At 72.1% G+C, this 57,671-nt stretch carries 44 protein-coding genes (2 of these 44 cut by a window edge); 14 read left to right on the top strand and 30 right to left on the bottom strand.

Features of this window, described 5'->3' with window-relative positions; genetic code table 11:
* Positions 1–1,342, top strand: the 3' portion of a protein-coding gene (gene gcl, locus HUT19_RS03730) for a glyoxylate carboligase (RefSeq protein ID WP_176179050.1). Its footprint begins 512 nt before the window's first position; the window shows 1,342 of its 1,854 coding nt (coding positions 513–1,854); the start codon falls outside the window, past its left edge; its stop codon occupies positions 1,340–1,342.
* Here gcl and HUT19_RS03725 read toward each other — a convergent pair.
* Complete coding sequence (locus tag HUT19_RS03725; RefSeq protein WP_254885420.1) at positions 1,291–2,130, bottom strand: SDR family oxidoreductase; 840 nt, start codon at positions 2,128–2,130, stop codon at positions 1,291–1,293. The genes gcl and HUT19_RS03725 overlap by 52 nt on opposite strands.
* Positions 2,131–2,354: 224 nt before the next feature.
* Between HUT19_RS03725 and HUT19_RS03720 the strand changes: the two genes are divergently transcribed.
* Positions 2,355–4,226 (top strand): glycoside hydrolase family 15 protein, encoded by a 1,872-nt coding sequence (locus HUT19_RS03720; RefSeq protein ID WP_176179049.1) that lies wholly within the window; start codon positions 2,355–2,357, stop codon positions 4,224–4,226.
* On the top strand, positions 4,223–4,729 hold the full coding sequence (locus HUT19_RS03715; protein ID WP_176179048.1) for a hypothetical protein: 507 nt from the start codon (positions 4,223–4,225) through the stop codon (positions 4,727–4,729). Before HUT19_RS03720 ends, HUT19_RS03715 begins: the two co-directional genes overlap by 4 nt.
* A gap of 83 nt (positions 4,730–4,812) precedes the next feature.
* Here HUT19_RS03715 and HUT19_RS03710 read toward each other — a convergent pair whose 3' ends face one another.
* From HUT19_RS03710 to HUT19_RS03695, 4 genes are all read right to left on the bottom strand, one after another.
* On the bottom strand, positions 4,813–5,619 hold the full coding sequence (locus HUT19_RS03710) for a SigB/SigF/SigG family RNA polymerase sigma factor (protein WP_176186441.1): 807 nt from the start codon (positions 5,617–5,619) through the stop codon (positions 4,813–4,815).
* 238 nt (positions 5,620–5,857) lie between these two features.
* Positions 5,858–6,775: an AEC family transporter gene (locus tag HUT19_RS03705; protein ID WP_176179047.1), complete on the bottom strand. Its 918-nt coding sequence runs from the start codon at positions 6,773–6,775 to the stop codon at positions 5,858–5,860.
* Positions 6,776–6,991: 216 nt separating this feature from the next.
* Positions 6,992–9,307 (bottom strand): glycoside hydrolase family 3 N-terminal domain-containing protein, encoded by a 2,316-nt coding sequence (locus tag HUT19_RS03700; RefSeq protein ID WP_176179046.1) that lies wholly within the window; start codon positions 9,305–9,307, stop codon positions 6,992–6,994.
* 182 nt (positions 9,308–9,489) lie between these two features.
* Positions 9,490–10,425 carry a ketopantoate reductase family protein gene (locus HUT19_RS03695; protein ID WP_176179045.1) on the bottom strand — a complete coding sequence of 312 codons (936 nt, stop codon included), beginning with the start codon at positions 10,423–10,425 and terminating at the stop codon, positions 9,490–9,492.
* 44 nt (positions 10,426–10,469) lie between these two features.
* On the opposite strand from HUT19_RS03695, the gene HUT19_RS03690 reads away from it, so the two are divergent.
* A complete protein-coding gene (locus HUT19_RS03690) occupies positions 10,470–11,087 on the top strand; it encodes an ABATE domain-containing protein (protein ID WP_176179044.1) in 618 nt (205 codons plus the stop codon).
* A 23-nt stretch (positions 11,088–11,110) separates the two neighbouring features.
* On the opposite strand, the gene HUT19_RS03685 is transcribed toward HUT19_RS03690, so the two are convergent.
* The 11 genes from HUT19_RS03685 to HUT19_RS03635 all read right to left on the bottom strand — a co-directional run bounded on the left by HUT19_RS03685 (position 11,111) and on the right by HUT19_RS03635 (position 22,413).
* Positions 11,111–11,881, bottom strand: a complete 771-nt coding sequence (locus tag HUT19_RS03685) for an aspartate/glutamate racemase family protein (protein WP_176179043.1) — start codon at positions 11,879–11,881, stop codon at positions 11,111–11,113.
* 97 nt (positions 11,882–11,978) lie between these two features.
* Positions 11,979–12,458, bottom strand: coding sequence for a MarR family winged helix-turn-helix transcriptional regulator (locus tag HUT19_RS03680; protein ID WP_176179042.1), 480 nt, complete (start codon positions 12,456–12,458; stop codon positions 11,979–11,981).
* Positions 12,459–12,531: 73 nt separating this feature from the next.
* Positions 12,532–13,380, bottom strand: a complete 849-nt coding sequence (locus HUT19_RS03675) for an alpha/beta fold hydrolase (protein WP_176179041.1) — start codon at positions 13,378–13,380, stop codon at positions 12,532–12,534.
* A gap of 17 nt (positions 13,381–13,397) precedes the next feature.
* On the bottom strand, positions 13,398–14,072 hold the full coding sequence (locus HUT19_RS03670) for an isochorismatase family protein (RefSeq protein ID WP_176179040.1): 675 nt from the start codon (positions 14,070–14,072) through the stop codon (positions 13,398–13,400).
* Positions 14,069–14,764, bottom strand: a complete 696-nt coding sequence (locus HUT19_RS03665) for an SRPBCC family protein (RefSeq protein ID WP_176179039.1) — start codon at positions 14,762–14,764, stop codon at positions 14,069–14,071. The genes HUT19_RS03670 and HUT19_RS03665 overlap by 4 nt, the downstream gene beginning before the upstream one ends.
* A complete protein-coding gene (locus tag HUT19_RS03660) occupies positions 14,765–15,262 on the bottom strand; it encodes a (2Fe-2S)-binding protein (protein WP_176179038.1) in 498 nt (165 codons plus the stop codon). It abuts the gene before it with no gap.
* A complete protein-coding gene (locus tag HUT19_RS03655; RefSeq protein WP_217712357.1) occupies positions 15,259–17,601 on the bottom strand; it encodes a xanthine dehydrogenase family protein molybdopterin-binding subunit in 2,343 nt (780 codons plus the stop codon). The genes HUT19_RS03660 and HUT19_RS03655 overlap by 4 nt, the downstream gene beginning before the upstream one ends.
* Positions 17,602–17,669: 68 nt before the next feature.
* Complete coding sequence (locus HUT19_RS03650; protein WP_176179036.1) at positions 17,670–18,533, bottom strand: xanthine dehydrogenase family protein subunit M; 864 nt, start codon at positions 18,531–18,533, stop codon at positions 17,670–17,672.
* Positions 18,534–18,566: 33 nt separating this feature from the next.
* The gene (locus tag HUT19_RS03645; protein WP_176179035.1) at positions 18,567–19,967 is read right to left on the bottom strand and encodes an MFS transporter; all 1,401 of its coding nucleotides are present in this window, start codon (positions 19,965–19,967) and stop codon (positions 18,567–18,569) included.
* 82 nt (positions 19,968–20,049) lie between these two features.
* Entirely contained in the window at positions 20,050–21,321 is a 1,272-nt protein-coding gene (locus tag HUT19_RS03640; protein ID WP_176179034.1) for an FAD-dependent monooxygenase, read from the bottom strand.
* Between the two features lie 60 nt (positions 21,322–21,381).
* Entirely contained in the window at positions 21,382–22,413 is a 1,032-nt protein-coding gene (locus HUT19_RS03635; RefSeq protein WP_176179033.1) for a hypothetical protein, read from the bottom strand.
* A 476-nt stretch (positions 22,414–22,889) separates the two neighbouring features.
* On the opposite strand from HUT19_RS03635, the gene HUT19_RS03630 reads away from it, so the two are divergent.
* The 5 genes from HUT19_RS03630 (at position 22,890) to HUT19_RS03610 (ending at position 29,953) form a co-directional block, all read left to right on the top strand.
* Positions 22,890–23,630: a YoaK family protein gene (locus HUT19_RS03630; RefSeq protein WP_176179032.1), complete on the top strand. Its 741-nt coding sequence runs from the start codon at positions 22,890–22,892 to the stop codon at positions 23,628–23,630.
* A 103-nt stretch (positions 23,631–23,733) separates the two neighbouring features.
* Positions 23,734–25,137 (top strand): Si-specific NAD(P)(+) transhydrogenase, encoded by a 1,404-nt coding sequence (sthA, locus tag HUT19_RS03625; protein ID WP_176179031.1) that lies wholly within the window; start codon positions 23,734–23,736, stop codon positions 25,135–25,137.
* Between the two features lie 123 nt (positions 25,138–25,260).
* The gene (gene dnaK / locus HUT19_RS03620) at positions 25,261–27,147 is read left to right on the top strand and encodes a molecular chaperone DnaK (protein WP_176179030.1); all 1,887 of its coding nucleotides are present in this window, start codon (positions 25,261–25,263) and stop codon (positions 27,145–27,147) included.
* Positions 27,148–27,263: 116 nt separating this feature from the next.
* Positions 27,264–27,944 carry a class I SAM-dependent methyltransferase gene (locus HUT19_RS03615; RefSeq protein WP_254885419.1) on the top strand — a complete coding sequence of 227 codons (681 nt, stop codon included), beginning with the start codon at positions 27,264–27,266 and terminating at the stop codon, positions 27,942–27,944.
* 50 nt (positions 27,945–27,994) lie between these two features.
* On the top strand, positions 27,995–29,953 hold the full coding sequence (locus tag HUT19_RS03610) for an ATP-binding SpoIIE family protein phosphatase (protein ID WP_176179028.1): 1,959 nt from the start codon (positions 27,995–27,997) through the stop codon (positions 29,951–29,953).
* A gap of 22 nt (positions 29,954–29,975) precedes the next feature.
* Here the strand turns inward: HUT19_RS03610 and HUT19_RS03605 are convergent, their stop codons facing one another.
* The 5 genes from HUT19_RS03605 to HUT19_RS03585 form a co-directional block, all read right to left on the bottom strand.
* Complete coding sequence (locus HUT19_RS03605; RefSeq protein ID WP_176179027.1) at positions 29,976–31,451, bottom strand: ABC transporter substrate-binding protein; 1,476 nt, start codon at positions 31,449–31,451, stop codon at positions 29,976–29,978.
* 5 nt (positions 31,452–31,456) lie between these two features.
* Positions 31,457–33,424 carry a hypothetical protein gene (locus HUT19_RS03600; RefSeq protein ID WP_176179026.1) on the bottom strand — a complete coding sequence of 656 codons (1,968 nt, stop codon included), beginning with the start codon at positions 33,422–33,424 and terminating at the stop codon, positions 31,457–31,459.
* 105 nt (positions 33,425–33,529) lie between these two features.
* Positions 33,530–34,702, bottom strand: coding sequence for an anhydro-N-acetylmuramic acid kinase (locus HUT19_RS03595; RefSeq protein ID WP_176179025.1), 1,173 nt, complete (start codon positions 34,700–34,702; stop codon positions 33,530–33,532).
* On the bottom strand, positions 34,693–36,045 hold the full coding sequence (locus HUT19_RS03590) for an MFS transporter (protein WP_176186439.1): 1,353 nt from the start codon (positions 36,043–36,045) through the stop codon (positions 34,693–34,695). Before HUT19_RS03590 ends, HUT19_RS03595 begins: the two co-directional genes overlap by 10 nt.
* A 116-nt stretch (positions 36,046–36,161) precedes the next feature.
* Entirely contained in the window at positions 36,162–38,639 is a 2,478-nt protein-coding gene (locus HUT19_RS03585) for a SpoIIE family protein phosphatase (protein WP_176179024.1), read from the bottom strand.
* A gap of 167 nt (positions 38,640–38,806) precedes the next feature.
* Between HUT19_RS03585 and HUT19_RS03580 the strand changes: the two genes are divergently transcribed.
* Positions 38,807–39,583: an SDR family NAD(P)-dependent oxidoreductase gene (locus HUT19_RS03580; RefSeq protein WP_176179023.1), complete on the top strand. Its 777-nt coding sequence runs from the start codon at positions 38,807–38,809 to the stop codon at positions 39,581–39,583.
* A 9-nt stretch (positions 39,584–39,592) separates the two neighbouring features.
* On the opposite strand, the gene HUT19_RS03575 is transcribed toward HUT19_RS03580, so the two are convergent.
* Positions 39,593–40,849 carry a cellulase-like family protein gene (locus HUT19_RS03575; RefSeq protein ID WP_254885418.1) on the bottom strand — a complete coding sequence of 419 codons (1,257 nt, stop codon included), beginning with the start codon at positions 40,847–40,849 and terminating at the stop codon, positions 39,593–39,595.
* Between the two features lie 165 nt (positions 40,850–41,014).
* Here HUT19_RS03575 and HUT19_RS03570 point away from each other — a divergent pair, with 165 nt between their 5' ends.
* The gene (locus HUT19_RS03570) at positions 41,015–41,737 is read left to right on the top strand and encodes a FadR/GntR family transcriptional regulator (RefSeq protein WP_176179021.1); all 723 of its coding nucleotides are present in this window, start codon (positions 41,015–41,017) and stop codon (positions 41,735–41,737) included.
* A 4-nt stretch (positions 41,738–41,741) separates the two neighbouring features.
* On the opposite strand, the gene HUT19_RS03565 is transcribed toward HUT19_RS03570, so the two are convergent.
* The 8 genes from HUT19_RS03565 to HUT19_RS03530 form a co-directional block, all read right to left on the bottom strand.
* Positions 41,742–42,032, bottom strand: a complete 291-nt coding sequence (locus HUT19_RS03565) for a DUF1876 domain-containing protein (protein WP_176179020.1) — start codon at positions 42,030–42,032, stop codon at positions 41,742–41,744.
* Between the two features lie 85 nt (positions 42,033–42,117).
* Positions 42,118–42,735, bottom strand: a complete 618-nt coding sequence (locus HUT19_RS03560) for a hypothetical protein (RefSeq protein WP_176179019.1) — start codon at positions 42,733–42,735, stop codon at positions 42,118–42,120.
* Between the two features lie 327 nt (positions 42,736–43,062).
* A complete protein-coding gene (locus HUT19_RS03555) occupies positions 43,063–43,917 on the bottom strand; it encodes an aminotransferase class IV (RefSeq protein WP_176179018.1) in 855 nt (284 codons plus the stop codon).
* The gene (locus HUT19_RS03550; RefSeq protein WP_176179017.1) at positions 43,910–45,499 is read right to left on the bottom strand and encodes an AMP-binding protein; all 1,590 of its coding nucleotides are present in this window, start codon (positions 45,497–45,499) and stop codon (positions 43,910–43,912) included. The genes HUT19_RS03555 and HUT19_RS03550 overlap by 8 nt, the downstream gene beginning before the upstream one ends.
* A gap of 10 nt (positions 45,500–45,509) precedes the next feature.
* Positions 45,510–47,831: a chorismate-binding protein gene (locus HUT19_RS03545; protein ID WP_176179016.1), complete on the bottom strand. Its 2,322-nt coding sequence runs from the start codon at positions 47,829–47,831 to the stop codon at positions 45,510–45,512.
* 407 nt (positions 47,832–48,238) lie between these two features.
* Complete coding sequence (gene rocD / locus HUT19_RS03540) at positions 48,239–49,483, bottom strand: ornithine--oxo-acid transaminase (RefSeq protein ID WP_176179015.1); 1,245 nt, start codon at positions 49,481–49,483, stop codon at positions 48,239–48,241.
* Positions 49,483–50,292 carry a dimethylargininase gene (ddaH, locus tag HUT19_RS03535; RefSeq protein WP_176179014.1) on the bottom strand — a complete coding sequence of 270 codons (810 nt, stop codon included), beginning with the start codon at positions 50,290–50,292 and terminating at the stop codon, positions 49,483–49,485. The genes rocD and ddaH overlap by 1 nt, the downstream gene beginning before the upstream one ends.
* A gap of 132 nt (positions 50,293–50,424) precedes the next feature.
* Entirely contained in the window at positions 50,425–50,916 is a 492-nt protein-coding gene (locus HUT19_RS03530; RefSeq protein ID WP_176179013.1) for an Lrp/AsnC family transcriptional regulator, read from the bottom strand.
* Between the two features lie 444 nt (positions 50,917–51,360).
* On the opposite strand from HUT19_RS03530, the gene HUT19_RS42765 reads away from it, so the two are divergent.
* From HUT19_RS42765 to HUT19_RS03520, 3 genes are all read left to right on the top strand, one after another.
* Entirely contained in the window at positions 51,361–51,570 is a 210-nt protein-coding gene (locus tag HUT19_RS42765; RefSeq protein ID WP_254885417.1) for a DUF5988 family protein, read from the top strand.
* A 52-nt stretch (positions 51,571–51,622) separates the two neighbouring features.
* Positions 51,623–52,939, top strand: coding sequence for a beta-ketoacyl synthase N-terminal-like domain-containing protein (locus tag HUT19_RS03525; RefSeq protein ID WP_176179012.1), 1,317 nt, complete (start codon positions 51,623–51,625; stop codon positions 52,937–52,939).
* 137 nt (positions 52,940–53,076) lie between these two features.
* A protein-coding gene (locus tag HUT19_RS03520; RefSeq protein WP_176179011.1) for a type I polyketide synthase crosses the window boundary here: on the top strand, positions 53,077–57,671 show its 5' portion. 1,828 nt of this gene lie beyond the right edge of the window; 4,595 of the gene's 6,423 nt are visible here — the first part of the coding sequence; its start codon is at positions 53,077–53,079; the stop codon falls past the right edge of the window.

The raw sequence follows: 57,671 nt of genomic DNA, 5'->3' as shown, positions 1-57,671 counted from the left end.
CGAGTTCGACCCGGACACCTACGCACCGCTGCCCGTCTACCGGCCGTCCGCGACCCGGGCGCAGATCGACAAGGCCCTGCGGATGCTCCAGTCCTCGGAACGTCCGCTGATCGTCGCGGGCGGCGGAGTGGTGGGCGCCGACGCGTCCGCCCTCCTGGTCGAGTTCGCGGAGCTGACCGGGGTGCCGGTGGTGCCCACCTTGATGGGCTGGGGATCCATCCCCGACGACCATCCGCTGATGGCCGGTATGGTCGGCGTCCAGACCTCCCAGCGGTACGGCAACGCCACCCTGCTGGAGTCCGACTTCGTGCTGGGCATCGGCAACCGCTGGGCCAATCGCCACACCGGCGGCATCGAGACCTACACCCGGGGCCGGACCTTCGTCCATGTGGACATCGAACCCACCCAGATCGGCCGGGTGTTCGCGCCCGACCTCGGCATCGTCTCCGATGCCGGGGCCGCCCTGGAGCTGTTCGTCACCGCCGCCCGTGAGCTCCGGCGCACCGGCTCGCTCGAGGACCGTTCCGCCTGGGCCGCGAGCTGTCTGCGGCGCAAGGGATCCCTGCTGCGCAGAACCCACTTCGATGAGGTGCCGGTCAAACCGCAGCGGGTCTACGAGGAGATGAACCGGGCGTTCGGCCGGGAGACCCGCTATGTCAGCACCATCGGTCTGTCTCAGATCCAGGCCGCCCAGCTGCTGCACGTCTACCGCCCCCGGCACTGGATCAACGCCGGTCAGGCCGGTCCGCTGGGCTGGACCGCCCCGGCCGCGCTCGGGGTGGCGACGGCCGATCCGGAGGCCGCCGTGGTGGCGCTCTCCGGCGACTACGACTTCCAGTTCATGATCGAGGAGCTGGCCGTCGGGGCGCAGTTCCGGATCCCGTACATCCATGTGGTCGTCAACAACGCCTATCTGGGCCTGATCCGCCAGGCCCAGCGCGGTTTCGACATGGACTTCTGCGTCCAGCTCTCCTTCGACAACGTCAACGCCCCCGAGCTGGGTGGCTACGGGGTCGACCATGTGAAGGTCGTGGAGGGGCTGGGCTGCAAGGCCATCAGGGTCCATGAGCCGCGGGACATCCTTCCGGCGCTGGAGGAGGCCAAGAAGCTGATGGCCGAGTACCGGGTGCCGGTGATGGTGGAGATCATCCTCGAACGGGTCACCAACGTGGCCATGGGCACCGAACTGGACAACGTGGTCGAGTTCGAGGAACTCGCCACCGTCCCCGGCCATGCCCCGACCGCCGTGCACACCGCCCTCGACCGAGCCGGGCGGGGCGTGGTGTTCCGTCAGCCGCCGGTCGCGAAGCCGGGGAAGAGGGTCATTCCGCCGTCCACGTAGAGGGTGGTGCCCACCACGTAGTCGCACAGGTCCGAGGCGAGCAGTACCACCGCGTTGGCGATGTCGTCCGGGACGCCGATCCGTCCGTAGGGGATGAGGGACAGCAGATCGTCCAGCGCCTCCGGGGTCTCCCACGCGCTGCGGTTGATGGGGGTCTTGATGGCACCGGGCGCCACCGCGTTCACCCGGATCCGCTGCGGGGCGAGCTCCTGTGCCAGGGTCTGCATCATCATCGCCACACCCCCCTTCGACGACACGTAGTTCACATGTCCGCCCCACGGGATGATCTGGTGGACCGAACTCATACAGACGATCTTCCCGGCCGCCCGGGACACCTCCGGCACCACCCCGCGCCGCAGGAACTCCTTGATCGCCTCCCGGGCGCAGAGGAACTGGCCGGTGAGATTGACATCGAGGACCTGTCGCCACTCCGCCAGGGTCATCCGCACCGTCGGGGCGTCACGCTGGAGCCCGGCGTTGGACACCAGGATGTCCAAGGTGCCGAAGCGGTCGACCACGGCCTTGACCATGTCGACCACCTGGTCCTCCTGGGACACGTCCGCCTGGTGGGCGAAGGACCGCACCCCGTGGCCCTCGATCTCCTTGACCACGGCCTCGGCCGAGGGGCGGTCGGAGACGTAGTTGACGACCACATCGGCGCCCGCGCGGCCCAGGGCGAGCGCCGTGGCCTTGCCGATGCCCGAGTTGGCCCCGGTCACCAGGGCCTTCTGCCCGGTGAGCAGCGGGGGCAGCGGGATCGGACGGGGCTGCTCGGCACTGGCGTTCACTGGCGCTCTCCTTCACGGTGACGTACCGGTAGGCGCACTGACCCTCGCAGCCCCGGGCGGCGGCGTCACTTCCGACGGCGCCACGGTCACCCACTGAGCCGATGCACATCGTTCCAGCGGCGCAACGCGGGGTGAGTGCCGTCCGGCGCGCGGGACCGGGCGCGCGGTGCGACGATGGTGCGTGAGCTGAGCACGGGTGGCGAATCCGGTGGGAGGACCCCACGATGGACACCTATCCGAAGATCAGTGACCACGGACTCATCGGGGATCTCCAGACCGCGGCACTGGTGGCCACCGATGGCACGATCGACTGGTTCTGCAGTCCGCGATTCGACTCCCCGAGCGTCTTCGCCGCCCTGCTCGACCAGGGACGCGGCGGACACTTCCGGATCACCCCGGGACATCCGGACTACATCACCAAACAGCTCTACCTCCCGGACACCGCCATTCTCATCACCCGGTTCATGACCCCGGACGGCGTCGGCGAGGTGTACGACTTCATGCCGGTCGCCCCGGGCACCGCCACCGACCGCCACCGGCTGGTCCGGATGATCCGGGTGGTGCGCGGCCGGATGCGGTTCGAGCTGGACTGCTGCCCCCGGCCGGGCTACGGACGCGAACGCCACGCCCTGAAGCTCCACGACGAGGGAGCCGTCTTCCACGGCGACACGGTCGACATCACCCTGCACCCCGCGGGAGACCGGGTCAGCGAGCACACCGAGATCCACGCCGCCGACGGGGACATCCGCTCCACCCTCGACCTGGCCGCGGGCCAGGCCGCGGGCGTTGTCCTGGACACCGCCGAGGCGGGCCACGCGGTGCCTCCCCGGCGGGTGCCCGAGGAGGAGATCCTGCGGCTGCTGGACACCACCACCCGCTTCTGGCGCCGCTGGACACGCGGCTCGCGCTACACCGGACGCTGGCGGGAGACGGTGGCCCGGTCCGCCATCACCCTCAAGCTGATGACCTACGCGCCCACCGGTGCCCTGGTGGCCGCCCCGACCGCCGCGCTCCCCGAACAGATCGGCGGGGAGCGCAACTGGGACTACCGCTACACCTGGATCAGGGACGCCTCGTTCTCCATCTACGCGCTGCTCGGGCTGGGTTTCACCGCCGAGGCCGAGGCGTTCGCCAACTGGCTGCGGGACCGGGTGGTGGAGAAGGCGGGTGACGCCTCGGGACCGATGAAGATCATGTACCGGGTGGACGGCAGCTCCGAGCTCGTGGAGGAGACCCTCGACCACTTCGAGGGCTACCGCGGCTCGGGCCCGGTCCGGATCGGCAACGGCGCCGCCGACCAGCTGCAACTCGACATCTACGGCGAGATGATGGACTCGCTCTTCCACGCGGACACCCACGGGATCACCGTCGGCCACCGCGCCTGGTCCGAGATGTCCCGGGTCGTCGACTGGCTCTGCGACAACTGGGACCGCCCGGAGGAGGGCATCTGGGAGACCCGCGGCGGCCGCCAGAACTTCACCTACGGACGGATGATGTCCTGGGTCGCGCTGGACCGCGCCGTCAGACTCGCCGAGAGCCGCGGCCGCCCCAGCCACCAGACCATGTGGCGGGTCACCCGGGACTCCGTCTATCAGCAGATCATGGACCGCGGCTGGAACCGGACCCGCGAGGCGTTCGTGCAGCACTACGGCTCGCCCGTGCTCGACGCCTCGCTGCTGCTGATGCCGCTCATCGGCTTCGTCGAACCCCGCGACCCCATGTGGCTGTCCACCCTCGACGCGATGAACCAGGACCTGGTGTCCGACAGCCTCGTCTACCGGTACGACCCGGCCGCCTCGCCCGACGGACTGGTCGGCTCCGAGGGCACCTTCTCCATGTGCACCTTCTGGTACGTGGACGCGCTCGCCCGCTCCGGCAGGCTGGAGCAGGCCCGGCTGACGTTCGAGAAGATGCTCACCTACGCCAACCACCTCGGACTGTTCTCCGAGGAGATCGGGCTCACCGGTGAGCAACTGGGCAACTACCCCCAGGCGTTCAGCCATCTCGCCCTGGTCAACGCCGCCGTCAACCTCGACTACCAGCTCGACCACGGCTCCGGATGGGTGGGACCCGTCCTGGGTCTGAGCACCGCATGAAGACCGCGGCACGACCTGGCCGCGCCGCGCCCCAACGCCCCCGCGATTACTCGGGCGCGGTCTACGGCTCGCTGCTGGCCGCCTCCGTGGTGGCCGGGACCGGAACCCCCGGCCCCTACCCCCGGGTCCAGCTGGTCGCGCTGCTCCTCATCACCGGGCTGGTGTTCTGGGCCGCTCATGTCTACGCCCGCCTCGCGGGTGAGCGGCTGGGCGAACAGCCGCTGAACGGCCGGGAGGTGCGCCGGGTCGCCCTCCACGAGTGGCCCATCGTCCAGGCGGCCGTGCCCCCCGCCGTGGCCGTGGCGATCAGCCCGCTGCTGGGGCTGGGGCTGGAGGGCACGGCCTGGTTCGCACTCGCCGTCGCGGTGGCCGAACAGATCGGCTGGGCGAGCGTGGCCGTACGGCGCGCCGGGGCCTCCCTGCGGCTGACCGTGGTGGCCGGGGCGGGCAATCTGCTGCTCGGCCTGATCATCGTGGCGGCCAAGGCGACCCTGACGCACTAGGCCCGGGCCCGGACGGGGCCCGGGCGGTTCGCGAGCCAGGCGCCCGCGTCGATCGCCCGGCCCGCCCGGCCCGCCCGGTCCGTTCAGGCCGCTCGGGCCGTCTCGGCGAGCGCCTGGTCGCGCAGGGTCGAGCAGGTGCGGTTGATGAGGCGGGACACATGCATCTGGGAGATGCCCAGCTGCTCCGCGATCCGGCTCTGGGTCATGTCGCAGAAGAAACGCATGTAGAGGATCTCCCGCTCCCGGTCGGGCAGCCGGGCCAGCCCGGGCCGTACGGCCTCGCGGTCCACCACCCGGTCGTACGCGGGCTCCTGGGCGCCGAGCGTGTCCACCAGGGAGTAGCCGTCGTCCGCCCCCGTCAGCTGCGCGTCCAGGGACAGCGGGGTGAAGCTGCCCATGGCCTCCATCCCGGCGCGCACCTCCTTCTCGGTGAGGCCGGTGCGCTCGGCTATCTCCTCGGTGCGCGGCGGGCGGTCGTCGAGGGAGTGGGACAGTTCGCGGTGCGCGGTCCGTACCCGGTTGCGCAGGTCCTGGACCCGGCGCGGGACGTGCAGCACCCACAGGTGGTCCCGGAAGTGGCGCTTGATCTCCCCGACCACGGTGGGCACCGCGAACCCCGCGAAGGCCGTGCCGTGTTCGGGGTCGTAGCGCCTGACGGCCTTCACCAGACCGAGCGCGGCCACCTGCTGGAGGTCCTCCAGGGACTCGCCGCGGTTGCGGTACTGGCGGGCCAGCCGTTCGGCCATGGGCATCCAGGCCTCCACGACACGTTGCCGCAGCGCCTCCTTCTCGGGCCCGTCGGGCAGACGGGCGATCTCACGGAACTCCGCACTGGTGTCAGGTGCGTCGTCGTGCGCGTGCTTGGTGGGGCCGGTCTGGGGCCGTGCCATCTTCTGCTGCGCTGCTGTCGTCACGGAACACACCTCCTGCGATGTCTGACGGGGTTGCCGGGACCGAAGCGGGTCCCCATCGCGGGAGCGTGGGCAGGACCGGTGGGGGCCGCATCCTGCGGGATGTCACACGTCTCCCGCGGTGCGTGCCTCCGGTCCGAAGCACGTATGAGCGCCTGCCCCGGGGCTCTGGGGGTAAACCCAACCGGATTTCCGGGCCCGCGGCGGCGGTGCGGATTCAGCCCAGCAGGGCCGCCACCGTCAGCAGTACGGGTGCCGCCAGGAGCGTCGACAGCAGGATCGACTCACGGGCCAGCACGGTGCCCGTCTCGTAGCGCGTGGCATAGGTGAAGAGGTTCTGCGCCGCCGGAAGCGCGGAGGTGACGACGGCGGCGAAGAGAGCGGGTCCGCCGAGCCCGAACACCCCGGCCGCGATGGCCCACGCCACCACCGGCTGGGCGAACGACTTCAGCGCCACCGACAGCAGCACCGGCCCGCGCTCCGCGCCCCGGCCGGGCAGCGCGGTGCCCGGCAGGGAGATGCCGAAGGCCAGGAGTACGGCCGGTACGGCCATCCCGCCCAGCAGGGTCAGCGGCTCCAGCACCGGCCCCGGGACCCGCCACCCGGTGGCCGCCACCGCAACACCGGACAGCGAGCCGATGACGATGGGGTTGCGGAACGGGGTGGTGAGCCGGCGCACGACGGAGCGGACATCGGGGCGGCTGAGGTCGATGACGGTGAGCGCGATCGGTGTCATGACGAGCTGCTGGAAGAGCAGGACCGGAGCGACCACCCCCGCGTCGCCGAGGACGTACACGGCGATGGGGATACCCAGGTTGCCCGCGTTCACATAGCTCGAGCACAGCGCGCCGATCGTGGTGCGTCCGACGCTCCACCGGCGCAACGTCCCGATGGCGACGAACACCCCGGCGACCACACAGGTGCTCAAGCCCGTGACGAGCAGGGGCGTGGAGACCACGACGGACAGGTCGGCCCGGGAGAGGGTGGTGAACAGCAGTGCGGGGGACGCCACGGCGAAGGACAGCCGGGTGAGCACCTCCCGGCCGTGCTCCCCCAGTGCGTCGCGGCGGCCGAGCACATAGCCGGTGGCGATGATGCTCGCGATGACGCCGAAGCCCGTGATCACACCGCCCACGGCACCTCCGCCGGGCGGAGCGCGGGGGAGCGGGGGCAGGGCGCGGCGGCGGTCATGGAGGTGTTCTCCGTCGGACGAGGCGGTCAGCATGCACCCTACAACCAACTGGTCGCGCCCCCGGGGAGGACAGCGCGCCGGGGCCGGTGCGGGACCGCCCCCGGCGCACATCGGCCGGGACGGTTCCCGGCCGGCGGGCCTCTGAGGTGATGGTGAGAGTCAGGTGATGGTGAGAGTCCGCTCGCCCTTGGCCAGGGAGCTGTTGCCCGCGTAGAGCCGGATCTCGCCCTTCTCCACCACGAACGTCCCCGCGGGATCGTGGGTCCAGAAGCCCAGGTGTTCCGCGCTCAGCCGGAAGCGCACGGTGGTGGACTTCCCGGCGTCGAGGGTGACCCGGCGGAAACCGCACAGCCGGCGCACCGGCTGGACGATGCTCGCGACCGGATCGCGCAGATACAGCTGGACGACCTCGTCGCCCGTGCGCCGCCCGGTGTTGCGCACCGCCACCGCCACTTCGACGGTGTCGCCCTTGCGCAGCGCGGCGGCCGGAATCCGGGTCACCGCCGGCCTGGGTTCGCCGATGTCGAAGGTGGTGTAGCTCAGGCCGTGTCCGAAGGCGAACTGCGGGCCGTTCGGCAGATCCAGATACTTGGACGTGTACTTGTTGTCCGGGTCGTAGGGGCGGCCGGTGTTCTCGTGGTTGTAGTGGATCGGCACCTGGCCGACCGCGCGCGGGAAGGACACCGGCAGTTTGCCGCCGGGGTTGACCTTTCCGAACAGCACGTCCGCGATGGCGTGTCCGCCCTCGATACCGGGGTGCCACGCCTCCAGGACGGCGGGCGCCGACTCCAGCCAGCCGCCGATCGTCAGCGGGCGCCCGTTGACCAGCACCACCACGAACGGCTTGCCGGTCCCGGCGATGGCCTCGATCAGCTTCTCCTGCGCGCCGGGCAGGCTGATGTCGCTGCGCGCGCTCGCCTCTCCGCTGAGCGCGGACGCCTCTCCCACCACCACGACGGTCGCCTCGGCGGCCTTGGCCGCCGCCACCGCCTTGGCGATGCCACCGGTGTCCTCGCCGTCGGCGGCCACGCCCTTGGCGTAGGTCACCTCGGCCTTCGGCACGGCGTCCCTGACCGCGTCGAGGACCGTGACCGCGGGGAACGACTCGCCCCAGGGCCCGGCCCAGGTGCCGAGGAGGTCGGTGGAGTCGCCGAACGGGCCGACCACCGCGAGGGTACGGGCCGAGGTGTTCAGGGGGAGCGCCGACTTCTCGTTCCGGAGCAGCACCATGCACCGTGCGGCGGTCTCGCGGGCGGCCGCACGGGCCTCCTTGCCGGGCTTGCCGACGGCCGCGTCCTCGTCCACGTAGGGGTGGTCGAAGAGGTCGAGCCGGAACTTCAGCCGCAGGATACGCGCCACCGCGTCGTTCAGCCGCTCCGCCGAGATCTCCCCGTTCTTCAGCAGCCGTTTGCCGTGGTCGACGAGGTTGGTGCTGACCATCTCCATGTCGACACCGGCGCCCAGCGCCAGCCGCGCGGCGTCGGCGCCGTCGGCGGCGAAACCGTGGGCGATCATCTCCTGGACACCGGTGTAGTCGCTGACGACGAAGCCGTCGAAGTCCCACTCCCGCTTGAGGATGTCGGTGAGCGTGTGGGTGTTGCCGTGGGCGGGCACCCCGCTGATGGTGTTGAAGCTCGCCATGACGGTGGCGATCCCGGCCTCGACGGCCGCCCGGAACGGTCCGAGGTACTGGTTGCGCAGCCGGGCCTCGGACACGTCCACGGTGTTGTAGTCGCGGCCGCCCTCGGCGCCCCCGTAGGCCACGAAGTGCTTGGCGCACGCCGCGAGCCGGTCCTTCGCGGCCAGGTCGGAGCCCTGGTAGGCACGGGCCTTGGCGGTCGCGAACGCCGTGGTGAGGAAGGGGTCCTCGCCGTTGCCCTCGGCGATGCGTCCCCAGCGCGGCTCGTGGGTGACGTCCATCATCGGGGAGAAGGTCCAGTGCACCCCGTTGGAGCGGGCCTCCTTGGCGGACACCTCGGCGTCCCGCTCGGCCACCGCGGGGTCGAACGAGGCCCCCTGGGCCAGCGGGATCGGGAAGGTGGTCCAGAAGCCGTGGATGACATCGAGCCCGAAGAGCAGCGGGATGCCGAGGCGGGACTCGTCGACCGCGATCCGCTGGAGGGCGTTGGTGTACTTCGCACCGTAGATGTTGAGCACGGATCCGAGCCTGCCCTTGCGGGCCGCCTCCTCCGCGGCCTCGGTCTGGCCGCCGCCGGGCCCGGTGTTCCCGGCCCAGGTCAACTGCTGGAGCTGGCCGAGCTTCTCCTCGACCGTCATCCGCGCCAGCAGGGCCTGGACCTTGGCCTCATGAGGGCCTTTGCCGGAGTTCTCGTGGCGGCCGGAGTCCGCCGCCTTCCTCTCCGGGGCCGTTCCGCCGTGCGGTCCATCGGCTCGGGCGGTGCCGGTCGCGGCTCCGCCCGCAACGGCCGTACCACCGACCGCGGCGAGCACCGTACGTCTACGCACACTATTCATAGCCTTCGTCCCTTGAAGAGCGTTGAGTGCTGTCGACGGGTGGATCTTCAAAAGTTGAATCGAAGCTACGGACCCGATGAGGGAGCGTCAAGGGTCGGCGCGATGGGTGGTTCATCGCGGCGTGATCGTTCCCGTGACCGGCCCGGGCCGCCGCCGCACGGGCGGCCCGGGCACGGTGCGGGCTACGCCTCCGGGACGACCGGTGTGCCCAGCGCGTACGGGGAGAGGATGTCGGCCACGGCACGGTTGCGTGGTGTCGCGATCCCCAGTTCATCGCCGAGCGCCGCCACCGCGCCGCTGAGCCAGGCCAGTTCGAGACGGTTGCCGCGGTCCAGGTCGTTGTGCATCGAGGAGGTCATGGCCGGGGGCAGGGTGTCGCAGAAGGCCAGGCGGTCCTCGGCGAAGCCGGAGTCCAGGGCGACCCCCTTCGCCCGGCCCACCGCGACCACCTCGCGCATCACCTCGTGCAGCAGGGACCGTGATCCGGCGTCACCGCGGACCACGCCGATCGGCTGCCGCACGGCCGTCGTCGTCGCGGACAGCCCCACCAGGAACACGAACTTCTCCCAGATCACACGCTCGATGTCGGCGCTGAGTTCCGCGTCGATCCCGGCTTCCAGACAGCGGTCGAGCAGCACGCGGGCCGGGCCGGACTCCTTGCCGCCGTACGCACCGAACACCATCCGCTGCAAGGTGCCGTTGTGCACCACGACCCCCGGCTCCTCGATGAACGCCGAGATGTAGCAGACCCCGCCCAGCACCGACTCCCCGGGAAGGTGGCGGCGCAGCTCGGTGTCCTTCTGGACGCCGTTCTGGAGCGAGATCACGGCCGCTCCGCTCTCGGCGAGCGGACGCAACTGCCGCGCCACGTCCTCGGTGTCCCACAGCTTCACGGCCACCAGGACCAGGTCCGCCCCCTCGATGTCCGCGATGGCCGGAACCACCGCGCCGGACGGTACCCGCAGCTCGCCCAGCGGACTGCGGACCGTGAGCCCCCGCTCCCGGAACGCGGCGAGGTGGGCGCCCCGCGCGACGAACGTGACGTCGTTTCCGGCGGCGGCCAGCCGGGCGCCGAAGTATCCGCCGACGCCCCCCGCCCCGACCACGGCAATCTTCATGATGACCCCTCCTTGGTAACCGTATGAGGGGTTACTTTATAGCGATGGACGTTGCACCGGAACAGTCTCCCCGGCCGCGCGTGACCGCCCAGTTGCGCGCGCTGCGCTTCGACGCGGGCAGCCTCGCGCTGAACCTCGTCGCCACCCTCGGCCGCCGGACCGGTGTCCCGATCGAACGGCTCGGCACCCTCGACCGGCTCCGCGACTGGTGTCACGGTGTCGGACTGCGGCTCGGGGACGACGAGATCACCGACCGTCTCCTCGCCGAACTGCACACGGTGCGTGAGGCGGCCCACGACGTGGTGGCCGCCGTACTCCACGACCGGGTGCCCCGCCCGGAGTCGGTGGCACTGCTCAACGCCCGGGCCCGCCCCGCCCCGCCGCCGCCACGGCTGAGGATGCCCGGATCCGGTGCCGGAGTGGAGGCGGTGACCCGCCCGCTGTCCGGCCGGGAGGCGCAAGCGGCCGTCGTCCGCGATCTCATCGCACTGGTCGGCGATCCCGAGCGGCGGGGTGCCCTGCGGGAATGCGAGGCGGAGCTGTGCTCGATGGTCTACCTCGACCCCGGTGGCAGCGGACGGCGCCGGTGGTGTTCCATGCGGCGCTGCGGCAACAGCGCCAAGGCCGCACGTCGCCGGGGCCGCGCGGCCACCGCGCCCTGACCGCCTGTGCCGTCAGGACCCCGTCAGGACATGGCCGCGCCGCACCGGGCGCCGCTGAGCAGCCGCCCCGCGCCCGGCACCACCGGCGGCAGACCGAGCGCGTCCAGCACCCGGAAGGCGGTGGCGGTCGCGGCCGACAGCACCGGCAGTCCGGCCTCGTCCTCGACCGCCTGGATCGCCTCGAGCGAGGGCATCTGCACACACGCCGACAGCACCAGCGCGTCCGCGTCGTCCAGCCGCAGCCGCTTCCAGTGCTCGCGCAGATCCGCCGGATCGAGCCGGGCGACCGCCAGATTGTCCGGCACCTCCAGGCTGAGCGCGTCCACCACCTCGACCCCCGCGGCCTCGATGCACCCGGCCACCAGACAGGTCAGGTCCTTCATGTACGGGGTCACGATGGCCACCCGCCGGGCGCCGAGCGCCGCGATCCCGCCGAGCAGGGCGCCCGCGCTGGAGACCACCGGTGCCTTCGCCCCCTGCCCGTCGAGGACCGCGGCGATCTCCGCCTCCGCCACCTCGTGATGGCCTGGCCCCTGTGCCATCAGGGCCACCAGACACGCCGAAGCGACCACATCGGGCCGGGCGTCGGCCAGTTCGAGGGCGGCCCGCTCGGTCTGCGCGTTCATCTCCCGCAGCTGTTCGGGCGTGACATGCCGCATCCGCATCCGGCTGCTGTGGAAGACGAAGCGGTCCTCGGGGGCAACGCTCTCGCGGGCGCGCAGCATCCGCGGCAGCTCGGTCTCCATCGTCAGGTTCGAACTGGGCACGATCAGCCCTATGTGATGATCCGGCATGAGGTCCTCCACGGACATCGGATTCATGACACGTCGGTCGTGACGCATCGGTCGTGATCCGGGATCCGTGACACCCGTACCGTGGCGGCGCGAGGTGTTACGGCTCCTCGGTCAGTCCCTCCCAGTGGTCGGCGAGGGACGTCAGCAGACGCATGAGTTCGTCGCGCCGCTCCGGTCCGTACGGCGCCATCAGCCGCTCGTCGAGGGCGCGGGCGCGGTCGTTGGCCGCCCGGAGGGTCCGCTCGCCCTCCTCCGTCAGAAAGAGCAGCTTGCGGCGGGCGTCCTCGGCCGCGGTCCGCCGGGTGATCAGCCCCCGGTTCTCCAGCCGGCGGGCCACGTCCGCCATGGTCGAGGTGTCCAGGGCCACCGCCGACGCCATCGACCGCTGGTCGCGGCCCGGCGCCGCGTCCACCGCCGTGAGCACCGCGAACTGCGGACCGGTCAGCGTCGAGTCGACCGCGCGCACCCACACCGCCAGATACGCCTGGTACAGGCGGCGGACCTGATAGCCGGGGGCGGCGGTCAGGGCAGCGGGAGCTATCGGCAGGGACTCGGCAGGTGCGGTTTCGTCAGACATGACCTCACTCAATCACGGGCGGTGATCCGGCTCCGACCCGTGTCGCCTTCTTCGCCCGGTGCGCACCGCGCCCTCACGCGAGCAGGGGACGCAGCGCCTCGCGGACGGCCGCGACCGCGGCGGCCGGGCGGTCCCAGAACACCATGTGACCCGCGCCGGCAATCGCCGTCAGACGCGCCGGAGGATTCATCCGGGCGGCCTCCTCCGCGTCCGCCGCGGTGACCACGGGGCTCTCCGCGCCGTACAGCAGCACCGTCGGACCGGGCACCGAGGGCCACCAGTCGAAGAAGTCCTCGGTCTCGAAACCGCGGTGGGTGGCGGCGATCGCCTCCCGCGCACAGCTCGACAGCCAGCGGGCCCGCAGCTCCTGCTCCCGCCGCGGCCACCGCGGCCAGGCGCGGGCCACCTCGTCCGCGTCGGTGCCGCGCAGCGCCTGGTCCAGCTGGCCGAGAAAGGTCTCAAGGGCCGTCGGATACGGCCCCCGCCCCGGCCCGCTCATCGGTGGATCCACCAGTACGGTGCCCCGGAGCGGCACCTTGCCACGGGCCGCGACCACCACCGCGATCCGCGCGCCCATGGAATGGCCGAGCAGCAGCGGACGGTCCAGCCCCAGTCCGAGCACCACCGCCTCGGTGTCCTCGGCGTACTCCTCGAGGCCGTACGCCCCGCCCGCGTCGGACAGCCCCCGCCCGCGGACGTCGACCACCAACGGCCGTACCGCGCCCACCAGTTCACGGGCGACGAAGTCCATGGTGATCGCGGGTGAGGTGATCCCGGGCAGTACGACCAGCGGTACCCCGGGACCGCCGTAGTCGAGCACATGCAGCCGCAACCGGCCCGAACGGACCCACCGTCCGGTGGCAGGGACATCGGCCAGATCGGCGAGCGCGGACTGAAGGACGGACCGCTCGGGCACGGGCACCTCCTGGGGGCGGCCGGTCACAGGACCGGGGCGGGACGGGCGGCGGGCAGCCGGCCGAGATAGCCGGTGGCCTCCGCGAGATCGATGACATCGCCGTACTTGGCCTGGATGTCGAAGAGCGCGGCGTCGTGCGGACCCCTGGCGCGGTCGCCGACGCACGCGCGCGGCACCAGCACATCGAAGCCGCACTGCACGGCGTCGACCGCGGTGGCCCGGACACAGCCGCTTGTGGTCGCCCCGCACACCAGGACGGTGTCGCGGCCGAGGCCGGTGAGCATCGCGGCGAGCGAGGTGCCGAAGAACGCCGAGGCGCCCTTCTTCACCACCAGCGGATCCCCCTCCCGCCGCGGCAGCCGGGGGTCGAGCGCCACCGCGTCGCTGCCCTCGGCCATCGCCCGCATCCCGGGTGCCTTGCGCAGCCAGGTGACCGCGTCCCCGGCGGCCTCGGCCGGGGAGTAGGCGATGGCGGTGAAGAACACCGGCACCGCGGCCGGGCGGGCCGCGTCGATGAGCGTCGAGGTGGCGGCCACCACCTCGGTCAGATCGGTGCCCGAGGGGAAGGTGTCCTCGGTGAAGCCGCGGGTGAGATCCACGACGACCACGGCCGGGCGGCCGCCCCGGCGCACGGGCGCGCCGAACCCGGCCCGCTCGTAGGTGCGGTCGGTCCCCTCGCCGTAGGTGCTCCCGGTCACCGGACCCTCCCCGCCGCGCGCAACTGCTTCTCCTGGGTGGTCAGCCGCCCCAGCAGCCAGCCCTCGAACAGCCCGAAGGCGAACGCCGCGGCCAGCGGGCCGTATTTGGTGAGCACCGGACCGGCGATCAGTGACAGACCGTCGAGTTCGGTGTCCGCCGCGGGGGCGGGCGGACGGGAGCCGGGTGCGGAGGCGGTAGGGGCGGTGGTGGCGACCGGGGCGGGGGACACCGGAGCGCCGACGGCCCGGTCCTGGTCCAGCAGCCCGCCCAGGTTCTGGGCGAACCGCTGGAGGATCCGGTCGGAGACCGCTCCGATCGCGCCCTTGCCGAACTGGGCGATCTTGCCGCGGATGACGAGGTCGGTGGAGATGTCCAGCCGGGCCCCCTCGGCGGTCTCCGCCACCTCCAGGGTGACTTCGGCCTCCGCGTCGCCGTTGCCGTGCTCGTCCGCGCCCCGCGCCTGCACCCGCAGCCGCCGCCGCTCGGCGTCGACCTCCAGGAAGCGGACGGTGCCCGCGTAGGCGGCCGTGATGGGTCCGACCTTGACCTTCACCCGGCCGCGCCAGGTGTCGCCGTCCCGGCCGTCGAGGGCGGCGCCCGGCATACAGGAGGCGACCCGCTCCACATCGTTGACCAGGGCGAACACCGCGTCCGGCGGGGCGGGGACCGGGACCGTGCTGGACAGGTGCATCTACGTCTCCTTCCGGCGCCGGGCGGCGCAGTCGTCGATCGCCTCGACGATGGTCTGGTAGCCGGTGCAGCGGCACAGGTTGGCTGCCACGACCTCGCGGATCTCCTCCTTGGCCGCCTCCGGGCGCTCGGCGAGAAAACCCTCGGCGAGCATCAGGAACCCCGGGGTGCAGAAACCGCACTGCAATCCGTGGTGTTCGCTGAACGCCCGTTGCAGATCGCTGAGTTCGGCTCCGTCGGCCAGCGATTCGACAGTGCGGATCCGGGCCCCCTCGGCCTGTGCGGCGAACATCAGACAGGCGCGGGCCGGGCTGCCGTCGACCAGGACGGTGCAGGCGCCGCAGATGCCGTGTTCGCATCCGACGTGGGTGCCGGTCAGCAGCAGGTCGTGGCGGAGGGCGTCCACGAGCGTACGGCGCGGCTCGATCAGCAGCTCATGGCGCTCGCCGTTGACGTCGAGCGTGATGAGCTGCCGCTCCCGCGGGGCGGTGTCGGTCATGAGGTGTGCTCCACGGTCCGGCCGAAGGCGCGCTGCACGGTCTCCGGGGTGATGGGGGTGGTGTCGAGTTCGGTCCCGGTGGGCCGCAGGGCGTCGTTGACCGCGTTGAGCACGGCCGCGGGCGCCCCGATGGTGCCCCCCTCGCCCGCGCCCTTGGCCCCGGTCTCGGTGAAGGCACACGGTGTCTCGAGATGGCGGATCAGCACGTCCGGGATCTCCCGTGCGGTGGGGACCTTGTAGTCCATGAAGCTGGTGGCCGACGGCTCACCCTGCTCGTCATAGGTCACCTGCTCGTACAGCGCGCCCGCGATGCCCTGGGCGATACCGCCGCGGCACTGGCCCTCGACCACCTGCGGGTTGATCGCCACCCCGCAGTCCTCGACGCACACATACGCCAGGATCTCCACCTGTCCGGTGCCCGGATGCAGCTCCACCACCACTCCATGGGTGGCGTTGGAGAACGTGCCGTCGTTGAACACGTCGAAGGTGGCGGTGGCGGACAGCCCCGGCTCCAGGTCCTTGGGCAGCAGATGCGCCCTCAGATAGGCGAGGTCCGCCAGCTCCTCGAACCCCAGCAACCCGCCGGATCCATCGCGTCTGCGGATGCCGCCGGACACCAGCTCCACCGCCTCGGGAGACAGGTCCCAGCGGGCCGCGGCGATCCGGCACAGCTTCTCGCCCAGCTTGGCCGCGGCCAGCCGGACCGCGCTGCCGCCCACCGCGATGGACCGGGAGGCGAAGGTGCCCCAGCCGTAGGTGATGCGGTCGGTGTCGCCCTGGTGGATCCGGACCTTGGCGATGTCCAGGCCGAGTTCATCGGCCACGATCTGCGCCATCGTGGTCTCGTGGCTCTGTCCGTGGCTCATCGTCCCGGTGGTGACCACGACCGCGCCACTGGTGTCCATCCGGACCTCGGAGATGTCGAAGCCCGGGACCACCTCCATCTTGCGCTGGGCGAAGGCGGCGGAGCCGTAGCCGGTGCGCTCGCTGAAACACGCGTAGCCGATGCCGAGATGGCGTCCCTCGGCCGCCGCCTCCTCCCGGGCCGTGTACCAGCCCTCCTCCTTGACCACCCGCTCGCACAGATCCAGCGACTCCCGGTAGGAACCGGGGTCGTAGGTGATGCGGTTGACGCCCGTGTAGGGGAAGTCGGTGATGACATTGCGTCGCCGGATCTCCACCGGGTCCATCCCCAGCTCCCGCGCGGCGCGCTCGAAGAGCCGCTCCATCACCATCACGTACTGCGGTCTGCTGACCCCACGGTACGGCGCGGTGGGCGCCTTGTTGGTGGTCACCGCCCGGCCGCGCACCCGGTACGCCGGGACCTCGTACACCCCGGGCATCTCGGCGGAGGCCATCAGCGGCTCGATCCCGGCGGTGAACGGATAGCACGAATACGCGCCCATGTCGCACACGATGTCGGCCTCCAGCGCGAGGATCCGGCCGTCCGCGTCGAAGGCCGCCCGCGCGTCGTACTGCTGTTCCCGGGCGAGGAACGACGCGGTCAGGGCGTCCTTGCGGTCCTCGATCCACTTGACCGGGCGGCCCAGGCGCAGCGCGGCCGCCGCCACCGCGATCTCCTCGCGCCCCACCACGCACTTGAGACCGAAGCCACCGCCCATGTCGGGGACGACCACCCGTACCGCGCGTTCGTCCAGCCGCAGACAGCGCGCCGCCACCGTGCGGACCTGGTGCGGCACCTGGGTGCAGGTGTGCAGCAGCAGCTGATCCTCCCGGGCGTCCCAGCTCGCCACGGCGCCCCGGGTCTCCAGGGGCAGCGCGTTCTGCCGTCCGGTCCTGGCCCGGACCCGCACCACATGCGGAGCGCTGTCGAAGACGGCGTCGATGCCCTCGGTGGCGAACATCGACACATTCAGCAGGGTGTTGCGCGGTGCCTCGTCGTGGACCAGGGGCGCCCCGGGGGCGAGGGCCCGTTCGGCGGAGACCACCGGCGGGCGGACCTCGTAGCGCACCTTCGCCGCCTCGAGACCGTCCTCCGCGGCGTAGGCGTCGCGGGCGACCACCACGGCCAGCGGTTCGCCGACGAAGCGCACCCGGTCCCGGGCCAGCACCGGCATGGCGGTGGCGACGAACTCGGAGGCCGGACGCCCCAGCCGGGCGGTGATGTCGCCGAGCTCCAGGTCCTCGGCGGTGAACGCGGCCGCCACACCGGGTACCTCGCGCACCGCCGACAGATCGATCCCGGTGACGGTCGCGTGGGCGACGGTGGCGCGGACGAACTGCGCGTGCAGCATCCTTGGCAGCTGGATGTCGTCGATGAACCGGCCGCGGCCGGTGAGCAGCCGGGGATCCTCCCGGCGGGCGACCGAGGCGCCGATCCACGCCCCGCCGGGGGCGGGCGGATGGCCGTGTGCGGTGGCCCGCCGGTGTGCGTCGGAGGTGTCGTTCACCGGGAAACCGCCTCCTCGCAGGCGCGCCGGACCAGTTCGCGGATGAGGGCCGTGCGGTAGGCGGCGTCCCCGTTGCCGTCGCCGGGTGGATCGGCCGCCGCGGCGGCGGCCTCGGCACACGCGGTGAACAGCTCGGGACCGGCCGGGCCGCCACCGGCCAGTACCGCTTCCGCCGCCGGGGACCGCACCGGCAGCGGTGCGACACCGCCCAGCGCCACCCGGCCGCCGTGCACCGCGCCGTCCCGCAGATCCAGTGCCACCACGGTGGACACGATCGCGAAGTCCCCGCGGCGTTCGGCGAATTCGGTGAGCGCCGCGTACCGCTCCGGATGTGGGAAGACCACCTCGACCAGCAGTTCATCGGGGTCGAGCGCGGTGGTGTAGTAACCCTGGAAGAAGTCGGCGGCCGGGATCCGGCGCTCACCGCGCGGCCCCAGGGCCACCACCTGGGCGTCCAGCGCCACCGCGAGCAGAGCCCACTCGGCGGTGGCGTCGGCGTGCGCCAGGCTGCCGCCGACGGTGCCACGGGTGCGGATCGGCAGATGGCCGACCCACTCCATCGCCGTGCGCAGCACCGCGAAACCCGTACCCAGCCGCTCGTCGGACGCGGTCTCCACCGTGTGATGGGTGGTGAGCGCTCCGATGTGCAGTGCCCCGTCGGGGCCGGTGCGCAGATAGTCGAGCTCCTTCAGGCCGGCGATGTCGACCAGGTGCCGGGGCCGGGCGAGCCGGAAGCTCATCATCGCGACCAGGCTCTGGCCGCCCGCGATGACCTTCGACTCATCACCGAGCTCGCTCAGCAACCGGGTGGCGCCGACGGCGTCACGGGCCCGGTGGTAGACGAACGGGGCGGGCTTCATCTCTCTCCTGTCGCGTCGTCGGTCCGCCGCCGGTCAGGCGCGGACCGCCTCCTCAGGGGTGGGTCGGGCCGGGGCGGCGGGTGCCGCGCCGGTCTCGTCCAGCGCCCGGCCCCGGGTCTCCGGGGCGGCCACGGCCATCCACACCATCGAGGCCAGGACGGCCACGCCCAGCACCGCGAAGGTCATGGGCAGTCCGAGCACGGGCCACATCAGCGAGCCGAACAGCAGCGGCGCGAATCCGGTGAGCACCCGGCTGACCGAGGAGGCCCAGCCGAAGCCACTGGCCCGCAGCGGTGTCGGATACATCTCGGACACGTACGCGTACATGGCCGGGATGGTCAGCTGCATCAGGAAGCCGAACACCGCGATGGCGACCAGGGGTGCCGTCGGCAGCTTCATCACCGTCGCGAAGACCACCAGCGCGAGGGTGGCCAGCGGCGCGGTGACACCGATGAGCCACTTGCGGCCGACGACATCCACCAGGACGGTCGAGACCAGCACGCCCACGATGCCGACCCCGCTCATCAGCGTGGTGCCGAAGAAGGCGGCGGTGTCGCCCTGGCCCTCCTCCTTGAGGATGGACGGCATCCAGCTCAGCGCCGCGTAGTAGACGAGCATCACGGTGGCGAAGACGAGCCAGGCGGCCGAGGTGATCCGCGGGCTGAACCGCCAGATGCCCCGCAGCTGTTCGACGGCGGCGGCCGGTCCCCGGACCCGGTCGTGGCGCTCGGCGGGGGCCGGAATCGTATACGGCTCCACGGGTGCGCCGGTCCGGGCCACCAGGTCGTCGATGACCTCCCGGGCCTCCGCCTCCCGCCCCTTCTCGGCGAGGTAGACGGGTGACTCGGGGATACCGCGCCGTACCCAGAACAGCAGCAGGGCGGGCAGTGTCATGGTGGTCAGCATCCAGCGCCAGTTGCCCTCCAGCGGAAGCATCGCGGTGGAGACCAGCCCGCACAGCGTCACCCCGACCGGCCACCACACATCGAGCGCGGTGAGCACCCGCCCCCGGTACTTCGTCGGCGAGAACTCGCCCACCAGCGCGTAGTCCACCGGGATACAGCCGCCCAGGCCGACCCCCGCGAGGAAGCGGAGCGCCAGGAAGAGCGGGTAGTTCGGGGAGAAGGCGGCCAGCACCGAGAACACCGCGAAGATGAGCAGGGTGACGCTGAACGCCCGCTTGCGCCCGATCCGGTCCGCGATCCCGCCCCAGACGATGGCGCCCACGGCCATGCCGATGAGATTGGCGGTGGCCACCAGCCCGCGCCCGGAGAGCGAGAGGCCGAACTCCTTGCCCAGCAGCGGCATCAGAAAGCCGTTGAGGGCGATGTCATAGGCGTCGAACAGATAGCCGAGGCCACCGATGATGAATATCCTGCCCTGGACTCCCCATCTCCACGGGAGTTCCTGGACGATCTGACTACCCGTCTTCACGTGTGCTCCATGGTGTTGTTCGTGTTGAACACGTGCCGCACCAGGGCGGACGTGATCCGGACGCGGGCCGCGGTGGGCAGGGTCAGCGGGCGAACTGGTAGGAGAAGGCCCCCAGATCGGGATCGTTGAGCGGGGTGCCGCCCCACAGCCAGTCGTAGGAGAGATCGGACTCCCCGTCGAAGCGGTGGCGCAGCTTGGTGTCCCGGGCCCGCTGTTCCGGCCCGTCGGGGAGGTGGTAGAGGGTCTTGTTGCGCAGCGAAGCCTCCTGGACCATGCCGGCGTGCTTGGCGCGCCGGTCGGCGTAGCGGCGCAGTGCCGCGGTGGCGCCGTCGGCGGTGACCGCGCCCAGTTCCTCGGCCAGGACCGCGGCGTCCTCCATGGCCTGCGAGGCGCCCTGGGCCTGGTAGGGGAGCATGGCGTGGCAGGCGTCGCCGAGCAGGGCCACCCGGCCGTCGGTCCACACCGGGTCCCGGCGGCGGTAGTACAGGGCGAAGCAGGTGACGTCGTCCTTGGCCTTGGACAGCATCGCCGGGACCCGGTCGTCCCAGCCGGGGAAGGCGTCCACCAGGTCCCTGGTGGAGGAGACCGCGGTCCAGCGGTCGGCCACCTCCTCGGTGCACGGCACACACGCGACGACGTTGAGGTATTCGCCACCGCGGATCATGTAGTGCACCAGATGCCGGTCCGGCCCGTACCAGATGGTGCTCTGGAAACGGTCCACCAGCCAGCGGGTCGCCGGATCGGCGGCGATCAGCTCACCCGGGATCAGCGTGCGGAAGGCCATCTCGCCGGAGAACACCAGGGTGTCCGGCGCGCCCATCAGATCGCGCACCCGGGACCGCACCCCGTCGGCGCCGATCGTGACGTCCGAGGGGAACCGCCGTCCGTCCTCGGTGACGGCCACCGGCCGCCGCGGATCGGTGGTGTCGAGTCCGGAGACCTTGCTGTCCGTGTGCAGCGCCACCGCCGGGCCGGGGCCCGCGGGGTCCACACAGGCGTCCATGATGACCCGGTGCAGATCGGCCCGGTGGTAGTGCCAGTACGGGGCGTTGAACGCGCTGACGCAGCGCTCGCCCAGCGGGGTCAGCCCGATGACACTGCCGTCCTTCCACCGCCGCCGCACCTGGTCCAGGGGTTCGGTGTGAATGGCCTCCAGGTGGCGCCGCAGCCCCAGACCGAGCAGCACCCGGCTGGCGTTGGGCGCGGTCTGGATACCCGCGCCGACCTCGCCGAGCTCCGGCGCCTGCTCCAGTACGGTGACCCGCAGCCCGCGGTGGCGCAGCGCGAGCGCCGCGGTCAGCCCGCCGAGCCCGCCGCCCACGATGGTGACTTCGTACGACTGAGTGGACGCCACTTCTCCTCCAGCTTCCGAGTGCGGTCCGTGCGGCCACGGCCGCGGTGCGAGGGGTGCGGATCAGCGGTCCTGGAGGACGCCGTCCACCACGACGCCGGTGCCGTCGACCGAGACCGTGCAGCCGCGCATGGCGATGTCCAGGTGGGCGTAGGATTCGCGGCCCAGAACCGGATGCGGACCGGTGGACCACAGGAAGTTGCCCGCGAACGCCCGGGCGTCCATGCCCATCAGATCGCCCTTGCCGTACATGGCGGTGGCGAACCAGTCGGCGGTGCGCATCAGGCCCCAGCCCATGTGCGACAGGCTGCGCGCCCACCGGTCCTGGGCGTCGTCGAAGAAGGTGGCGAGCAGATCGGCCTCGGCGCCGCCGGACACCTTCTCGATGTGCCCGCCCTCGACCTGGAGGGTGACCGGGTCCCGGACGTACTCCTTGAACGGCAGCAGGATGTCGCCGGGGGCCAGCACGATCTGTCCGTCGGAGATCTCCGGCCAGCAGAGCACCATGGTGCTGGGCCAGTGGTCCCAGCGGCCGGGGTCATCGGCGAAACCGCATTGGAACTCGGGCTTGGCGCCGCTGAGCCGGACGGTCAGATCGGTGCCCGCGGCGGAGGTGACCCGCATGACCTCCGAACGCTTCAGCAGTCCGACCCCTTCGAGGACCTCATCCTTGTCCTCGGGGCGGGGCAGATTGCGGATGAGCACGTCGGGGGCGTCGCAGACGAAGATGATGCGGGTTCCGGCCCGGAGGATCTCCTGCTGGACGGGGGCGTGGATGAAGCCCTCCTGGGTGAGGTCGACCACCAGATCGGCCGACTTCAGCAGGTCCTGCGCGGTGGTGTCGGTGAGCACCGAGGTCAGCCCGGGCCCGGCGCCGGTGTGGGTGCTGGGCATGGGGGCGGGGCTGCCGCCGGGCACCGTGGCGGCGATGACATGGGCACCGCACGCCTTCGCGGCGCCGAAGGCGGCCGCGACGTAGTCGCCGCGGCTGGCGGGCTCCGCGAGGACGACCACATGTTCACCTTCGTGGAGCTTGCACAGCTCCAGCTCACGGGTGAAGGCGTCGAGGAGGTCGACGGAGGAAAGATCGAACACGGGGTCCCTCCAAGGACTGACGGGTGGTACCGGACGGCGCCCGGGGCGGCTGTCCCGGGCGGTGCGGGAGACGTGGACCGCGGGGCGCGAGGGGAGGATTCCGGGGAACGACGACGGATCGACAGAAGTGGTGAGTCGATATATCGGCACGCTGACATATCGACCGGACAGACCGATCTCGACCCGTGGCACCGGGTCTGAGCAGCGGTTTCACAGAGGCCGTAGGGGCCCGATGGGGATAATCCGAACACGTACTATCTCGGTTTGGCAAGGGGGCGTACCCGGACTCGGCGGCGCTATTTCCTGAGGGACTGTCAGCTCCAGGGGGTTTTCCGAGGTCGTCCCGGGGGTCTGCGGAAGCGGATCTTCCGCTGTTTCCCGGCCGTGTTTCCCGGCCGCGAGCCCCCTTCGCGTTTCCCCTCCGCTGTTTCCGGTCCGGCGGCGGGGGCACCCGCGGGGCGGCCGGAGGAGTGCCGATGGCAGATGTGACCGAGGGGGCACCCGCACCGGGCGGACGGCCGGGCGGACGGCGCCGGGGCCGCGCCCACCGGGTGGGCGGACTGACCGCCGCCGTGGCGCTGACGGTGGCCACCGGAGCGATGGACGCGATCAGCTTTCTGGCGCTGGGTGGCGTCTTCACCAGCGTCATGACCGCCAATCTCTCCCTGCTCGGCCTGTCGACCGGCGCCCATGACCCCCATCTCGCCCGGGACGCGGCGGTGGCGCTGTGCGGCTATGTCACCGGCGCCCTGATGAGCGGCCGGATCGTCCGGGGCCGCCGGACGGCCCGGCGGGCCCGCTGGGCGCTCGCGGTGGAGCTGCTGGCCCTCGGTGTGCTCTGGGTGGTGTGGGACACCGCCGGGGGCCACCCCGCGGGCGGCCGTCAGCTGGGGCTGCTCGCGGTGGCCGCGCTGGCCATGGGCGGCCAGAGCGGGCTGGTGCGCGCGGTCTGTCCGCCCGGCTTCTCCACCACGTATCTCACCGGCGTCCTGACCGGAGTGCTGGTCGAGGCGGCCCGCGGCCGCCGGGTGCGCTGGGCGGACCTGTCGCTGCTGGCCGCCCTGGTCGCGGGCGCGGCCTGCGGGGGACTGCTGATCGCCCATGCGGCGCGGGCCGCACCCGCCCTGCCGACCGGCCTGGTCGCCCTGGTCCTGCTGGCCTCCCTCACCCCGCTGGCCAGGGACCGCACCGGCAGGCTCTGGCCGCCTCCGCCGTGACCCCTTCGAGTCCTTCGCGGCCCCGCCATGTCCGGTGCGCCCGCCAGAGGTTGGGCGGGGACCGCTCTTCCGGGTCGGTCCTCCCGGTGCCAGACTCCTTCCCGTGACCGACTTTGACATGCTTGTGATCGGGTCCGGCCCCGGCGGCCAGAAGGCTGCCATCGCAGCAGCCAAACTCGGTCGGCGGGTGGCCGTCGTCGACCGTCCGGAGATGGTCGGCGGAGTCTCCCTGCACACCGGGACCGTGCCGTCCAAGACCCTGCGTGAGGCGGTGCTCTATCTCACCGGTCTGACCCAGCGAGATCTGTACGGCCAGAGCTACCGGCTCAAGGAAGAGATCACCGTCGCCGATCTGACGGCCCGTACCCGCCATGTGGTGGGCCGTGAGGTGGAGGTCGTCCGCAGCCAGCTCACCCGCAACCGCGTGGCGATGTTCTCCGGCACCGGGCGGTTCATGGACGACCACACCGTGGCCGTGACCGACCCCGAGGGCCGGGAACAGCTGCTGACCGGGCGTCATATCGTCATCGCCACCGGTACCCGCCCGGCCCGTCCGTCGAGTGTGGAGTTCGACGAGCGGACCATCATGGACTCGGACAGCGTCCTCAACATGGAGCGGGTGCCGCGCTCGATGGTGATCGTGGGGGCAGGGGTGATCGGCGTCGAGTACGCCTCGATGTTCGCCGCCCTCGGCAGCAAGGTCACCGTGGTCGAGCAGCGCGAGGGGATGCTGGACTTCTGCGACGTCGAAGTGGTCGAGGCCCTCAAGTACCGGCTGCGCGACCTCGCCGTCACCTTCCGCTTCAAAGAGACGGTGGCCGCGGTCGAGCGGCATCCGCGCGGCGCGCTGACCGTGCTGGAGAGCGGGAAGAAGATCCCCACCGAGGCGGTGATGTACTCCGCGGGCCGCCAGGGCCTCACTGACGGGCTCGAGCTGGAGCGGGCCGGTCTGACGGCCGACCGGCGGGGCCGGATCACGGTGGACGAGCACTACCGCACGGCCGTCCCGCACATCTACGCCGTCGGCGATGTCATCGGCTTCCCGGCCCTCGCCGCCACCTCCATGGAGCAGGGCAGGAGCGCGGCGTACCACGCGTGCGACGAGCCGGTGAACCCGATCCACGACCTCCAGCCCATCGGGATCTACACCATCCCGGAGATCAGCTTCATCGGACGGACCGAGGACCAGCTGACGGAGGCGCGAGTGCCGTTCGAGGCCGGGGTGTCCCGCTACCGCGAGCTGGCCCGGGGCCAGATCCTCGGCGACTCCAGCGGCATGCTGAAGCTGCTGGTCTCTCCGGAGGACCGGCGGCTGCTCGGAGTGCACTGCTTCGGCACCGGGGCCACCGAGCTGATCCACATCGGCCAGGCCGTGATGGGGTGCGGCGGAACCGTCGACTATCTGGTGGACGCGGTGTTCAACTACCCGACGTTCGCCGAGTCCTACAAGGTCGCGGCCCTGGACGCGACCAACCGGATGCGCGAGATCGACCACCTGCGGGAGTGATCGCGCGGCGTGCCGGGGCGAGCGCGGATGGCCCGACCTCGCGGGTCGATCCTCGTCAAGCCCGAGCCAAGCCTGAAAATTCCCTTTTGGGATACTTGAAGGCAGATCGGGAGGAGGGCTGTGATGACCCGCGCAGTCGGTATCGACCTGGGAACCACGAACTCGGTGGTGTCCGTCCTGGAGGGCGGTGAGCCGACCGTCATCACCAACACCGAGGGTGCCCGGACCACCCCCTCGGTGGTGGCGTTCGCCAAGAACGGCGAGGTGCTGGTGGGCGAGGTCGCCAAACGTCAGGCAGTGACCAACGTGGAGCGCACCGCGCGCTCGGTCAAGCGCCACATGGAGGACGCGGGGTGGCGGTTCCCGGCCACCGGTGACGTCGACGGCAAGCGCTACACCGCCCAGGAGATCTCCGCCCGGGTGCTCCAGAAGCTCAAGCGCGACGCGGAGGCATACCTCGGTGACGACGTCACGGACGCCGTCATCACCGTCCCGGCGTACTTCAACGACACCCAGCGCACCGCCACCAAGGAGGCGGGCGAGATCGCCGGGCTGAAGGTGCTGCGGATCATCAACGAGCCCACGGCCGCGGCCCTGGCGTACGGGCTGGACAAGGAGCACGACCAGACCATCCTGGTCTTCGACCTCGGCGGCGGCACCTTCGACGTCTCCCTGCTGGAGATCGGCGACGGAGTGGTCGAGGTCAAGGCCACCAACGGCGACACCCACCTCGGTGGTGACGACTGGGACCAGCGGATCGTCGACCATCTGATCAAGCAGTTCAAGAACGGGTACGGGGTGGACCTGGCCAAGGACAAGATGGCGGTCCAGCGGCTCCGCGAGGCAGCCGAGAAGGCGAAGATCGAGCTGTCCGCGGCCAGTGAGACCGCCATCAACCTGCCCTACATCACCGCCTCGGACGAGGGCCCGCTGCATCTGGACGAGAAGCTCACCCGCTCGCAGTTCCAGCGGCTCACCGAGGACCTCCTGGAGCGCTGCAAGGCTCCCTTCCACCAGGCGATCCAGGACGCAGGGGCCAAGACCTCCGACATCGACCATGTGATCCTGGTCGGCGGCTCGACCCGGATGCCCGCCGTGACCGGCCTGGTCAAGGAGCTGACCGGCAAGGAGCCGCACAAGGGTGTGAACCCGGACGAGGTCGTGGCCATCGGCGCGTCCCTCCAGGCCGGTGTGCTCAAGGGTGAGGTCAAGGACGTCCTGCTGCTGGACGTCACCCCGCTGTCCCTCGGTATCGAGACCAAGGGCGGCATCATGACCAAGCTGATCGAGCGCAACACCACGATCCCGACCAAGCGCTCCGAGGTGTTCACCACGGCCGAGGACAACCAGCCGTCGGTGCAGATCCAGGTCTTCCAGGGGGAGCGGGAGATCGCGGCGTACAACAAGAAGCTGGGCATGTTCGAGCTGACCGGTCTGCCGCCGGCCCCGCGCGGGGTCCCGCAGATCGAGGTGGCCTTCGACATCGACGCCAACGGCATCATGCATGTCTCCGCCAAGGACCTGGGCACCGGCAAGGAACAGCGGATGACCGTCACCGGTGGCTCCGCGCTGCCGAAGGACGACATCGACCGCATGATGCGCGAGGCCGAGCAGTACGCGGAGGAGGACCACCGGCGCCGCGAGGCCGCCGAGACCCGCAACCAGGCCGAGCAGCTCGTCTACCAGACCGAGAAGCTGCTCCGCGACCAGGCGGACAAGGTGCCGGGGGATGTCCGGGAAGAGGCGGAGACGGCCGTCGCGGACCTCAAGGAGAAGCTGAAGGGCGAGGACACGACCGCGATCCGGGAGGCCACCGAGCGCACCGCGGCGGTCGGGCAGAAGATCGGCTCCGCGATCTACGCCCAGGCGCGGCCGCCGTCCGACGGCGGGGGAGGGGCGTCCGGGACGGGCGGCTCCGGCGACGGCGAGGGCCGGGCCGGTGCGGGCGACGAGGAGGTCGTCGACGCCGAGATCGTCGACGAGGAGAAGCCGAAGGGCGGTGATGGCTGACCCGCGCACGCCCGGGAACACACGGTCCGGCCCGCGGTCCCGCCCGCGATCCGGTCATAGCGCAAACCGGGAGCATTATGAAAATATTGGGTACCGAGTACCTCAAGGATGTATGCGTGAGCAACGGGACCAGCGATACCGGCTACGAGGACATACGACTCGACCGCACCGGTCAGGCCGAGGCATTCGATGCCATAGGCGCCCGCTACGACGAGGCGTTCCCGCACAAGGACGGCCAGCTCGCCGCCGGGGAGTGGCTGATCGGCGCGCTTCCGGCCGGATCCCGGGTGCTGGATCTGGGCTGCGGCACCGGGCTGCCGACCGCACGCCAGCTCACCGACGCGGGGCTGCGCGTCGTCGGCGTCGATCTGTCGGCCGGGATGGTGCGGCTGGCCAGGGCCTATGTCCCCGGCGCGGTCTTCCACCGGCTGGACCTCGCCGATCTGCGCCCCGGCGGCCTCCATGACCTCGGCCGCTTCGAGGCGGTCGCCGCCTTCTTCTCCCTGCTGATGCTGCCGCGGGCCGAGATCCCCTACGCCCTCGGCACCATCCGCCGCCTGCTGGTCCCCGGCGGGCTGTTCGCCCTGTCGATGGTGGAGGCCGACGTGGACGACTACGCGATCCCGTTCCTGCACCACACCATTCGTGTCTCCGGCTATCTGCGGGAGGACCTGCGCCGGGTCATCGAGACGGCCGGTTTCGAGATTCTGGACGAGACCTCCCACTGCTACGCCCCGGCGACCTCGGACGTGCCGCCGGAGGAACAGATCTTCCTCCACTGCAGACGAGGCGACTGAGGCCGCGCGGCCGCCCGCCGCGGCCCCCACCGGACGGAACGACTCGTGTGATGGCTCACCCACCTCCCCCCGAAGGCCCGGACCACCCCACCGGCCGGACCCAGGGGCGGGCCGCGCTCCGCGGCCACGGTGAGCAGCCCCCGGCCGCCGGACCGGGCGGCCCGCAGCCCCCGCAGCCACCACCTCAGCGCGCCCACGCCGGCAGTGATCCGCCACCCGACGTCACCGCGGAGGAGGGCCGGGGGGAGCCGCCGTACGGGCCGGAGACGCAGACCGACCGGCTGCGCTACCTCGACACCGCGACCCGGCAGATCGCCCGCGGTATGGACCTCGACGAGACCCTGCGGGAGCTGTGCCGGGCCGCCGTCCCCGCCTTCGCCGACGCCGCCGTCGTCCATCTGCGCGATCCGCTGCCCGCCGGGGACGAGGAGTCACCCGGCCCCCTCGTCCTGCGCCCGCACACCACCGGCCCGGTCGGCGCCTGGGACCCGAATGACCCCGCGCCCTGCGGCACCCCCGGGGTGATCACGGCCGCCACCGGGCTGCCCCCCACCGGGCCGACGCCGCGCGACTCCACCCTGCGGACGATCAGTGGTGGTCTCGCCGATCTGCTGAACAGCGGACGGCCCGCCTTCTGCGACAACCCCGGTGTGGCCGCCGCTGCGGCCGAACTGCTGGGCGCGGACGTGGGCGGCCCCGGCTCCGTACCGCCCGGCCGTCGGCTGATCATCGCTCCGCTGCGCGGCCGCCGCCATGTGCTGGGCGCCGCCGTCCTGGTGCGCCACGACGACCGCCCGGCCTTCACCGGGGACGATCTGCTCGTCGCCTCCCAGCTCGCCACCCACACCGCGCTGGGCATGAACAAGGCGGTGCTCTACGGACGCGAGGCGTCCGTCGCCGACGCGCTCCAGCGCACCATGCTCCCGTCCTCCCTGCCCGAGCCCATGGGCGTACGGCTGGCCAGCCGGTATCTGCCCTCATCGAAAACGGCACGGATCGGCGGCGACTGGTATGACGCGATTCCGCTCCCCGGGAACCGCGTCGCTCTCGTGATCGGCGATGTGATGGGCCACTCCATGACCTCGGCCGCGATCATGGGCCAGCTGCGCACCACCGTGCAGACGCTGGCCGGTCTCGATCTGACCCCCGACGAGGTCCTGCACCACCTCGACGAGCAGGCCCAGCGCCTGGGCAGCCAGCACATGGCGACCTGTCTCTACGCCATCTACGACCCCATCGCACACCGGCTCCAGGTGGCCAACGCGGGCCATCCGCCGCCGGTGCTGCTGCACCCCGAGGGCCGCGGGGAAGTGCTGAGAGTGCCGCCCGGCGCGCCGATCGGCGTGGGCGGTGTCGGCTTCGAGACCGTGGAGATGTACGCGCCCACCGGCGCCACCCTGCTGCTCTACACCGACGGGCTGGTGGAGTCCCGTGACACCGATGTGTGGACCGGGGTGGAGCTGCTGCGCGACCGGCTGCACGCCACCGCGCATGTGCTCACCCCGCCACCGCTGGAGCTGCTGTGCGACGCGGTGGTCGGCGGTGTCGGACCCAGCGAACGGGACGACGACATCGCCCTGCTCGCCGCCCGCTTCCACGGCATCCCCTCGTACAACGTGGCGTACTGGTTCCTGGAGCCGGAGGCGCAGACCCCCGGCCGGGCCCGGCGGCTGACCCGCAGAACACTCCAGCGCTGGCGGCTGGAATCCCTGCTGGAACCCACCGAGCTGATGGTCAGCGAGGTGGTGACCAACGCCGTGCGCTACGCCAGCCGCCCGGTGTCGCTGCGGTTGCTGCGCACCGATGTGCTGCGCTGCGAGGTGGGCGACGACTCGCCCTTCGTGCCCCGGATGCTGCACGCCCGGCCCGGCGACGAGGGCGGCCGCGGGCTGTTCCTGGTCAACCAGATCGCCCAGCGCTGGGGCGCCACCCGGCTGAGCACCGGCAAGGTGGTCTGGTTCGAGCAGCAACTGCCCAAGGGCCGCCGGATGGAGATCCCGGACGACTGAGGGGCCCCGGCGCGGGCGGACGTCACTGCTTGCGCGGTGGCTCCCCGCGCGGCGCCGACACCTCCACCAGTTCCGACCGCCCGGTCTGGGTCAGATGCAGGATCGGCACCGCCTTGTTCCGCGGATTGCCGTCGTTCCGGAAGGAGATGAAACCGCTCGCCCCCGCCACCTGCTGACGGCCGTCCATCTGGTGGAACATCCGAGCCACCGCGTCCCCGGTCACCTCGCCCTGCCAGCCCGCCGCCATCTGGATCCCCTGGGCGGCGGTGAGCACCGCGTCATGCGCCATGATGGCCTGCCCGTCGTAGCGGGGGTCACTGGGGAACCAGCGGTCCAGCGAGCCGCCCGCCTGGAAGTGGCGGGCCGACGGACCGGACACATGGAGCCGATCCTGCCGCCACATGTCCGGGTGGGCCAGCCCCGTGTACAGCACCCGCACCCCGCTCTCGGCCGCGTGCGCGAGCTGCCGCGCGGTCAGGTTGGTGGTGTCGTCCCCCGCGATGACGGTGAACTTCCGCCCCTGGCAGGGGCGGTTGGCCAGCGAGTCCAGAAATCGCGTCAGATGACGGCCCCGGCCCGCGAAATACACCACCTGCGGCTTCTGGTCGCACAGCTGGCCCGGCATATAGCGCAGCTCGTTCTGCCAGGCGCTGCGCACCGAGGAGTCGTAGGTCATCCGGTCCGCCACCAGCCGGTGGCCCTTGCCCTGGAAGACATCGGTGAAGGCTTCGCCCAGTGTCTTGGCGTAGTAGTTGCCCTTCGCGTCGTCCTGGACCACCACCGCGGTGCGGACCTTCTGTTCCTTCAGATAGGCGGAAGCGGCCCGCGCCTCGTCCACATTGGTCGGCGAGACCCGCACGAACCCCTTGATGCCCTTGATGTTGGTGGCCGTCATGGTGCTGGCCACCAGGGCCAGGCCGTGGTCGGAGAGCCGCCGCAGCGCCTCCAGGGTCCGGCCGGTGCTCGGGCCGAGCCCGGTCACCGCCACCAGATTGTCGGGTGCCCCGGTGCGGCCGATCAGCTCGTCGACGGTGTGTTCCCAGTGGGCCGCGCTGCTCCCCATGTTGGCGATCAGCAGCCGGATCTTGGGGGTGGAGGACAGATCGCCGCGGTTGTGCCGGTACTGCGCCAGATAGGCGCCCTCCAGCTCATGCCGGACCGACTCCTCGGAGTTGCTGTCGTCGTCGGTCAGGGTGAAGGAGGTCATATAGGCGACGCTGACGTACGGATCCTCGTCGGCGTGCTCCGTCACCCGGTCGTTCTCCGCCTTGATCTTCTTCTCCACCGCGCCGAGATGACCGGCGAAGGTGTACGAGCCGTCGGTGACCCCCACGCACTCGCTCCCGTCACCTTGCTTCACCACCCCCGCGCCGCAGCGCGACCGCTTCTCCTGGATCCAGTGCACGGTGAGCGGCACCGCCACCGCCAGCAGGGCGACGACCACCACCCCCGCCACCACCCGGCGCACGATGTGCAGCGGCCACTCGAGTCTGGGCACCGGGCTCACCACTCACCGGCGGAGGTCAGCGGATGGCGCCAGTGGCGGTATCGCTCCGCCTCGTTGAACAGGGCCACGATGTCGTTCCTCCTCAGCCGCGACAGCTGGTTGAAACCGTCGGCGAGCACGTCGTTGAGCCGTCTGCCGGGATCGGCGAGCGGATCGCTCCACACCCAGCGCGCGGTGATCAGCTCCCGGATCACCGACGCGGCGGTGACCGCCTCCGGGGGCTCCTCCGGGGCCAGTCCGGCGAACAGATCGAGTGGACCGCCCGCCGCCGGGAACCGGCCCGGCGCGGCCGTGATCGTATTGAACTCGCTGATCCACTGGGCCGCGGGCACCACCGGGAACCGCGCCACCAGATGGCCGGTCACCTCGTCGATCCGCTTCGACGCCAGCCGGTGGTACATCTCATGGACCGGGTGCCCCTCGGCCCGGAAGTGCTCGGCCAGCAGCTCGTGTGCCGTGTCCCAGTCCTCCGGGCGCCCGGCCAGCCGCCACAGCAGCAGCCGCCGCAGCCACGGGTGGAGCGCCGGGGTCACCGTGCCCGGGCTCAGCAGCAGCCAGCGGTCGCGGATCTCGCCGAACAGCGACTCGCCCGAGCCGAGCAGCCGGGTGCCGACGGACAGATCGCGGGCGGCCGCGCATTCGGCGAGGGTGGCCCGCTGCGCCGTGTCGAACCCCTTCAGCAGATGGCCGAGGGCCGTCTCGGCGAGCGAACGGGTGTCCTCGCCGTTCCGCAGAGTGCGGTCGGGCAGCGTACGCAGCCAGCGGTCCTGCTCGAAGCCGTCCTCCGCGGGCGGATCAGACTGCCGGAACACCTCCAGCACCTGCGATACGGCCCGGGGGAGCCCCGCGGTCAGCCGGTGGACGAAGGGCGCGAGCCGCGTGAACGGCGCGAGATCGGGGTGGTGGCGCAGCTCCAGCTCCATCCGGATGCGCACCTCGTCCAGATTGAGGTCGCGCAGCCGCAGCGGATACCACCAGGTGTCGTCGCTGTCGCGGGTCGGCCGGTGCTCCTGCCAGTCGGTGAGCGAGGCCCGGTCGGGGCCGCGCAGCTGCCACGGCCACTGGTCGCCGGTGGCCGGACCCCAGCGCGGCAGCCAGCGGTTGGAGCTGGCCACGACGGTGAGCGGATCGCAGACGGCACCCGCCACCACGGCGTCGTCATGACGCGAGCGGATCAGCAGATCGAGGAAGCGACGCCCGTACTCCGTATGGGAGTTGTCGAGCAGCAGCAGATACGAGCGCGGCATGAACGAGCGGTCCGTGTTGCTCCGCAAGTCCTCCAGGAAAGCGGAGAACAGTACGTGGTCCAGCCGCTCCAGATCATGGGCGTCGCCCTCGTGGCGCCATAAGTTGAGCTCCACCAGCGCCTCCCACGGATCCCGGCTGTGCAGCAGCCGGTGGCCCCCGTACCAGGTGGCGCTGCCGGTGAACTTGCGCCCCGGCAGCCGTCTGCGACCGCGCCGCAGGGCATCCCGCAGCAGGGCGAGCGCGGCGGTCGAGGCCCCGTCGGGGGCGCCCACCGCCCCTCCGGCCACCTCGAAGAAGGCGGCCAGGTAGTCGCCGTACCGCGCCTCGGCCTGCTCCTGGAAGGCGTCCAGCTCACGCCGGATGGTGCGCCGCCCCTCCGCCAGACTGGTCATCCGCAACTGGTGGTCGGAGGCGAGCAGACCCAGGGTGAGCCGGGGGAAGTGGGAGCGGCGGTACCGCGGCAGCTTGCGCTCCAACTGGCGGGCCAGCAGCGCCAGGGCGTAGCGCGGCAGCAGCGGCTGCTCCCCGCCGAGATTCACATAGGCGAAGGGATGCTCGGGGCCGAACCGCTCCATCAGCGCGCTGTGCGCCTCACTGGCCCCGCTGCCGCGCGGGCCGAGCAGTGTGATCACCGGCCGCTCGGCCGGTGGTGGCAGCCGCAGACACTCCTCGGTCAGACTGATGATCCCGCTGCGGCCTCTGAGGCCGACGCCCATCCCGGATTCCCCCACGCGCCCCTCGCCCCCCGTCAACTACGCTGAGTTTACCCGCGTTCACCCGTTCTGATCCGGTCCGCGCTCCAGGACATCCGGCTCCGGTGTTCAGCGCCGGAAGATCTCCAGCCGGGACGGCGCGTTGCGCCCCGGCTCCGGCAGCCGCAGCGGGCGCCGCCCCGGGGTGAGGGAGCCGAGCACACTCGGACGGTGTGCGCCGGTGCAGCCCGGCACGGTGCCCGCCAGACCGTGGGCGGTCAGGAAGCCCAGTACGGCGAAGGCGTACGCCTCCTTGGCGGCCGCCGGAAGGCCGAGCTCATCGGAGGTCCGCAGCGCGATCCCGCCCAGGGCCCGGCCGAGCGCTGTCATCAGCGCGGGGTTGCGGATGCCACCGCCCGAGGCGATCACCTCGGTGGCATGCACCGACCGGGCCGCGTCCGCCACCGTACGGGCCGTCAGCTCCGTGACCGTGGCCAGCACATCGTCCGGTGCCACCGGTCCCGCTTCGGCCAGGGCGGCCCGCAGATACGCGGTGTGGAACAGCTCCTTCCCGGTGGTCTTGGGTGCTGGCCGGGCGTAGTACGGCTCCGTCAGCAGCCGCCCGAGCAGCTCCGGATGGACCGCGCCGCGCGCCGCCATCGCCCCGTCCGCGTCGTAGCCGAGCCGTCCCTCCGTCAGTTCGGCGGCCGCCGCGTCGATGAGGGCGTTCCCCGGGCCGGTGTCGAAGGCGAGCGGAGCACCGGCCTTCGGCACCGCGGTCAGATTGGCGATACCGCCGAGGTTCAGCGCGGCGCACACCCCCGGCCGTCCGTGCAGCCACAGCGCGTCCACCAGGCTCACCAGCGGAGCGCCCTGGCCGCCCGCCGCGATGTCCCGGGAGCGCAGATCGGAGACGACCGGTACGCCGGTGGCCTCGGCGATCCAGGCGGGCTGCCCCAGTTGCAGGGTGCCGTGCACCCGGCCGTCCTCGGTCCAGTGGTACCCGGTCTGGCCATGGGAGGCGATGAGATCGGCGCGGCCGCCGCACAGCTCCCGGTCGGCCCGTACGGCGAGCGCGGCGAACGCCTGGCCGATCCGGGTGTCGAGCGCGCACACCTCCTTCAGAGTGGTCGCCGACGGTGGCAGCGCGGCCCGCAGCGCGCCGCGCAGCGCGTCCGGATAGGCGTCGCTGACCAGTCCCAGCGGGGCCAGGATCAGGGTGTCGCCGTCGAGGACCAGATCGGCGGCCGCGGCGTCGATCGCGTCGTGGGAGGTCCCCGACATCAGTCCGATCACCCGCATGACGTCTCCTTCGGTGTCCTTGGTGTCCCGGGCACGGGCGGTGTTCCGGTGGTTTCGCGCAGCGCGCCGCGGTGGTGGCCGCCGCGCAGGGTGAGCAGGGCGAGCAGACTGACGGCGCAGGTGACCGTCACGTAGTACGCGGGGATGTCCGCGTCGCCGGTTCTCTTGATGGCCTCGGTGATGACGAGCCCGGCGCATCCGGAGAACACGGCGTTCGACAGCGCGTACGCCAGCCCCAGCCCGGTGCAGCGGACCCGGGTCGGGAACATCTCGGCGAGCATCGCCGGACCGGGCCCCGCCATCAGCCCGACGAGGGCCCCCGCCACGAACACGGCCACCCCCTGGACCAGGGCCGAACTGCCGGGATCCTGCACCAGGTTGAGCAGCGGAAAGGCGAGCACGGCCACCAGGGCCGCCCCGGTGAGCATCACCGGCCGCCGTCCGATCCGGTCGCTGAGCAGACCCGCCGGGAGGATGGAGAGGGCGAACCCCAGATTGGCCACCACGGTGGCGATCAGCGCCTGCCGGAAGGAGGCGTCCAGGGTGCTCTGGAGATACGACGGCAGGACGACCAGGAAGGTGTAACCGGCCGCGGCCCAGCCCATGATGCGCCCGGCCCCCAGCACCACCGCACGTGCCACCTCACCCCGGCCGGCCGTTTCCGCCGCCCGTGCCACCGGCGGGGCGGCGCGGAAGGCCGGCGTCTCCTCCAGCCGCAGCCGCAGCCACAGCGCGGCCAGCCCGAGCGGCAGGGTGAGCAGGAACGGCACCCGCCACCCCCAGTCGTGCAGCGCCCGCTCGCTCAGCGCGGTGGCGAGCACCGCCGCCGCCCCGGCGCCCGCGAGCAGCCCCAGCGCCACCGTGAACGACTGCCACGCCCCGTACAGTCCGCGGCGGCCCGGCGGCGCGAACTCCGTCATCAGCGACACCGCACCGCCGAACTCCCCGCCCGCGGACAGGCCCTGGAGCACCCGCAGCAGCGTCAGCAGCCACGGCGCGGCGGCCCCCACCGTGGCGTACGTGGGCAGCAGACCGATCAGTGTGGTGGCGCCGGTCATCAGCAGCAGCACCAGGATCAGCGTGGGGCGGCGGCCGATCCGGTCGCCGACCCGCCCGAAGACGGCGGCGCCGATGGGACGGAAGAAGAAGGCGAGCCCGAACGAGGCATAGGTCTTGACCAGGCCCTCGAGCTCGCTTGCGCCGTCCGGGGTGAAGAAGTTGGCGGCGATGACGGTCGCGAAGAAGCCGTAGACGCCGAACTCGTACCACTCGATGAAGTTGCCGACCGAACTGGCGACCAGGGCACGGCGCGGAGCGGGTGCGGGGGCGGGCCGGGGAGGCACGGCCCGGTGGGGGAGGGAGTCGGCCGGGTCGGGGAGGGGACTGGTCACATCGGGCCCTTTCAGCCGTACGCCGCCTGGAGGGGGAACGTGAAGTGCGTACCCCGCGGCGGCGGTGGTTACGGCTCGGGCCTGTCCAGCGGCTGTTCCGCCCAGACGGTCTTGCGGTCCCCGGCGTACCGGGTGCCCCACCGCCTGGTGAGCTGGGCGATGAGGAACAGACCACGTCCGTCCTCGTCCATCCGGCCGGCCCGGCGCAGATGCGGGGAGGCCGCGCTGCTGTCGGAGACCTCGCAGATCAGCGCCTCGTTCCTGACCAGCCGTAGCTGGATCGGGCCGCCGGCGTGCAGGATCGCGTTGGTCACCAGTTCGCTGACCACCAGCTGGGTGGTGGCCACCAGATGGCCCAGCTCCCACCGGGACAGCTGCCGCGCCACGTAGGAGCGGGCCCGGGAGACGACGGCGGGCCGCGGGGGCAGCTCCCAGGAGGCACAGCGGTCGTCGTCCAGCGCCCGGGTACGGGCCACCAGCAGGGCCACATCGTCGGGCGGGTGCTCCGGGAGCAGGTCCTGGACCACCAGGTCGCACACCGAGTCGACCGAGAGCTCGTGGCAGCCGTCGTCCAGGGCGCGGCGCAGCCGCTCCAGACCGGCGTCGATGTCATGGTCCCGGGACTCCACCAGACCGTCGGTGTAGAGCACGAGCATGCTGCGGTCGGGCAGTTCGACCTCCGACTTCTCGAACGGCAGCCCGCCCACTCCCAGCGGTGGGCCTCCGGCGGAGTCGAGGAACCGGGTCCCGCCGTCCGGCATGACCACGGCGGGCGGCGGATGCCCGGCGCGGGCGAACGTACAGCGCCGGGTGATCGGGTCGTAGACCGCGTAGATACAGGTGGCCCCGAACGCCCAGGTGTCGATGGCCGGTTCGGCGGGCGGCTGTCCCGATTCGGCGAAGTCGCGGTGCTCATCGGCCTGTTCGGCGATCAGCCGCCGCACATGGGCGTCGACATGGGCGAGCAGATCGTCCGGCGGGAGATCGAGGTCGGCCAGGGTACGGACGGCGGTGCGCAGCCGCCCCATGGTGACGGCCGCCTTCATCCCGTGTCCCACCACATCCCCCACGACCAGCGCCACCCGGGCCCCGGACAGCGAGATCACATCGAACCAGTCGCCGCCCACCCCCGTCCGGCCGCTCGCGGGCAGATAGCGCGAAGCCGCCTCCACCGCCGCCTGGTCGGGCAGCCGCTGGGGGAGCAGACTGCGCTGGAGGGCGAGGGCCGTACCGCGCTCCCGGGTGTAGCGGCGGGCGTTGTCGATGCACACCGCGGCCCGTGCCACGATCTCGTCGGCCAGCAGCAGATCGTCCTTCTCGAACGGCTCGGGGCGCTGACGGCGCAGGAACACCGCCACCCCGAGCGTGCTGCCGCGGGCCCGCACCGGCACCACCATCCAGGAGTGGATGCCCCACACCCGGATCCCCTCGGACCGCGCCGGGTCGTCGGCCAGCCAGGCGGGGACCGGACCCGGGCCGTTGGCCGACTCCAGCACCGGCCGACCGGTGGCGAGGGCGCGGGCGAAGGGGGAGTTGGGCGCGGACGCGTGGACGTCCACGTCCTCCACATCGGCCACCGCCTCCGGGGAGCCGGGCACGATGGAGCGGTGTGCGGCGCGGCGGAAGGCGGTCTCGCGGGCCACCGGGCCGGACGGCGGCTCCTCGCCCTCGAAGACCGAGTCGATCAGATCCACACAGGCGAAGTCGGCGAGCCGGGGAACGGCCACGTCCGCCAGCTCCTGCGCGGTGAGCAGCAGGTCCAGGGTGCTGCCGATACGGGCGCTGGCGTCGTTGAGCACCGCCAGCCGCTCCCGGGCGCGGTGCTGCGGGGTCACATCGAGCACCGCGTGGCAGACGGCGAAGATCTCCCCGGAGCGGTCCTTCAGCGGGAAGACCGAGTTGCACCAGGCGTGCTCCCGGCCGGGGTCGGCCGGTACCCGGCCGTGCACCTCCACGTCCCCCACCGGGCTGCCGCCCCCGAGCACCCGCTGCTGGAGCGCCTCCATCTCCGTGACCTCCAGCTCCGGCAGCGACTCCCGGAGGGTGCGCCCCATGCGCTCCTCGTCGGTGAGGCCGCTCAGCCGGCGCAGCGCGGCGTTCTGCATCAGACAGCGGCGGTCGGTGTCATAGACGCTGATGGCGACCGGCGCCTCCGAGCCCAGACTGTCCAGCAGCGCCCGCCCGACGTCCTGCCGCCGCACCGCCTCCTCGCGGGTCGCCTGCACCAGCCAGTGGCGGCCCCCGTCCCCGGGGGCCCACGGCTGGGCCCACAGCACGACGGATATCTCGCCGCCGTCCCGGTGGCGCAGTACGGCCGGTCTTCCCCCGGGGGCCGTGTACGCCGCGATCCCGTGCGGCGGCTCGGCGCCGTCCGCGAACAGTCCGGCCGCGGGCTGTCCTACGGCCTTTTCCGCGGGAATCCCGAGCAGCCGGTGCGCCCCGAGGCTCCAGCCGGTGAGAACACCCCGTTCATCGACCACGGCGACGGCCTCGGAGACCAGATCGGGGAGGTGGTGCGGCCACCCACGGAAGGTGCTGTCGCCCATGAGATCCGCTTTCGCTCTGCCTCCAGCACGTGAAGCGCAATGTTACTCCGCATCTGCCACGCTAAGCAGAAATAAGGAGATATGCCGGATATATATGCTGCCGATCCGCGGATGCCGCTGGACGCGGGGTCTTGGCGGCCGCTATTAATTCATATTTAATCTGGTGGATGGCTTCCTTCCCGTCCGCCGGGGACCCCGGCCCGGCACAGCGCTGCGTCGTCGTCACCGGAGCCGCCGGAGGCATCGGTGCGGCCACCGCCCGGCGGCTGGCCGCCGACGGCGCGGGGGTGCTGATCGCCGATGTGCGGACCGAGGCCGGGGAGGGCATCGCGCAGGAGATCCGCGCGGCGGGCGGCGCCGCCGTCTTCCAGCACTGCGACGTGTCCGACGAAGCCGCCTGGGCCGGCGCGGTCCGCGTCGCCACCGACGCCTTCGGTCCGGTCACCGGACTGGTCAGCAACGCCGCCGTGGCCCACGTGGCGCCCGCGCACCGCACCGGCCTGGCCGCCTGGGACCGGCAGCTTTCCGTCGGGCTCACCGCCGCCTTCCTCGGCTTCCGCGCCTGCCTTCCCGGTCTGCGGCGGACCGGGGGCGCCGCCGTGCTCGTCTCGTCCGTCCACGCGCTCGCCGGCCTTCCCGGCCGCCCCGCCTACGCGGCGGCCAAGGCCGGGCTGACCGGGCTGACCCGGCAGCTCGCGGTGGAGTACGGCCCCCGGGTGCGGGTGAACGCCGTACTGCCCGGCCCGGTCCTCACCGCCGCCTGGGACGGCATCGGCGAGGAGGAGCGGCGGATCAGCGCCGGGCAGACCGCCGCGGGCCGCCTCGGCCGCCCCGACGAGGTGGCCGGGGCGATCGCCTTCCTGCTGGGCGGGGACGCCTCGTTCATCACCGGCGCCTCGCTCGTCGTCGACGGCGGCTGGAGCGTCGCCAAGTCCGGCGCCTGAGCCGCGGGCTCAGCCCCGCACCACGGCGTTGCACTCCCGCTGCAACGCCATGTCCCGCCACATCGGATGGTGCGGCGCCGCGTTGGAGCACACCACCGAACCCCACGCCCCCACCCGCGCGGACTCGGCGGCCGCGCGACGGCAGAACGCCGCTCCCACCGGCCCCTCCTCGAAGGTCCCGTACAGCGGGGTGTAGCCGATCCAGCCCTCCCCGAAGACCAGCGGCACCCCGCGGCCCGCCGCCCAGTCCGCCGCCGCCTCGATCCAGGTGACCAGGCGCTGCTCCATCGCCGGCCGGTGCAGCGCGTAGCGGCCGTACAGCCAGGCGTCCCACCGGTCCGGATCGCACCAGTCGTGCACATAGACCTCGCGCGGGCCCACCGTGGTGGCCTCCAGCCGCCATCGATCACCGGACGGCGGCGCCCAGTCGGCCAGATCGGGCGCGCCCGGGCGCAGCAGCTCCCGCCGCACCCGCTCCTGGGGGAACGGACGGGTGCGGTCCCGGACCGCGAAGGTCTCCAGCAGATCGTCGAGGACCCCGTAGACATAGGGGTGGAAGACCGCGACATCGACGCCGTCGGGAATGCCGCGCAGCGAACCGACCGGTACCTTGGCGTAGTTGACGGTGACCGGCCGCCGCGGCTGACGCTCCTTGAAGCGGGCGATGCCCCGCTCCAGCCGCGGACGCAGGGCCACCACCCGGTCCCCGTCCGGCAGCCCCTCGGTCAACCGGCTGCCCTGCACCTCGTTGTGGAGCTCGGTGAAGGCGATCCGGTCGTCCAGACCGAGCGCCACCAGGAAGTCGACAAGATCCGCCAGCGCCTCCGCCAGGACCTCCGCACGCCGCTCCGGCTCGACGGCCGTCAGCGCGTCCAGCCACGCACGGTCCGCGGCGAACGACGGACTCTGCTGGTACTCCCAGCTGGAGAGGATGACAAAGCACTCATGGCGGCGGGCCGCCTCGAACAGCGTGCGCAGCCGCTCCCGGCCGTCGATCTCGGTGCCGCCTCCCACGTCGTACCAGCGGGTCCGTCGGCCGTACCCGCCGCCCAGCGGGCCCAGCCGCAGTGCGCGGGTGTCGAGCCCGGAGCCGAAGAGCAGAAACGGCATGGCGCACACGCGCACCGTGTTGTAGCCGCGCGCCACGGCCTCCTCGAAGGCGCGGTCGAGATCGGCGAACGGCTCGCCCGGCCCGCCGCGGGTGTACCAGCTGAAGTCCCACAGAGTGATCGTCAGAGTGTCCGGCAGATGCGGCGACAGCGTCACTGGGGGCTCCCCGCGGTCGGCGGCTCGACGGCTCGGCGATGAGGCTCGGTTCATCGTTCGGGGCCCGCCGCGAAGGTGTCAAGATGTATTCATAAATAATGCCGCGCTACGGGAACGTGCCATGCGGGAACGTGCCGTACGGGGGCGGACAGGAGGAGCACATCGATGACGTCCTACGCGGGACGGGGTGTCCACGGCCAGGTGGTCCAGCGCCTCGGCGCCCGGATCGTCGCCGGGGACCTCGCCGAGGGCGACATCCTGGACGTCCGCGCCCTCGGCGAGGAACTGGACGTCAGCCTCACCGTGATGCGCGAATCCCTGAAGGTCCTGGCCGGTAAGGGGCTCATCGACGCACGCCAGAAGCGCGGCACCTTCATCCGCCCGCGCTGCGCCTGGAACCTCCTGGACGCCGATGTGATCCGCTGGCGGATGGCCGGGGGAGACGGCGAGCGGCTGATGCGCGATCTCACCGACATCCGCGCCGTCGTGGAACCGGCCGCCGCCCACCGCGCCGCGCTGCGCCGCACCGACGCCGACCTCGCCGCGCTGGACGCGGCGCTGGCCGCCATGGAGCGCGCCCGCGGCGATCTCGAAGCGGAGGCCGAGGCCGACGCCGCCTTCCACCGTGCCCTGCTCGCCGCCACCGGCAATGAACTGCTCGCCCGGCTCGATCTGGTCCTGGAGCCCGGCCTGCGCGAGCGCGACCGGCTGGTGCACGGCCGCGGCGACGCCGGCGACCCGGTGCCCAGCCACCGCCGGGTGCTGGAGGCCGTACGCGACCGGGACGCGCCCCGCGCCGAACGCGCGATGCTCGATCTGCTCGCCAAGGCCGCCGAGGACCTCGGGACGGCCGTGGCCGGGACGCCCCGAGTGGCCGGGACGCCCTGAGCCGTCAGGCGATCCAGCCGTATCCCGGGCGCGGCCGCGGCGGGGCCGGGGGCGCGCCCACGTGCTCGATGTCGTGCTCCGCGGCGCGCAGCAGCTGCTCCCCGAGGTCGTGCAGCGCCCGGCCCGCGGCCAGCTCGTCACCGATCGCCGGTACGTCCTCGTCGTCGGGGTTGCAGCGCGCCAGGCCCCGCCCGGTGAGCGCCGACTTCCCGGTGTCCAGTTCCACCCGTGCCTTGGTCCTGCCCTCGTCCTCGAAGAGGAAGAGGTGGACTCTCCACTCCACTGTGTGCGACATGATCCGCTCCTCACCTTCCGCGTACCGCGCGGACACCGGCCGGGCCAGGGGCCGGACCGCGCCCCGGATCGGGCCGGGACCCGGATCAGCGACGTTCCCTGCCGGACCACGCGGGTTCCACCACCTTCCACTCTGCCTCCCATCGCGCGTACCGGCCGCGGTCCAGCACCTGCCGGGCCCGGGCCCGGGCCGCATACGCCACGGTGACCACCGCCGCCGCGGTCAGACAGCCGGCGAACCAGCCCACCGTCCGCGCGGTCGAGGGGGAGGCCGGTGGCCGCACCAGCGCCCCGGAGCGGTCCACCCACACCCGCACCGCGTCCCCCGCCTCCGTACCGCCCGTCACCGTGGCCGTGCCGGAGTGGTGCCCGCCGTCCGCGCCGGTCCAGCGGACCCGCGCCTGCCAGGGCGACTGCCTGTCCACGCGGTGCGGCCCGCCCGGTGGGGTCTCCGCCAGCCGTGCGGTGATCGCGTGGCGCGAGGCCTCCTCGGCGCGCACCACCCGCATCTGCGAGCCGTACGCCGCGTGGGCGGCGCTCAGCGCCGCGGCCGGGAGCCCGCACACCAGCGTCAGCAGGAACAGCACGGTGCACCAGGACTGGATCCGGTCCGACCTGCGCCGCAGTGGATTCGGTCCCCGGTCCGGACCCCGCAGCCGGGGCTGATGCGTCCCGAAGAGACGTCGCGGTCCATGGGTGTTCATGGTCTGGCCTCCAGCGGGTGCCGGGCGACGGCGCGCCCCCGCGCCGCGCCCCGGACGGTCGGATGCGCGGGGCCGGGGGCACCGCGCCGCACGGCTGGGTCCGGTCCTGTCGGTCTTCGTGGATCAGGCCGCGGCGTCTGGTGCGGGGGCACCACCCAGCGGTAGCCGGGGGAGGATCGCACGGCGGAGGGTCGTCCTCGTACCGGGCGTACTCGGATGACCCCGACAACGTGGCGAGGCGCGGTGCCAGGCGTCGCGGCCCCGCGAAGATCGGCGGGACAGGGCCCAGGTGCCTGGCCGCCGTTTCACGGGCAGCGGGGGCGCCCGTCATCGGTGGACTCCGTTCGTGGCGACGAACGGTTCGGCGCTGCCGTCCAGCCAGGTCTGCCAGTCGGCGGCGCGCAGCGCCGGGCCCGCACGCAGCGGACGCCCCAGCCACGCGGTGACCGGGCGGATCCCGTGCAGGGCGTTGACCAGCCACACCTCCCGGCCGTCCAGCTCGTGCGGGGCGCATCTGCGGTGCTCCAGCCGGATGCCCAGCTCCGCCGCGTGCTCCCCGATCAGCGCCGAGGTGACACCCGTGAGCAGCGGCAGCTCCGGGTCCGGCAGACACAGCACGTCGTCCTCCCACCACAGGACATTCGCGCTGGTGCCCTCCAGCACCAGCCCCGTCTCCGTGGTGAGCAGCAACTCCTGCGCACCGCGCGCTGCCGCCCGCTCGCGCAGATGCGCCAGCAGGGAGAGATCGGGCCCCTTGCGCCGAGGCACCGACCGCGGATCGAACTCCTCGGTCAGACACACCGTCACATTGGCCGTACGGGGCGGCGCCGGACGGATCCGCAGGAACAGCCGGGCCGGTTCCGGGCCCGCCAGCTCCACCCGGGGGTACCAGCGGTCCGTCCGCGGCACCATCGCCATCGCGTCCCGCCAGAAGCTCTCGATCCGCGCGGGCGAATCGCCGGTGGCCTCGGTGCACGCGGCGACGAACCGGCGGCGGTGGCGCTCCAGCGCCCGCACCCGCCCGTCGTCCACCAGCCACGAGTCGGCGGCCAGCACCGCGCTGTCGGGCACCGCGCGCGAGGGCATCAGCCCGCCGTCCTCGCGCCACATCAGTGTCCACTGCTTCTGCTCGGGCCGGCAGTCCTGGAGTCCGCCGCCCCAGGCGTGCGTCCGTTCACCCATGGGCCGACGCCCCGCTCAGCACGGGCAGTTCACCCGTGGCCAGCAGCCGGGCGATCTCCAGCCGCTTGATCTTCCAGGTGCGGGTGCGGGGCAGATCCTCGAAGCGGCACTGCACGGGCGCCGCCAGCGACGGCAGGTCCCCGGTGGCCCGCAGCCACCGGCCGGTGTCCAGCGGACGGTCCCCGCGGGTGCACACCACCGGCATCGCCTCCCGTCCGGGACCGCGGACGATGATCACCTCACGGAGCTCGGCCAACCGGGACAGCAGCTCGTCCTCGACCTCCAGATCGCCTTCGGCCGGGGAGACCCGGTCCGCCCCGGGGTCGAGCAGGTACAGCGCACCCCACCAGTCCCGGTAGCCGGTGTCGCCCATCCGCCACCACCCGTGGTCCACCTGCCGGGCGTACTGCTCCGGCGCGCCCAGATAGGTGAGGATCCGGCCCCGGGTACGGACCTCGACCGCCCCCGGCGCACCGGGCGGACAGGTGCGGCCGCGCTCGTCGACCACCCGGATCCGGGTGAAGCCGGGGATCCCGGTGCCCACTCGGCGCTCGTGCGCCCGCTCCAGCCCCCGCCGGGTGTACCAGCCGAAGGCGATCGGGCCCGTCTCGCCCTGTCCGTAGAGCTGCATCAGCCGGGGGTCCCGGCGCCGGGACGCGTCCAGCAGCCGCTTCACGGTGCGCGGATGGAGGGTGTCGAAGGGGCTGCCGTACGACCGGACGCGGGACAGCGGCCCGCCGGGCGCGTCCGCCAGCTCCTCCCACAGCGCGAAGGTGTGCGGATCCGTCTCGACGATGCCGGGCCGGTGCGTCGTCAGCAGCGGGCCCGCCTGCGCCGGATCGGGGTCGGTGAGCAGCAGCAGCGGACTGCCGAAGTGCAGCAGTACGCCCAGCAGTTGGTGGATCCGGGAGGAGGCGAACGGCAGGTGCAGCGCGGCCGGTTCACCGCGGGTGGCCCGGCCCAGCGCCTGCTGCGGCACCAGCCGGTTCCACAGTGTGTGCGGGGAGTGCACCTCCAGCCGGGGGATCCCCGCGGCCCCCGGGCCGTGGGTGATCAGGGAGGGTTCATGGGGATGCAGCCGGATCGCCGGACGGCGCGGCACACCGGCGAGACCCGCCAGCGCCAGGGTCTTCCCCGGCGCCTCGTCCACCGTCAGCACACCACGGGCGAGCGTGGTGTCCACCCCGCTCAGGGTGGACATCAGCGCCTCCCGGTCGGTGATCAGCCAGGGCGCGTGCAGCCGGTCCAGCAGCACCGCCACCACGCCGCCTTCGAGCGTGGGCGACAGCAGCGCCGGAACCGCCCCGATCCGGGAGACGGCACAGGTCAATAAGACGACGTCAGCGTTGTCGCGCTTGAGGATCGCCACATGCTCGCTCGGCCGGACCCCCGCCGACCACAGCCGACCGGCCATGTCGTCGATCAGGTCCGCCAGTTCGGGATACGCGAAGTCGTCACCGGCCTCGGGCGCGATGTCCAGGGGACGGTCGAGGGTGACCCGGACCCGGCCGTGGCGGGCCGCGGCCTCCTGGAACATCAGCCCCGGATAGAACCCGCGCTCGGGAAGCAGCCGTTGCCACATGTCCGGGCCCTCACCGTTCGAAGTCGGTCGCGGAGGTGGACGCGCTCCCCACGAGCAGGCCCTCGTGGGTCCCGGCGGACCGTGGCGGCAGGCTCTGGTACGTCCCGGCGGACCGTGGCCGCGGGCCGTCGTGGGCCCCGGCGGGCCGTGCCCGCACGGCGTCGTGGGCGCGCATCGTCGCCGCGGTCTTGAGCAGCATCTCCTCGTACTCCTCGGCCGGATCGGAGCCGAGGACGACGGAGCCGCCCGCGCCGATGTGCATCCGGCCGCCGGTGAACACGGCCGTGCGGATGACGACGTTGAGATCGGCGGCACCGTTGCAGCTGAGGAAGCCGATGGCCCCGGAGTAGACCCCGCGGGCCTCGGTCTCCAGCGTGTCGATGATCTCCAGGGTGCGCGCCTTGGGGGCGCCGGTCATGGAACCGGCCGGGAAGCAGGAGCGTACGCAGTCGACGGCGGAGATGCCCCGGCGCAGCCGTCCGCGCACCGTGGAGACCAGGTGGTGCACGGTGGAGTAGGTCTCGGTGTTCATCAGCCGCGGCACATACACACTGCCCGGCCGGCTGACCCTGCCGAGGTCGCTGCGGAGCAGGTCGACGATCATCAGGTTCTCGGCGCGGGGCTTGGGGCTGGTGCCCAGGGCGGCCAGGGCCCGCGCGTCCTGTTCGGTGTCCCGGCCGCGGCCGATGGTGCCCTTGACCGGCTTGGCCTCGGCGAGCCCGTCGGGCGTGACGCGCAGAAAGCGCTCGGGGGAGGCACAGGCCACATCCGTGCCGCCGAACCGCAGATAGGCGGCGTACGGCGCCGGATCGGACCGGCGCAGGGCCCGGTAGAAGGTGTAGGAATCGCTGGGCGCGGGCAGCCAGGCGGAGTTGGTGAGGCAGATCTCGTAGCTCACTCCGGCGCGCAGTTCGCGCAGCGCGGCGGCGACCGCGGCGGCGTGGCTCTCCCGGTCCCGGACCAGCCAGGGTTCCACGGCGCTGGTGCTGGTGAGCGGTGGCGGCGGGGGGACCGGTCCGGCGGGCGCGGGCACGCCGGTGAGCACGGTGACGGTCGCGTCCAGCCACTCCTTCGCCCCACGGTGGCCGTCGGGGGTGTCCTCGGCGAGCGCGCACACATAGGTGACGCCCTCCTGGTGGTCGACCGCGACGAACCGGTCGGCGAACAGCCAGCAGGCGTCCGGGGTGCTGGCCCGGTGGCGGTTGGGGGAACCGCAGTCGGCCTTGAGCTCGTAGCCGAAGTACCCGACGTAGCCGCCGGTGAAGTCGAAGGGGAGGTCGGGGGCGCTGACCTGACGGCGGGCCAGTTCCCGGTCCAGGTAGTCGAAGACACTGCCCTCGAACCGGGCGCCGGGCCGCCCCGTCCGCTCGATCTCGCAGACGCCCCGGCTGACGTCGTAGCGGACGAACTCGGCCAGCGGGCCCCGGCTGTCGCCGAGGAAGGAGAAGCGTGCCTCACCGGACTCGGTGCGGGCGCTGTCCAGCCAGAACGCGCCCGGGGCGTCCGCGTACAGCCGGGTGAAGGCCGCCTCGGTGTCGGTGGCGTCGGCCAGCCACCGGGCGTGCAGCCGGTAGTGGTGCTCCGGGACCGGCTCCTGCTCCGGTCGGCGGGCGGGCGCCGGGTCCTTGCGGGCGGGCGCGCTCGCCGCCGGCGGGGTCCGGTCCGGTGCGGGTTCGGGGGCCGGTACGCCCGCCGGGCGGGCGCGGCGGGGGTCGGTGATGGAGGTGACCGATTCACCGTTGGCGTGTTCGACGGTCAGATCGCGGAAATTGACGAATATGCGGTAGCCGAATCCGGTGAGCACCGACTCCGGATGGAACTGGACGCCCCACAGCGGGCGGGCCCGGTGCCGCAGCCCCATCAGAACGCCGTCCTCGGACCAGGCGATGCCCTGGAGGCCCAGCGGCAACGGCTCGGCCACGCACAGCGAATGCGAGCGGACGGCCGTGAAATCCGATGGCAGGCCGCGGAACAGACCGCGGCCTCCGTGGCTGATGCGCGACAGATGTCCGTGCCGGGGCTCCGCAGCGCGCACCACCCGCGCCTGCGCGCCGAGCGCGATCCCCTGGTGGCCCAGGCCGATCCCCAGCACCGGGACGGGGGAGCGGTCGACCAGCCGGGCGGCGGCACCGAAGTCCCGGCCGTCGGCCGGATGACCCGGGCCGGGGGACACAACGATGTTGTCGAACTCCGAAAGGTCGATGTCCGCGCATTCCGGTGCGTCATTGAGAAGCACCTCCGGTTCCTCGCCGTTGACCTCGGTCAGCAGATGAAAGAGGTTGTACGTGTACGAGTCATAATTATCGATGAGGAGCGTCCTCAGCGATTCCATCCGGATTGCCTCCTTGCATTCCAGCTGCCCGGGCGTCGCTCTCCCCGGACAGTCGCCCCAACGACCACTCGCGTGAAGCCGAGGGCGGGGACCTCTCCACCGCGTTCGACCCGCGAGGGCTTCCGGCTTTCCAGCAGGTCGGCCGGTGAAGACGAAAAGAAGTGTTCCACAACGGATGGTTGGCATAGCTGGAATGCTCAACAACGTACATAAATTCTCGGACGGGTGGCCGTGACCTGGGCGTTATCTTAGGTTCCGGTTGCCCGTCCGGAGGTGCGGAAAAAAATTCCGCCGGAAGGTGAACACAACGAAGCGCCGGGCCGTATAGGACTTAATGCGGCCCGGCGCTTGTGCGGTGTCGGTCGGTCAGCCTCGTTCGGCTCCCGTCCTGGGTCGGCTCCGGCCGGTCAGCCGAGCACCTTCTCCAGGGCGGCGAGCGAGGACTCGAGCTCCTCACGGGTGATGGTCAGCGGCGGAGCCAGCCGGATCGTCGAACCATGGGTGTCCTTGACCAGGATCCCCTCGCCCATGAGGCGCTCGCTCACCTCGCGGCCGGTGCCCAGCGCGGGGTCCACATCGACGCCCGCCCACAGCCCGCGGCAACGGTAGCCCAGCACACCCTTGCCGGTGAGCGCCGCCAGACCCTCCTGGAGCACCTCGCCCAACTCCGCCGCGCGGCGCTGGAACCCACCGGTGCGCAGCAGGTCGACGACGGCCGTGCCGACCGCCGCGGAGAGCGGATTGCCGCCGAACGTCGAACCGTGCTCACCGGGGCGCAGCACCCCGAGCACCTCACGGTCGGCGACGACAGCGGAGACCGGGACGATACCGCCGCCGAGGGCCTTGCCGAGCGTCAGCACATCGGGCCGCACCGCCTCGTAGTCCACGGCCAGCGTGGTGCCGGTGCGCCCCAGGCCCGACTGGATCTCGTCGGCGATGAACAGCACCCCGGTCCGCTGGGTGAGTTCACGCACCCCGCGCAGATAGCCGTCGTCGGGGATGATGACGCCCGCCTCGCCCTGGATGGGCTCGATCAGCACGGCCGCGGTGGTCTCGTCGATCGCCGCCTCGAGGGCGGCGAGGTCGTTGTAGGGGACGACGCGGAAGCCGGGGGTGAACGGGCCGAACCCCTCGCGGGCGGTGGGGTCGCTGGAGAACCCGACGATCGTGGTCGTCCGGCCGTGGAAGTTGTCGGCCGCCACCACGATCGTGGCCTGGTCCGGGGCCACGCCCTTGACCTCGTACGCCCACTTGCGGGCTACCTTGATGGCGCTTTCCACCGCCTCGGCGCCGGTGTTCATCGGCAGCACCATGCCCAGGCCGGTCAGCTCCGCCAGACCCTCGGCGAACCCGGCCAGCCGGTCGTTGTGGAACGCCCGTGAGGTGAGGGTGAGCTCATCGAGCTGGCGGTGGGCGGCGGCGATCAGCGCCGGGTGGCGGTGGCCGAAGTTGAGGGCCGAGTACCCGGCCAGCATGTCGATGTAGCGACGGCCCTCGACGTCCTCCACCCACACGCCCTCGGCGCGGGCGACGACCACCGGCAGCGGGTGGTAGTTGTGGGCGAGCGCCGACTCCTCGGCGTGGATCAGCTCCCGCGACGACCGTGCGGAACGGGAGCCGTGGTCCGGGGCGGTACGCGTGGGGGCGGTCATCAGCGGATCTCCTGTGTGCAGCACTTGATGCCCCCGCCGGCCTTGTGCAGTTCCGACAGGTCGACGGGGACGGGGACGTAACCGCGCTCGGTGAGCCGGTCGATGAGGCCGGTCGCCTGGGGGGCGACGAAGACATGGCGTCCGTCGGAGACGGAGTTGAGCCCGAAGGCCATGGCGTCCTCCCGGGTGGCGAGCAGCGCGTCCGGGTAGAGCCGCTCGAGCACTTCACGGCTGCCGGGGGAGAACGCCTCCGGGTAGTAGGCGATGTTCTCGTCGTCGAGGGTGAACAGCGCGGTGTCCAGGTGGTAGAAGTACGGGTCCACCAGCAGCAGGCTGATGGTCGGCACCCCGAAGAACTCCTGCACCTCCTGATGGGCCGTCCGCGTGGTGCGGAATCCGGTGCCCGCCAGGATGAACCGGCCCGCGGGCACCAGGTCGCCCTCGCCCTCGCACACCGACTCCGGCGGGTGGACGTCGAATCCGGCCGCCTTGAACCAGGTCTCGTAGGCCAGTTGCTCCGGGCGCCGCTGCGGGGCGTGGAAGCGGGAGCCGAACACCCGGCCCTCCAGGACGAGGGCCGAGTTGGCCGCGAAGACCATGTCCGGCAGCCCGGCCACCGGCTCGATGGTCTCCACCTGATGGCCGTGGTCGCGGTAGACGCGGATCAGCGTCTCCCACTGCGAGCGGGCGAGGTCGGTGTCGACCTCGGCGTCCTCGCGCATCCACGGGTTGATGGCATAGCGCACGTCGAAATATCTGGGAGGACAGGTCAGATAGCGCCGGGGGCGCGGCACGCGCTGTTGGGGCACCGAGGTTTTCCTCTCGCTTCCGCAGGCGACCGGGGATGTTTCAAAGGTAGAAAGCGGAGGAGAGCCGAGACAAGAAAGGAGAGCTGCGTGTAGGCGCAGCGATGCTGCGTTATGGGGCGGGTCGGCGCCGGTTCATTGCGTCGGGGGAGTGGGGGGCGTCGCACCGGCCTCCGGACTGCCCGTGAGCAGGTGGGACAGCACCATGTAACTGATCGTCTTGCGGATGAAGGGCTCGGCCCGGATGCGCTCCAGTACCTCCTCGAAATGCTCCACATCGGTGGCCATGACATGGAGCAGGGCGTCGGCCCCGCCGGTCACCGTCATCGCCGCGATGATCTCGGGATAGTCGCGCACCACCTCCGCGATCCGCCGGGGCGGCGCCGCGCTGTCGCAGTAGACCTCCACATAGGCCTCCGTACGCCAGCCGAGGGCGGCCGGCCGCACGGTGGTGGTGAAACCGGTGATGACGTCGTTGTCCCGCATCCGGTCCACCCGCCGTTTGACCGCCGAGGCGGACAGGCCGATCGCGGCCCCGATCTCCGTGAAGCTCGCCCTGGCGTTCGCGACCAGGGCCGCAATGATCTTGCGATCCAGGTCGTCGAACGGCACGGACTGATTTGCCATGTTCTGTAATCCTTTGCGGTCGATCCTTGGCGGTCGGCTGCCGAAGGTGCCGGGAAGGGAACTCTGCCACGCGCGCAAACCGTCCAATGGTACCCGTGCCGGAAACAACAGGCGATGAACTGCCAAGACGACGTGCCGATGAGATGCCCGCAATGAATGGCGTTTCCGCAGGCGGCTCGGCAAAGACCCGAATTTTTCGGCCTGTTTTCTGTCCGCTTACCGGAAGTTTTCGTAAGAGGGGGCGTGAGGAGAGAGGCAGGCTCCATTGCCCGCCCGGTGGTGTGTGATGGGCGCCGGGCGTGCGAAACAGGGTGCCCTACCGGTCGAATCCGCCTCGGTGATTCGACACCACCTACCGGTAGGCCCTCTTGACGGCGTAGTGTCAGCTATTCCATACATCGTTTCCGAGCGATGATCCGCTCCTGATCCACCGAGGGGCCATCCATGTCTCCACCGGCATATGTCCTCCTCATCGGCGGACCCCCCGGAACCCCCCAGATATGGGCCGCTCCCTCCGTCGAGGAGCGGGAGCGAGTCAAGATCCAGCGGGGCAACGGTTATGAACATTTCGAATCCGCGGACGAGTGCGCCGAATTCGAGGGTGAGCTGATCCCTGTCTACCGGTGGTGCCACCGCACATTCATAGCAGAGTAGGGCCCGCCGCGCAGCGGGGCGTCCGCGGTCTGCTGACGGGAAAGGGATCGTCATGATGAAAGGCGGCGGAAATGCGCGCGACGCAGTGGTCACCGGACTGGGATTCTGTCTGCCCGGCGGTGCGGAACCGGTCTTCACCGCCGGACAGGTATGGGAGATCGCCTCACAGGGCCGCTCCGCACTCGTCCAGCACGACATCTACTACGGCTCGGTGAACCTCACCGCCGAACAGTTCGAGCAGCGCCTCCCCGACATCCCCGAATTCTTCTCCCGCCACTACACGGCCGCCCACCGGCTCGGCCTGGTCTCCCTGGTGGAGGCATGCGCCGACGCCGAACTGGACGTCCGCGCCGGTGATCTGCGGGAATCAGCGATCCTCGTCGGCCGCGGCAGCGTCGACGCCAATGTGGACAGCTATCTCGCGCTGCTGAACGTCGACCCCGACGGCACCTCCACCCTCGACGCCCTGGAGATGTTCGTCGCCGCCGAACAGGCCGTGTCCCCCTCCGATGTCGCCGTCGTCCAGGGCGCCCTCACGCGGACCGTCGGCCCCTGCTACACCGTCTCCTGCGGCTGCTCCTCCGCCGCCGTCCAGATCGGCAACGCCCGCCGGCTGATCGCGACCGGCGAGGCCGACCTCGCCGTCGTCACCGGCGTCGACGTCTTCAACGTCGGCCTGATACAGAAAGGACAGCGGCTGCTGCGCGGCGCCCAGCACGCCTACGACAGCATGGACGCCGCCGGGATGCCCGACCTCCTCCCGTCCTTCGACTCCCTGATGCGCCCCTACGACCGTCGGGCGGACTGCATCAACCACGGCGAGGGCGCCGCCACCGTCATCCTGGAGAGCCGCGAACACGCCGTCCGCCGCGGCGCCCACCTCTACGGCCAGGTGCTCGCCACCGCCATGACCCGCGACGGCCTCGCCAACCCGCTGGCCGCCGACCACACCGGCGCCCAGCTCGCCCACGCCGTCCGCGCCTGCCTCGGCGACCGGTGGCGGATCGACCAGGTGCCCTACGTCAACGGTGCGAGCGACGGCGGCGCCGCCGTCACCGCCATGGAAGCCAGCACGATCCGAGAGCTCTACGGGCCGGACAGCGCCGTCCTGATGTCCTCCCAGGAAGGCTGTTTCGGCCACCACGGCTCACCCGCCGGCTGCCTCGGCGCCGCCCTGACACTGATGATGATGGAACTCGGCGAGGTGTGCCCCACCGCCAACTGCGAACAGCCCTCGGACGGCCTCCCCTTCGACCCCGTCCCCGGCCGGCGCACCCGCCCGCTCGACTTCGACTACGCACTGAGCTTCAACTACCAGATCGGTGGCGTGAAGCACGTGATCCTGCTGGGCAGCCCGGACGCCATCTGAGTCCGGGATCCGGTTCCGTACCGGCCCCACCCCCACCCCCACCCCCTCACGCCACACCCACGGCACCCCCGCTCAGCACCACCCCCCACGGTCCACACGGCCCCACCCCGGCCGAGCCCCACCCCACGGAGACCCCGATGCGTCATGACATATCCGCACCCAGCCGCATAGCGGTGGTCGGCATGGGCTGCCGGCTCCCCGGTGACATCGACTCGCCCGCCGCCCTGTGGCACCTGCTGACCGACGGCCGCGACGCCGTCGGCGAACCCCCCGCCGAGCGGCGGGAACTGTGGCCCGACGACCCGGGCGCCGACTCCGGCCTCCCCACCCACGGCGGCTATCTGCGCGACGTCTCCCGCTTCGACGCCGACTTCTTCGGCGTCTCCGGCCGCGAGGCCGACGTCCTCGACCCCCAGCACCGGCTGCTCCTCGAAGTGGCCTGGGAGGCCCTGGAACACGCCGGAATGCCACCCGACCGGCTCGGCGGCACCGCCACCGGCGTCTTCACCGGCCTCAGCTACAACGACTACATGGACCGCCTCGAGCGGCACCCCCGGGAGAACGAGGGCTCCGCCCTGTCCAACGCCCATTGTGTCGCCGCCGGACGGATCTCCTATCTGCTCGGACTGCACGGGCCCTGCGTGGCCCTCGACACCGCATGCTCCTCCTCCCTGGTCGCCGTGCACCTCGCGGCCCAGGCCCTGCGCGCGGGCGAATGCGACCTCGCCCTCGCCGGCGGTGTCACCCTCATGTTCGAGCCCCGGACCACCCGTTCGTTCGTGCGCATGGGCATGCTCTCGCGCATCGGCCACTGCCACGCCTTCGACGCCGCCGCCGACGGCTTCGTCCGCGGCGAGGGCTGCGGCATCGTCGTCCTCAAACGCCTCGAGGACGCCGAACGGGACCAGGACCGCGTCCTGGCCGTGCTGCGCGGCTCCGCCGTCAACCAGGACGGCCGCTCCGACGGGCTCGCCGCACCCTCCGCCACCGCCCAGCGCGCCCTGTACGAGGAGGCGCTGCGCCGCGCCGGGATCGACGCCGCCGACGTGGGGATGGTCGAGGCCCACGGCACCGGCACCCCGGTCGGCGACCCGGTCGAGTTCACCAGCCTCGCCCAGGTCTACGGCACCGGCCGCGACCGCTGCGCCCTGGCCTCGGTCAAGACCAACCTGGGCCATCTGGAGCCCGCCGCCGGGGTCACCGGCATGATCAAGGCGATCCTCTGCCTGGGCCACGGCCGGATCCCGCCCAATCTGCACTTCACCCGCTGGAACCCGGCCATCGACGCCGACAGCACCCGCTTCTTCATCCCCCGGGAGCTCACCCCCTGGCCGGTGCGGACCGGCCCCCGGCTGGCGGCCGTCTCCTCCTTCGGCTTCTCCGGCACCAACGCCCATGTACTGCTGGAGCAGCCGCCCGCCGCCCCCGCCCCCGGCACCCCACCCCGCCCCCGGCTCACCACCCGCTCCGTCCCGCAGGTCTTCCTCGTCCCGGCCGGCTCCCCGGCCGCGCTGCCCGCCGCGGCCCGTCGCATGGCCGACTGGCTGGAGGGCGACGGAGCCCGGGTGCCGCTGCGCGACATCGCCCACACCCTCGCACTGCGCCGCTCCGGCGGCCGCGGCCGCCTCGGTGTCATCACCGGCACCCGCGGTGAACTCGTCCAGGGCTTAAGGGCGTTCGCCGCCGGACAGGCCCACCCCGATGTGGTGACCGGTTCCGTCGGCGCCGCCGTCGCCCGGCGGCCGGTGTGGGTGTTCTCCGGACAGGGCTCGCAGTGGCCCGGCATGGGACGCGAACTGCTGGAACGGGACCCGGCCTTCGCCGCCGCCCTCACCGAGGCCGACGCGCACATCGCCGCCGAGGCCGGGTTCTCGGTGCTCGACACCGTCCGCGCGGGCGAACCGGTCACCGGCTGCGCCCGGGTGCAGCCCGTGCTGTTCGCCCTCCAGACCGCACTGGCCGCCACCTGGCGCGCCCACGGTGTCGAGCCGGCCGGTGTCATCGGCCACTCCATGGGCGAGGTCGCCGCGGCCGTGGTGGCCGGAGCGCTCTCCCTCGCCGACGGCGCCGCCGTGATCTGCCGCCGCTCCGCGCTGCTCGCCCGGGTCGCCGGACGGGGCGCCATGGCCACCGTCGGCCTGGCCGCCGCCGAGGCACAGGCCGAACTCGAGACCGCGGCGGCCGCCGACGCGGTCACCGTCGCCGTCATGGCCGCACCCGGCTCCACCGTCGTCGCCGGGGACACCGCCACCGTCGAGCGGCTCGTCGCCGACTGGGAGAGCCGCGGGGTCCCCGCCGCCCTCGTCGCCGTCGACGTCGCCTCGCACTCCCCCCAGATGGACCCCCTGCTGCCCGATCTGCGCACGGCGCTGGGCGATCTGAGTCCCCGGCGCCCACAAGTGCCCTTCTACACCACCGTCCTCGACGACCCGCACACCGTCCCCGCCTTCGACGCCGACTACTGGTGCGCCAACCTGCGGCGCCCGGTGCGGTTCTCCGCCGCCGTGGCCGCCGCCGCGGCCGACCGCCACCTGGTCTACACCGAGATCTCCCCGCACCCCGTGGTCACCCACCCCGTCCTCCGCAGCCTGGCCGGCCTCCTCGACGACCCCGTCGTCCTGCCGACCCTGCGGCGCGACACGGACGAGACCGCCACCTTCCGCACCCAGCTCGCCACGCTGCACTGCGCCGGTGTCCCCGTGGACTGGACCCGGCTCTACGCGGGCGCCGCCCTCGCCGACGTACCGCCCATCACCTTCGACCGCACCCACCACTGGGCCGACACCACCCTTCCCGACACCCCCGGCGGGCCCGCGGAACTCCGCCCGGCCGGTGAACTCCCCGGCGTCCACACCGAGATTCCCGGCCGGCCGCCCCGCCACTCCTGGCGCGCCACCACCGGCACCGCGGCACTGCCCTGGCTCGACGACCACCGGGTGCACGGCACCCCCGTCCTCCCCGGCGCCGCCTACTACGCCATCGCCCTCACCACCGCCTGCGAGGTCTTCGACACCACGCCCACCGAGGTCGAGGTCACCGATCTGCGCTTCCGCGAACTGCTGCGGCTCGCCGACCGCACCGACCTCAGTACCACCGTGACCGTGGCCGCCACCGACCGTGCCGAGTGCGAGATCTTCGGACGCGGCGACGACGGCACCTGGGTGCGCCAGGCCACCGCCGTCCTCCGCAGGCTCTCCGTACCGCCGCGTTCCCGCCCCGCCTCCGTCCAGACCCTGGCCCTGCGCCACCCGGTGGCCGTCGAACCCGCCGCCCTGTACCGCGACATGCGCGCCCGCGGGCTGGAACACGGCGCGGCGTTCAGTGGCATCACCGAGGTGCACGCCTCCCGCTACGGCAACAGCTTCTGGGCCCGGGTGGAGCTCCCCGAAGCCTGCCGCACCCCCGGACACGGCCTGCGCATCCACCCCGTGCTGGTCGACCTGTGCGCCCAGCTGCTCGTCGCCGGAATGCTCGAGGACGGCGACGACCCGGGACTGGTGCTGCCGGTACGGGTGCAGAGCGCACGTGTCCTCGGCGACCCCGGGACCGCCGTCCACTGCCACGCGCGGATGGCCGAGGCCACCCCGGAGAGCGTCGTCGGACACATCCGGCTGCTCGACGCGGCGGGCAGACCCGTGCTCGCCCTCGACGGACTGCGGCTGGCCCGCCGGACCGCGCCCCGGACCGCCGCCGCGGTCGACCGGTGGTTCCTCGAGGTCGGCTGGCAGCGCGCCGACCGGCCCGACGTGCCCGCCACCCCGCGGCCCGGGCGGTGGCTGGTCGTCGGCGAGGCCGACGGCAGCGCCCGTACCCTCGCCTACGCGCTGCGCTCGGCCGGAGCCGAGGCCAGGGTCTGGGACACGGCCCTGACCGACGAAAGCCTCGACGCCTTCCGGGACGCCCTCACCGGGCGGCTCGCGGGCCCCGGTGGGCAACTGCGGGGCGTGGTGCTGCTGTGCGCCGCCCCGCCGCCCGGGCAGGACACCCCCGGCCGCGCCGCCGACGGCGCGGTGCCCGGCGCGGACGCGCTGTCCCGCACCCGGCGGCTGCTGGCCGCCGCCCAGGCCCTCACCGCCCGTTCCGCCGAACCGCCCCGGCTGTACGCCGTCACCCGCGGCGCCCGCGCCCTGGCACCCGGCGAACCGGCGGACCCCGGACAGAGCGCCCTGCGCGGTCCGGTGCGCGTCCTCGCCCACGAACACCCCGAACTGCGCGCCACGCTGGTGGACGCCGACCCGGACGCCACCGGCGACCTGGTCGCCGAACTCCTCGCCGACACCGCCGAGGACGAGATCGTCCTGCGCGACGGCGACCGGTACCTCGCCCGGCTGGACTACGCACCGCTCACCGACGCGGAGCGCACCGAGGCCGCCGCCCGCACCGTACGCTGCGGCACCGACGGCTTCCGACTGCGCGCCGGGCGCCTCGGCGACCTGGGCACCCTGGAACTGGCCGCCACCCGGCGGCGCCCGCCGGGGCCGGGCGAGGTCGAACTGCGGGTCCACGCCGCGGGCCTGAACTTCCGTGATGTCCTCACCGCCATGGGGCTGCTCCCCGGCGACACCGACGACATCCGCTACCGGATCGGCTTCGAATGCGCGGGTGAGGTCACCGCCGTCGGCCCCGGTGTGGACCATCTGCGCACCGGCGACCGGGTGCTCGCGGTCGATGTCCGCGGCGGCGCCTTCGGCTCGTTCGCCGTGGTTTCCGCCGACTGCGCCGGGCCGATCCC

Origin of the sequence: Streptomyces sp. NA02950 (assembly GCF_013364155.1) — a bacterium.
In the GTDB taxonomy this organism is placed as follows: Bacteria; Actinomycetota; Actinomycetes; order Streptomycetales; family Streptomycetaceae; genus Streptomyces.
Note: the sequence above shows the minus strand (reverse complement) of the source record. Positions and strands in the feature narration are given on the sequence as shown.

Bases quoted from the DNA above. Each gene is read 5' to 3' on its own strand.
- HUT19_RS42765 (WP_254885417.1), top strand. From the start codon at position 51,361: ATGTCTCCACCGGCATATGTCCTCCTCATCGGCGGACCCCCCGGAACC.
- HUT19_RS03650 (WP_176179036.1), bottom strand. From the start codon at position 18,533: ATGAAGCCCGCCCCGTTCGTCTACCACCGGGCCCGTGACGCCGTCGGC.
- HUT19_RS03690 (WP_176179044.1), top strand. From the start codon at position 10,470: ATGGACGTTGCACCGGAACAGTCTCCCCGGCCGCGCGTGACCGCCCAG.
- HUT19_RS03555 (WP_176179018.1), bottom strand. From the start codon at position 43,917: ATGGGTGAACGGACGCACGCCTGGGGCGGCGGACTCCAGGACTGCCGG.
- HUT19_RS03525 (WP_176179012.1), top strand. From the start codon at position 51,623: ATGATGAAAGGCGGCGGAAATGCGCGCGACGCAGTGGTCACCGGACTG.
- HUT19_RS03550 (WP_176179017.1), bottom strand. From the start codon at position 45,499: ATGTGGCAACGGCTGCTTCCCGAGCGCGGGTTCTATCCGGGGCTGATG.
- HUT19_RS03700 (WP_176179046.1), bottom strand. From the start codon at position 9,307: ATGAATAGTGTGCGTAGACGTACGGTGCTCGCCGCGGTCGGTGGTACG.
- HUT19_RS03600 (WP_176179026.1), bottom strand. From the start codon at position 33,424: ATGGGCGTCGGCCTCAGAGGCCGCAGCGGGATCATCAGTCTGACCGAG.
- rocD (WP_176179015.1), bottom strand. From the start codon at position 49,483: ATGACCGCCCCCACGCGTACCGCCCCGGACCACGGCTCCCGTTCCGCA.
- HUT19_RS03565 (WP_176179020.1), bottom strand. From the start codon at position 42,032: ATGTCGCACACAGTGGAGTGGAGAGTCCACCTCTTCCTCTTCGAGGAC.
- HUT19_RS03560 (WP_176179019.1), bottom strand. From the start codon at position 42,735: ATGAACACCCATGGACCGCGACGTCTCTTCGGGACGCATCAGCCCCGG.
- HUT19_RS03580 (WP_176179023.1), top strand. From the start codon at position 38,807: ATGGCTTCCTTCCCGTCCGCCGGGGACCCCGGCCCGGCACAGCGCTGC.
- HUT19_RS03530 (WP_176179013.1), bottom strand. From the start codon at position 50,916: ATGGCAAATCAGTCCGTGCCGTTCGACGACCTGGATCGCAAGATCATT.
- HUT19_RS03680 (WP_176179042.1), bottom strand. From the start codon at position 12,458: ATGTCTGACGAAACCGCACCTGCCGAGTCCCTGCCGATAGCTCCCGCT.
- HUT19_RS03685 (WP_176179043.1), bottom strand. From the start codon at position 11,881: ATGCCGGATCATCACATAGGGCTGATCGTGCCCAGTTCGAACCTGACG.
- HUT19_RS03710 (WP_176186441.1), bottom strand. From the start codon at position 5,619: ATGGCACGGCCCCAGACCGGCCCCACCAAGCACGCGCACGACGACGCA.
- HUT19_RS03570 (WP_176179021.1), top strand. From the start codon at position 41,015: ATGACGTCCTACGCGGGACGGGGTGTCCACGGCCAGGTGGTCCAGCGC.
- HUT19_RS03665 (WP_176179039.1), bottom strand. From the start codon at position 14,764: ATGCACCTGTCCAGCACGGTCCCGGTCCCCGCCCCGCCGGACGCGGTG.
- dnaK (WP_176179030.1), top strand. From the start codon at position 25,261: ATGACCCGCGCAGTCGGTATCGACCTGGGAACCACGAACTCGGTGGTG.
- HUT19_RS03695 (WP_176179045.1), bottom strand. From the start codon at position 10,425: ATGAAGATTGCCGTGGTCGGGGCGGGGGGCGTCGGCGGATACTTCGGC.
- HUT19_RS03630 (WP_176179032.1), top strand. From the start codon at position 22,890: ATGGCAGATGTGACCGAGGGGGCACCCGCACCGGGCGGACGGCCGGGC.
- HUT19_RS03660 (WP_176179038.1), bottom strand. From the start codon at position 15,262: ATGACCGACACCGCCCCGCGGGAGCGGCAGCTCATCACGCTCGACGTC.
- HUT19_RS03545 (WP_176179016.1), bottom strand. From the start codon at position 47,831: ATGGAATCGCTGAGGACGCTCCTCATCGATAATTATGACTCGTACACG.
- HUT19_RS03715 (WP_176179048.1), top strand. From the start codon at position 4,223: ATGAAGACCGCGGCACGACCTGGCCGCGCCGCGCCCCAACGCCCCCGC.
- HUT19_RS03720 (WP_176179049.1), top strand. From the start codon at position 2,355: ATGGACACCTATCCGAAGATCAGTGACCACGGACTCATCGGGGATCTC.
- HUT19_RS03610 (WP_176179028.1), top strand. From the start codon at position 27,995: ATGGCTCACCCACCTCCCCCCGAAGGCCCGGACCACCCCACCGGCCGG.
- HUT19_RS03585 (WP_176179024.1), bottom strand. From the start codon at position 38,639: ATGGGCGACAGCACCTTCCGTGGGTGGCCGCACCACCTCCCCGATCTG.
- HUT19_RS03595 (WP_176179025.1), bottom strand. From the start codon at position 34,702: ATGCGGGTGATCGGACTGATGTCGGGGACCTCCCACGACGCGATCGAC.